This is a genomic window from Marinobacter maritimus, assembly GCF_007671675.1.
Taxonomy (GTDB): domain Bacteria; phylum Pseudomonadota; class Gammaproteobacteria; order Pseudomonadales; family Oleiphilaceae; genus Marinobacter; species Marinobacter maritimus.
The window spans coordinates 1,494,884-1,551,604 of record NZ_VCGW01000001.1 but is presented as its reverse complement, the minus strand read 5'-3'; the positions used below and the strand labels follow the sequence as shown (position 1 = coordinate 1,551,604).

52 protein-coding genes and 1 tRNA gene (1 of these 53 running past the window's edge) are annotated in these 56,721 nt (G+C 54.1%); 40 read left to right on the top strand and 13 right to left on the bottom strand.

Annotation, left to right across the window (positions count from 1 at the left end; all coding sequences use genetic code 11):
* Positions 1–618: 618 nt before the first annotated feature.
* Together FFI90_RS07090 and FFI90_RS07085 are read right to left on the bottom strand one after the other, a co-directional pair.
* Positions 619–1,317 carry a TSCPD domain-containing protein gene (locus FFI90_RS07090; protein WP_144777156.1) on the bottom strand — a complete coding sequence of 233 codons (699 nt, stop codon included), beginning with the start codon at positions 1,315–1,317 and terminating at the stop codon, positions 619–621.
* Between the two features lie 28 nt (positions 1,318–1,345).
* Positions 1,346–3,484 carry an adenosylcobalamin-dependent ribonucleoside-diphosphate reductase gene (locus FFI90_RS07085; RefSeq protein ID WP_144777155.1) on the bottom strand — a complete coding sequence of 713 codons (2,139 nt, stop codon included), beginning with the start codon at positions 3,482–3,484 and terminating at the stop codon, positions 1,346–1,348.
* Positions 3,485–4,101: 617 nt separating this feature from the next.
* Here FFI90_RS07085 and FFI90_RS07080 point away from each other — a divergent pair.
* On the top strand, positions 4,102–4,920 hold the full coding sequence (locus FFI90_RS07080; protein WP_144777154.1) for a DUF6160 family protein: 819 nt from the start codon (positions 4,102–4,104) through the stop codon (positions 4,918–4,920).
* 52 nt (positions 4,921–4,972) lie between these two features.
* On the opposite strand, the gene FFI90_RS07075 is transcribed toward FFI90_RS07080, so the two are convergent.
* The 3 genes from FFI90_RS07075 to FFI90_RS07065 form a co-directional block, all read right to left on the bottom strand.
* Entirely contained in the window at positions 4,973–5,767 is a 795-nt protein-coding gene (locus FFI90_RS07075; protein WP_144777153.1) for an ABC transporter ATP-binding protein, read from the bottom strand.
* A 9-nt stretch (positions 5,768–5,776) separates the two neighbouring features.
* Positions 5,777–6,679 carry an ABC transporter permease gene (locus tag FFI90_RS07070; protein WP_144777152.1) on the bottom strand — a complete coding sequence of 301 codons (903 nt, stop codon included), beginning with the start codon at positions 6,677–6,679 and terminating at the stop codon, positions 5,777–5,779.
* 75 nt (positions 6,680–6,754) lie between these two features.
* Complete coding sequence (locus FFI90_RS07065; RefSeq protein WP_144777151.1) at positions 6,755–7,729, bottom strand: ABC transporter substrate-binding protein; 975 nt, start codon at positions 7,727–7,729, stop codon at positions 6,755–6,757.
* A gap of 238 nt (positions 7,730–7,967) precedes the next feature.
* Here FFI90_RS07065 and FFI90_RS07060 point away from each other — a divergent pair, with 238 nt between their 5' ends.
* Both FFI90_RS07060 and FFI90_RS07055 read left to right on the top strand, forming a co-directional pair.
* The gene (locus tag FFI90_RS07060) at positions 7,968–9,635 is read left to right on the top strand and encodes an AMP-binding protein (protein WP_144777150.1); all 1,668 of its coding nucleotides are present in this window, start codon (positions 7,968–7,970) and stop codon (positions 9,633–9,635) included.
* 129 nt (positions 9,636–9,764) lie between these two features.
* Complete coding sequence (locus FFI90_RS07055; protein ID WP_144777149.1) at positions 9,765–10,256, top strand: thioesterase domain-containing protein; 492 nt, start codon at positions 9,765–9,767, stop codon at positions 10,254–10,256.
* 8 nt (positions 10,257–10,264) lie between these two features.
* On the opposite strand, the gene FFI90_RS07050 is transcribed toward FFI90_RS07055, so the two are convergent.
* Together FFI90_RS07050 and FFI90_RS07045 are read right to left on the bottom strand one after the other, a co-directional pair.
* Entirely contained in the window at positions 10,265–11,953 is a 1,689-nt protein-coding gene (locus FFI90_RS07050; RefSeq protein ID WP_144777148.1) for an ABC transporter permease, read from the bottom strand.
* A 132-nt stretch (positions 11,954–12,085) separates the two neighbouring features.
* The gene (locus FFI90_RS07045) at positions 12,086–13,102 is read right to left on the bottom strand and encodes a Fe(3+) ABC transporter substrate-binding protein (RefSeq protein ID WP_144777147.1); all 1,017 of its coding nucleotides are present in this window, start codon (positions 13,100–13,102) and stop codon (positions 12,086–12,088) included.
* A gap of 218 nt (positions 13,103–13,320) precedes the next feature.
* On the opposite strand from FFI90_RS07045, the gene FFI90_RS07040 reads away from it, so the two are divergent.
* The 3 genes from FFI90_RS07040 (at position 13,321) to FFI90_RS07030 (ending at position 15,708) form a co-directional block, all read left to right on the top strand.
* Positions 13,321–13,593: a PilZ domain-containing protein gene (locus FFI90_RS07040; RefSeq protein WP_144777146.1), complete on the top strand. Its 273-nt coding sequence runs from the start codon at positions 13,321–13,323 to the stop codon at positions 13,591–13,593.
* A 152-nt stretch (positions 13,594–13,745) separates the two neighbouring features.
* On the top strand, positions 13,746–14,201 hold the full coding sequence (locus tag FFI90_RS07035; RefSeq protein WP_246123376.1) for a hypothetical protein: 456 nt from the start codon (positions 13,746–13,748) through the stop codon (positions 14,199–14,201).
* A 196-nt stretch (positions 14,202–14,397) separates the two neighbouring features.
* Positions 14,398–15,708: a cyclic di-GMP phosphodiesterase gene (locus FFI90_RS07030; protein WP_144777144.1), complete on the top strand. Its 1,311-nt coding sequence runs from the start codon at positions 14,398–14,400 to the stop codon at positions 15,706–15,708.
* Here FFI90_RS07030 and FFI90_RS07025 read toward each other — a convergent pair.
* Positions 15,698–16,843, bottom strand: a complete 1,146-nt coding sequence (locus tag FFI90_RS07025) for an organic solvent ABC transporter permease (RefSeq protein WP_144777143.1) — start codon at positions 16,841–16,843, stop codon at positions 15,698–15,700. The genes FFI90_RS07030 and FFI90_RS07025 overlap by 11 nt on opposite strands.
* Positions 16,844–17,074: 231 nt before the next feature.
* On the opposite strand from FFI90_RS07025, the gene FFI90_RS07020 reads away from it, so the two are divergent.
* Genes FFI90_RS07020 through queF form a run of 3 tightly spaced genes read left to right on the top strand, consistent with a single transcriptional unit; the run spans position 17,075 to position 19,628 of the window.
* Complete coding sequence (locus FFI90_RS07020) at positions 17,075–18,025, top strand: ABC transporter ATP-binding protein (RefSeq protein WP_144777142.1); 951 nt, start codon at positions 17,075–17,077, stop codon at positions 18,023–18,025.
* Entirely contained in the window at positions 18,022–18,795 is a 774-nt protein-coding gene (locus FFI90_RS07015) for an ABC transporter permease (RefSeq protein WP_144777141.1), read from the top strand. The genes FFI90_RS07020 and FFI90_RS07015 overlap by 4 nt, the downstream gene beginning before the upstream one ends.
* Before the next feature lie 14 nt (positions 18,796–18,809).
* Positions 18,810–19,628 (top strand): NADPH-dependent 7-cyano-7-deazaguanine reductase QueF, encoded by an 819-nt coding sequence (queF, locus tag FFI90_RS07010; RefSeq protein ID WP_144777140.1) that lies wholly within the window; start codon positions 18,810–18,812, stop codon positions 19,626–19,628.
* Positions 19,629–19,631: 3 nt separating this feature from the next.
* Here queF and FFI90_RS07005 read toward each other — a convergent pair whose 3' ends face one another.
* On the bottom strand, positions 19,632–21,077 hold the full coding sequence (locus FFI90_RS07005) for an adenylate/guanylate cyclase domain-containing protein (protein WP_144777139.1): 1,446 nt from the start codon (positions 21,075–21,077) through the stop codon (positions 19,632–19,634).
* Between the two features lie 164 nt (positions 21,078–21,241).
* Here FFI90_RS07005 and FFI90_RS07000 point away from each other — a divergent pair, with 164 nt between their 5' ends.
* From FFI90_RS07000 to secF, 18 genes are all read left to right on the top strand, one after another.
* Positions 21,242–21,805 (top strand): nitroreductase family protein, encoded by a 564-nt coding sequence (locus FFI90_RS07000; RefSeq protein WP_144777138.1) that lies wholly within the window; start codon positions 21,242–21,244, stop codon positions 21,803–21,805.
* 227 nt (positions 21,806–22,032) lie between these two features.
* Positions 22,033–22,431: a flagellar basal body rod protein FlgB gene (flgB, locus tag FFI90_RS06995; RefSeq protein WP_144777137.1), complete on the top strand. Its 399-nt coding sequence runs from the start codon at positions 22,033–22,035 to the stop codon at positions 22,429–22,431.
* A 34-nt stretch (positions 22,432–22,465) separates the two neighbouring features.
* Complete coding sequence (gene flgC, locus FFI90_RS06990) at positions 22,466–22,915, top strand: flagellar basal body rod protein FlgC (RefSeq protein ID WP_144777136.1); 450 nt, start codon at positions 22,466–22,468, stop codon at positions 22,913–22,915.
* An 18-nt stretch (positions 22,916–22,933) separates the two neighbouring features.
* Complete coding sequence (locus tag FFI90_RS06985) at positions 22,934–23,608, top strand: flagellar hook assembly protein FlgD (protein ID WP_144777135.1); 675 nt, start codon at positions 22,934–22,936, stop codon at positions 23,606–23,608.
* Positions 23,609–23,634: 26 nt separating this feature from the next.
* Complete coding sequence (locus FFI90_RS06980; protein ID WP_144777134.1) at positions 23,635–25,572, top strand: flagellar hook protein FlgE; 1,938 nt, start codon at positions 23,635–23,637, stop codon at positions 25,570–25,572.
* A 75-nt stretch (positions 25,573–25,647) separates the two neighbouring features.
* Positions 25,648–26,400: a flagellar basal body rod protein FlgF gene (locus tag FFI90_RS06975; RefSeq protein ID WP_144777133.1), complete on the top strand. Its 753-nt coding sequence runs from the start codon at positions 25,648–25,650 to the stop codon at positions 26,398–26,400.
* 80 nt (positions 26,401–26,480) lie between these two features.
* Complete coding sequence (flgG, locus tag FFI90_RS06970) at positions 26,481–27,269, top strand: flagellar basal-body rod protein FlgG (RefSeq protein WP_144777132.1); 789 nt, start codon at positions 26,481–26,483, stop codon at positions 27,267–27,269.
* Between the two features lie 112 nt (positions 27,270–27,381).
* Positions 27,382–28,032, top strand: coding sequence for a flagellar basal body L-ring protein FlgH (gene flgH / locus FFI90_RS06965; RefSeq protein WP_425463089.1), 651 nt, complete (start codon positions 27,382–27,384; stop codon positions 28,030–28,032).
* Positions 28,029–29,126, top strand: a complete 1,098-nt coding sequence (locus tag FFI90_RS06960) for a flagellar basal body P-ring protein FlgI (RefSeq protein WP_144777130.1) — start codon at positions 28,029–28,031, stop codon at positions 29,124–29,126. Before flgH ends, FFI90_RS06960 begins: the two co-directional genes overlap by 4 nt.
* Before the next feature lie 8 nt (positions 29,127–29,134).
* Positions 29,135–30,118, top strand: coding sequence for a flagellar assembly peptidoglycan hydrolase FlgJ (gene flgJ / locus FFI90_RS06955; RefSeq protein WP_144777262.1), 984 nt, complete (start codon positions 29,135–29,137; stop codon positions 30,116–30,118).
* 5 nt (positions 30,119–30,123) lie between these two features.
* Positions 30,124–32,163, top strand: coding sequence for a flagellar hook-associated protein FlgK (gene flgK / locus FFI90_RS06950; RefSeq protein WP_144777129.1), 2,040 nt, complete (start codon positions 30,124–30,126; stop codon positions 32,161–32,163).
* 18 nt (positions 32,164–32,181) lie between these two features.
* Entirely contained in the window at positions 32,182–33,402 is a 1,221-nt protein-coding gene (gene flgL, locus FFI90_RS06945) for a flagellar hook-associated protein FlgL (RefSeq protein WP_144777128.1), read from the top strand.
* 81 nt (positions 33,403–33,483) lie between these two features.
* Positions 33,484–33,570: transfer RNA gene (locus tag FFI90_RS06940), tRNA-Leu, on the top strand.
* 41 nt (positions 33,571–33,611) lie between these two features.
* The gene (queA, locus tag FFI90_RS06935; protein WP_144777127.1) at positions 33,612–34,676 is read left to right on the top strand and encodes a tRNA preQ1(34) S-adenosylmethionine ribosyltransferase-isomerase QueA; all 1,065 of its coding nucleotides are present in this window, start codon (positions 33,612–33,614) and stop codon (positions 34,674–34,676) included.
* Positions 34,677–34,690: 14 nt separating this feature from the next.
* Positions 34,691–35,812, top strand: coding sequence for a tRNA guanosine(34) transglycosylase Tgt (tgt, locus tag FFI90_RS06930; protein ID WP_144777261.1), 1,122 nt, complete (start codon positions 34,691–34,693; stop codon positions 35,810–35,812).
* Between the two features lie 30 nt (positions 35,813–35,842).
* Positions 35,843–36,208 (top strand): preprotein translocase subunit YajC, encoded by a 366-nt coding sequence (yajC, locus tag FFI90_RS06925; RefSeq protein ID WP_144777126.1) that lies wholly within the window; start codon positions 35,843–35,845, stop codon positions 36,206–36,208.
* Positions 36,209–36,302: 94 nt separating this feature from the next.
* A complete protein-coding gene (secD, locus tag FFI90_RS06920) occupies positions 36,303–38,177 on the top strand; it encodes a protein translocase subunit SecD (RefSeq protein WP_144777125.1) in 1,875 nt (624 codons plus the stop codon).
* The gene (secF, locus tag FFI90_RS06915) at positions 38,170–39,123 is read left to right on the top strand and encodes a protein translocase subunit SecF (protein WP_144777124.1); all 954 of its coding nucleotides are present in this window, start codon (positions 38,170–38,172) and stop codon (positions 39,121–39,123) included. The genes secD and secF overlap by 8 nt, the downstream gene beginning before the upstream one ends.
* A 106-nt stretch (positions 39,124–39,229) precedes the next feature.
* On the opposite strand, the gene FFI90_RS06910 is transcribed toward secF, so the two are convergent.
* Positions 39,230–40,030, bottom strand: coding sequence for an inositol monophosphatase family protein (locus FFI90_RS06910; protein WP_144777123.1), 801 nt, complete (start codon positions 40,028–40,030; stop codon positions 39,230–39,232).
* 184 nt (positions 40,031–40,214) lie between these two features.
* Between FFI90_RS06910 and trmJ the strand changes: the two genes are divergently transcribed.
* The 13 genes from trmJ to der all read left to right on the top strand — a co-directional run bounded on the left by trmJ (position 40,215) and on the right by der (position 52,977).
* On the top strand, positions 40,215–41,084 hold the full coding sequence (trmJ, locus tag FFI90_RS06905) for a tRNA (cytosine(32)/uridine(32)-2'-O)-methyltransferase TrmJ (RefSeq protein ID WP_144777122.1): 870 nt from the start codon (positions 40,215–40,217) through the stop codon (positions 41,082–41,084).
* Positions 41,077–41,850, top strand: coding sequence for a serine O-acetyltransferase (cysE, locus tag FFI90_RS06900; RefSeq protein ID WP_144777121.1), 774 nt, complete (start codon positions 41,077–41,079; stop codon positions 41,848–41,850). Before trmJ ends, cysE begins: the two co-directional genes overlap by 8 nt.
* A 77-nt stretch (positions 41,851–41,927) precedes the next feature.
* Positions 41,928–42,425, top strand: a complete 498-nt coding sequence (gene iscR, locus FFI90_RS06895) for a Fe-S cluster assembly transcriptional regulator IscR (protein ID WP_144777120.1) — start codon at positions 41,928–41,930, stop codon at positions 42,423–42,425.
* Between the two features lie 18 nt (positions 42,426–42,443).
* Positions 42,444–43,592, top strand: a complete 1,149-nt coding sequence (locus FFI90_RS06890; RefSeq protein ID WP_144777119.1) for an IscS subfamily cysteine desulfurase — start codon at positions 42,444–42,446, stop codon at positions 43,590–43,592.
* 82 nt (positions 43,593–43,674) lie between these two features.
* On the top strand, positions 43,675–44,103 hold the full coding sequence (ndk, locus tag FFI90_RS06885) for a nucleoside-diphosphate kinase (RefSeq protein ID WP_144777118.1): 429 nt from the start codon (positions 43,675–43,677) through the stop codon (positions 44,101–44,103).
* Between the two features lie 62 nt (positions 44,104–44,165).
* Complete coding sequence (gene rlmN, locus FFI90_RS06880; RefSeq protein ID WP_144777117.1) at positions 44,166–45,278, top strand: dual-specificity RNA methyltransferase RlmN; 1,113 nt, start codon at positions 44,166–44,168, stop codon at positions 45,276–45,278.
* Positions 45,279–45,324: 46 nt separating this feature from the next.
* On the top strand, positions 45,325–46,125 hold the full coding sequence (pilW, locus tag FFI90_RS06875) for a type IV pilus biogenesis/stability protein PilW (protein WP_144777260.1): 801 nt from the start codon (positions 45,325–45,327) through the stop codon (positions 46,123–46,125).
* Positions 46,115–47,128, top strand: coding sequence for a RodZ domain-containing protein (locus FFI90_RS06870; RefSeq protein ID WP_144777116.1), 1,014 nt, complete (start codon positions 46,115–46,117; stop codon positions 47,126–47,128). The genes pilW and FFI90_RS06870 overlap by 11 nt, the downstream gene beginning before the upstream one ends.
* A gap of 36 nt (positions 47,129–47,164) precedes the next feature.
* The gene (gene ispG / locus FFI90_RS06865; protein WP_144777115.1) at positions 47,165–48,283 is read left to right on the top strand and encodes a flavodoxin-dependent (E)-4-hydroxy-3-methylbut-2-enyl-diphosphate synthase; all 1,119 of its coding nucleotides are present in this window, start codon (positions 47,165–47,167) and stop codon (positions 48,281–48,283) included.
* Positions 48,284–48,333: 50 nt separating this feature from the next.
* The gene (hisS, locus tag FFI90_RS06860; RefSeq protein WP_144777114.1) at positions 48,334–49,614 is read left to right on the top strand and encodes a histidine--tRNA ligase; all 1,281 of its coding nucleotides are present in this window, start codon (positions 48,334–48,336) and stop codon (positions 49,612–49,614) included.
* Positions 49,615–49,656: 42 nt separating this feature from the next.
* Complete coding sequence (locus FFI90_RS06855) at positions 49,657–50,322, top strand: YfgM family protein (protein WP_144777113.1); 666 nt, start codon at positions 49,657–49,659, stop codon at positions 50,320–50,322.
* Positions 50,323–50,327: 5 nt separating this feature from the next.
* Positions 50,328–51,494 carry an outer membrane protein assembly factor BamB gene (gene bamB, locus FFI90_RS06850; RefSeq protein WP_425463081.1) on the top strand — a complete coding sequence of 389 codons (1,167 nt, stop codon included), beginning with the start codon at positions 50,328–50,330 and terminating at the stop codon, positions 51,492–51,494.
* A 61-nt stretch (positions 51,495–51,555) separates the two neighbouring features.
* Positions 51,556–52,977 carry a ribosome biogenesis GTPase Der gene (gene der / locus FFI90_RS06845; RefSeq protein ID WP_144777111.1) on the top strand — a complete coding sequence of 474 codons (1,422 nt, stop codon included), beginning with the start codon at positions 51,556–51,558 and terminating at the stop codon, positions 52,975–52,977.
* Positions 52,978–53,004: 27 nt separating this feature from the next.
* Here der and pta read toward each other — a convergent pair whose 3' ends face one another.
* The 3 genes in view from pta to FFI90_RS06830 are tightly spaced (at most 33 nt apart) and all read right to left on the bottom strand, a layout consistent with a single transcriptional unit that may run on beyond the window.
* Positions 53,005–55,161, bottom strand: coding sequence for a phosphate acetyltransferase (pta, locus tag FFI90_RS06840; RefSeq protein ID WP_144777110.1), 2,157 nt, complete (start codon positions 55,159–55,161; stop codon positions 53,005–53,007).
* Between the two features lie 33 nt (positions 55,162–55,194).
* Entirely contained in the window at positions 55,195–56,382 is a 1,188-nt protein-coding gene (locus FFI90_RS06835; protein WP_144777109.1) for an acetate kinase, read from the bottom strand.
* A gap of 21 nt (positions 56,383–56,403) precedes the next feature.
* Positions 56,404–56,721, bottom strand: the 3' end of a protein-coding gene (locus FFI90_RS06830) for a bifunctional diguanylate cyclase/phosphodiesterase (protein WP_144777108.1). 2,100 nt of this gene lie beyond the right edge of the window; the window shows 318 of its 2,418 coding nt (coding positions 2,101–2,418); the start codon falls outside the window, past its right edge; the stop codon is at positions 56,404–56,406.

Sequence of the window (56,721 nt, the reverse complement as noted above, 5' to 3'; positions counted from 1 at the left end):
CACTGGATTCCAGACGTAAAATGATACTGTTTACATATACAGTGCTTTGACGATAACCTACGGTGAAACGGCAAGAAAACCTTTGCAATCAACCCACCGCTTTAACAGCTAATTATACGAATGAGTTCATATATCACCCATTCGTAAAACTCCATTCAAACGCGCTCAAAAGAACAAAATTTTCTTAAAAAAAACAGACTCTTGAGCACCAATTACCACGGCTACCGCCGGAGTTATACGCCCTCTTTTGAGCCACTCCCGCTCCCGCCATGGGCGTATAATTCCGCCCTTCCTGATGCAGCTTTCAAACCCTATCAGATAGTTAGCATCATTTCCCATGTCATATTTGGAGTTTTGCGAATGCGTTCGTATAACTCCGCTAATAGGCATTCGATACCGTGGTAGATGCCGCATACGCCAGCCTAACCATACCGAAAATGAAACAAGCATAGCCGGAGCCACTGAAGAAGCCTATACCAGCTCCACCCCGTCGGTTACCGTCATATCACCGCGCAATACGAAGCGGTCGCCCGAATACCTAACACCAGCGAATGCGGTCATAAAAAAAGCCCGAAGCGCAAACTCCGGGCCTTCCTGTTTACCTGTCAATCACTCACTTCAACCGCATTTGCTGTCGCCACAAGACAAGCAAGTCGCACAACCATCCATCACAATCACCGCCTTGGTGCTGCACTTGCCGCACATGGTGGAGTTGGGCGGGAAGTCGCCGGCTTTGTCGTCGTTGGTGGCTTTGGCGTTGTTGGCTTCAAACTCGGCACGCTTTTCGGCGAGGATGCGCTTGGTGGTTTCACTCATTTCCTCGCTTTCCATCAGGCCTACGGCCTTCAGGTGCTTCTCGATAACCGCGCCGATTTCAGCCACCAGAGACGGCATGAACACGCCGCCTTTCTTGAAGTAGCCGCCGTTGGGGTCGTATACGGAGCGCAGTTCTTCCACCAGGAAGGTCAGGTCGCCGCCTTTGCGGAATACCGCAGAGATTACGCGGGTGAGGGCGATTACCCACTGGAAGTGCTCCATGGATTTCGAGTTGATGAACACTTCGTACGGCTGCCGGCTTTCGTGGTCTGTGTCTTCGTTCAGCAGGATGTCATTAATGGTGATGTACATCGCGTGCTCAGCCACGGGCGGCTTGATCTTGTAGGTGGTGCCTACAAGAAAGTCTGGCCGCTCGATGTACTCGTTCATTTTAACGAGCTGGGTTTCCGGTTGTGCCGGTGCCTGCTGTTCACTGGGTGCGCTGGTGTCGGCTTTCTTAACCCGGTAGCCGACGATTTTGTTGCTGATTTTCACTGTCATGTCTTTTGTCCTGTGTCGGTGTTCCGGATCAATACTTTCCGTAGGTGCCTTCTTTAAGCGCGTCAAACAGGTTGGCGGCGGTGTGCATCTCGCCATCGTACTCTACCTGTTCGTTGCCTTTCAGCTCCACTTTGCTGCCGTCGTCGAGGGTGAACTCGTAGAGGGTGTTTTCAAGGTCTGTTTCTTTTACCAGTACGCCCTGGAAGGCTTCCGGGTTAAAGCGGAAGGTGGTGCAGCCTTTCAGGCCCATGTCGTAGGCGTAGAGGTAAATGCTCTTGAAATCCTTGTAGGCGAAGTCGGTTGGTACGTTCGCGGTTTTGGAAATCGAGGAGTCTACCCATTTTTGCGCGGCGGCCTGGATGTCTACGTGCTGCGCCGGGCTTACGTCATCCGATGTGGTGAAGTAGCTGGGCAGTTTTTTGTCTTCTTCGTCTGAGAAGGGCATGGCACCGGGGTTAACCAGGTGACGGTAGGCCAGCAGCTCGAAGGAGAACACGTCGACTTTTTCTTTGGTCTTGCGGCCTTCGCGAATTACGTTACGGGCGTAATGGTGCGAGAAGCTTGGCTCTATGCCGTTACTGGCGTTGTTGGCCAACGACAGGCTGATGGTGCCGGTCGGTGCAATGGAGGTGTGGTGGGTAAAGCGGCCACCTTTCTCTGCCAACTGTTCAACCAGTTTGGGGTCAACCTTGGCAATTTCCTGCATGTAGCGGCTGTACTTGGCGTGCAGTACGCGGCCTGGCAGTTTGTCGCCAAGCTTGTAGCCGTCTTTCGACAGTTGCGGGCATTTGCCCATCATTTTCGGGGTAATTTCAAAGTCTTCGTTCATGATCGGGGCTACGCCTTTCTCTTCTGCGAGAGACAGCGACTGGCGCCAGCCTTCTACGGCCATTTCACGTACAACGTCTTCTGTGAACTGCACAGACTCTGCCGAACCATAAGGCATGCGCAGCATGGCGAGGGTTGAACCCAGGCCCAGAATGCCCATGCCGTGGCGGCGCTTGTTGGTAATTTCGTGCCGCTGCTCGGCCAGGGGCAGGCCGTTGATTTCTACTACGTTGTCCAGCATGCGGGTGAAAATGCCCACAACCTTGCGGTACTTTTCATAGTTGAAGCTGGCTTTATCAGTGAACGGGTAGTCCACAAACTTGGTCAGGTTCACAGAGCCCAGCAGGCAACTGCCGTAAGGGGGCAGGGGCTGCTCGCCACAGGGGTTGGTGGCGCGGATGTCTTCACAGAACCAGTTGTTGTTCATCTGATTGACCTTGTCGATCAGGATGAAGCCAGGCTCTGCGTAGTCGTAGGTGGAAGTCATGATGGTGTCCCAGATGAACTGGGCTTTCAGGGTGCGGTAGATACGGCACGCCACCTTGCCTTCTTCGTTGACTACGTAGCCGTCCAGTATTGGGAAATCGCGATACACGAACTGGCTGGGGTCGTTGAGATCCAGGCCTTCTTCTTCAACTTCCTTCTCGGTAACCGGGAAGGAGAGGTGCCAGTCGCTGTCGTTACGAACGGCTTCAATGAAGTCTTCGGTGATCAGCAGGGAAAGGTTGAACTGGCGCAGGCGGCCGTCTTCACGCTTGGCCTGGATGAAATCGATGACGTCCGGATGGTGAACATCAAACGTGGCCATCTGGGCACCGCGGCGGCCACCGGCAGAAGACACGGTAAAGCACATGCGATCGAAGATATCCATGAACGACAGCGGGCCGGATGTGGTCGCGCCAGCGCCGGCTACGTAAGCACCTTTGGGGCGCAGGGTAGAGAATTCATAACCGATACCACAGCCTGCCTTGAGGGTGAGGCCTGCTTCGTGGTTTTTCTCCAGGATGTCGTTCATGGAATCCTGAACGGAACCGGATACGGTGCAGTTGATGGTAGAGGTTGCAGGCTTGTGCGCTTCGGCCCCGGCGTTGGAGGTAATCCGGCCAGCGGGAATGGCGCCATTCTTGAGCGCCCATGCAAAGTTCTTCATGTGCTCGGCGCGCACATTTTTGTTCTCCACCTGCGACAGAGCAACGGCAACGCGGTGATAAGTGGCGTTGATGTCCTTGTCTACGGCTTCGCCTGTTTTGGTTTTCAGCTGGTACTTGCTGGTCCAGATGTCGAGCGAAGTTTCCTGCATCGGAATCGATGTAACCACTGCCTCTGCCTTAGCGTTCATTGCTACCCTCAATCTTCAAGTATGTCTGTTGTCTGTCGATGGCACTCTTTCGGCGGTGCCATATCCCTGTAAAACGTTGCAAAACCTGCGCTCGCGCTCTTGCATTCAAGGCTGTTGTTCAAACCACTATATATAGTGCACGTGTAAAGCCGGGAAACTGCTGCGTTCCCCGGTGATCGCACTCTAATCAACCCTGATCACACCCTGTTTGAGGGTGCCTGCGCGGCTCTGTCCGCTTGTGCACCTGCCTTGCTGCAGGTGAGCTGTGAAGTCTCTGGCCCTATATGTGGGCTTATTTTCGAAGAGTATAACAGGATATAGTGTTTTGTGAATTTAAGTGGAACTATTGATAAGCTGCTTCTGGCAAAGAAAATCAATGAGGAAATGGCTTGCAAGAATGAAAACAGCCGCAAATCCGGGGCTTGGGCCGGGAAGTTCATAATCACTACATATTGTGATCAAAAATTATACGGAAATACGCGGTTTTGTTGCCAGGGTCACATGATTTGTGACATCTGCACGTACTCGGAATACACGTGTCGCTAAAGTGCTGGTGTGGCGTCGAATACCGAGGTGGCCCACAGGATGTGATAACAACGATAACAAGGAACATAACAATGAAAGGCCTGAAACCTACATTGCTGGCGCTGTGTATTGCTGGGGCTCCACCTGCTGCCATGGCGGAGATACAAAGCCTGGATGATTTCGTGATGGGTAACATCACGGGGCAGGTGGGTGTGAGCATTGAGCTTGAAACAAAGATCGATATTGGTCGCTTCCTCTATATAGATGAAGGCGCCCTGGCCATAGAGAACATCAGTATCGGAGGTGCCGAGAGAACGAACTTCTTCGGGTTTAACGGGATTGGCGGGCCGTCTGCCAATGACCGTTTGGACAACATCCGCATTGATATTGATGTGCTGGCTGATGGCGATGCTGCCATCAATATTGTGCCGACAAACTTCGCTGCGGTGGATTTCCGGATTACCACGGGTGCCTGGTATCTGTCGGCTACTGACGGGAGCAACAATTACACTGATCTGATTGATAACTTCTTTGCAGAAGGCTTGATGGGGCGTGGCTCGATCCATATCGATACCGGATCCGACGTTATGCGCGTCAGAACGGCATTCGCGATTGAAACCATGCAATTTGATGTGCCGTTCCTGGCAATTGGCGTTCGCGGCATGCAGATTACCGGTGCTGATTACGACCGTACTTTCCCGAGCCCGCTGGATTTGTTTGCTGAGGTGGATCTCTATATTTATGAAGGTGCGCGGTTCTCTAACGGCGCTTCGTCTCTGGCGATTGATATGCCATCGTTCCGTGCGGACGTTGGGATAGATGAGCTGATTATTGGGCAGCAGTCAATTGGCAGTATTTTTGTAGACGATCTGGCGATCACGGATACCGCAATGCGTATCTACGGTCACTAGGAAAGATTGGTGCAGTAAGAAAAGCGGGAGCCACCAGGCTCCCGCTTTTTCGTTAACTGAGCAGCAAGCTGTCGTCATCCACGGAAAGCCCGCGCTGCTTTTCAAACAGCTCCAGCAGGTCCTTTACTTCCAGGCCTTCGCGATCCTTGCCTGCAATATCAAACACCACCTGGCCCTGATGCAGCATTACCGTGCGGGAGCCAACTTCCAGTGCCTGTTTCATGCTGTGGGTCACCATCAAAGCGGTCAGTTTCTGCTCTTCAATGATTTTTGTGGTAAGCGCGAGCACGAAGGCGCCGGTTTTCGGGTCCAGTGCTGCAGTGTGCTCATCCAGCAGCAAAATGGCAGATGGGGTAAGGCTTGCCATCAGTAGGCTCACGGCCTGGCGTTGACCGCCGGAGAGCAGGCCCATCTTGTCACCGAGGCGGTTTTCAAGCCCGAGGTTCAGGGAAGAGAGACTTTCCCGGAACTGGTCCATGTACTGCTTTTTTACCGCCGTACTCAAACCACGACGCTGGCCGCGCTTGATAGCAAGCGAAAGGTTCTCTTCAATGCTCAGGCCTTCACAGGTGCCAGCCAGAGGGTCCTGAAACACCCGCGCCACTCGGTCTGCCCGTTTATGGGTAGGCAGCTTGGTCACGTTCAGGTTGTCGACAACAATGGTGCCGCTATCCACGATCACTTCGCCCGCCAGAGCGTTCAGGAAGGTGGACTTGCCGGCGCCGTTACTGCCAATCACGGTAACAAACTCACCCTGATTAACTGTAAGGCTCATGCCCCGGAGAGCGGGGTTTTCCAGCGGCGTGCCTTTACCAAAGGTAAGCCGCAGATCGGTTGCGCTGATCATAGTGCCTCCTCAGGCTTTCTTGCGTGTAAGTTTGCCAACCACGGAACTGCGGATACCGGGCAAGACAATGGCCAGGGTAACCAGAACGGCGGTTATCAGGTTCAGGTCCTGCGCTTGCAGACCAAGAAAATCTGCGTTCAGGGCGAAGGCTATCGCCAGGCGATAGATAATGGCACCAACCACGCAGGCGATCAGGGCACGCACAACCGTTGAGGGTGTGATCACGGCTTCGCCACCAATCAGCGAGGCCAGGCCGATAACGATAACGCCCACACCCATGGTGACATCGGCTGCGCCCTGGCTTTGTGCAAACAGTGCGCCGGCGAGGCCAACCAGGCCATTGGATACTGCGACACCCAGAATGATCATGGCGCCGGTGGCAATGCCTTGGGCACGGGCCATTCGGGGGTTGGCACCGGTGGCGCGCATGGCGAGACCGGTTTCAGATTTCATGAAGCGCCAGAGCAGTATCAGGGACGCGAAGATCACAATCACAAACAGCAGCACCGGCACCTGATGATAGGGCAGGTCCAGCGAATACCAGGGCGTAAGTACCGTGTCTTCGCCAAGCAACGCTATGTTCGGTCGGCCCATAACCCGGAGATTGACTGAGTACAGGGCAATCATCGTGAGGATAGAAGCAAGCAGGTTCAGAATCTTCAGTTTTACGTTAAGGATGGCGGTTACGGCACCGGCGGCCATGCCGGCGAGCACGGCGCAGCCCGTTGCCAGCCAGGGATCCCAACCGTCAATAATGAGAACGGCTGCAACGGCAGCGCCAAGCGGAAAGCTGCCATCAACGGTCAGATCGGGAAAATCGAGTACGCGAAAGGAAAGATAGATAGCGAACGCAACCAGGCCGTAAATAAGGCCGGTCTCGATTGCGCCATAAAGTGCAATATCACTGAGCATGGGTAAGGTTCACCGTGAAATAAAAACGGGCGGGCTCTTTATAGGTATTCAGAGCCCGCCCGTGTAGGTCTGGCGTTACTTGTCGCTTTTTACGACTTCTGCGGCTTCGGCAATCACATCATCCGACAGGGTGATACCCATGCGCTCGCCCGCTTCGGGGTTTACGAACAGGTCGAGCTTTTCCATGGTCTCTACGGCCATATCGCCCGGCTTTTCGCCTTCGAGGATGCGTGCAACCATTACGCCAGCCTGGCGGCCGTGATCGTAGTAGTCAAAACCCATTGCGGCAACGGCACCACGGGCAACCGTAGCCGTGTCGGCTGCAAAAACCGGGATCTTGGCGCGTTCGCCGACGGAAATGACCGCTTCGGCAGCGCTGATAACCGTGTTGTCGGTTGTCAGGTAAATGGCATCTACCTTGCCCACCAGGGAGCGGGCTGCGCCCAGCACTTCGGAGGTTTTTGTGGCAGCACCTTTAACCAGTGTCAGCCCGCGTGCCTGCAGGCGCTCATCAAGCAATTCGACCAGTGACACGGCGTTGGCTTCACCGGGGTTATAAACGGTGCCAACGCGCTTGGCGCCAGGAACCACGCGCAGCAGCATGTCCAGGTGCTTATCGATGGGCAGCATGTCGCTTACGCCGGTAATGTTTGCGCCCGGGGCCTCGGCATTCTTTACCAGTTTTGCACCAACCGGGTCAGTTACGGCAGCAAACACTACGGGTATGTTGCGGGCTGCAGCAGCAACTGTTTGTGCAGAAGGTGTTGCGATAGCCACAATCACGTCGGGGCTGTCGCCGATAAATTTGCGGGCAATCTGGGATGCGATGGCAGAATTCCCCTGAGCGCTCTCATGCATAACCTTCAGGTTGTCACCTTCTGTATAGCCCCGTTCTGCCAGCTCATCTTTTACGCCCTGATAAACAGCATCCAGCGCCGGGTGTTCAACAATCTGCGTAATGGCGACAACACGTGGCTCTGCAGCCTGTGCAAGACTTGCCACTGCCATTAAAGACGCGCCCAAAAGGGTGCGCAGGGTTTGCTTGGCCATATGCCCATCTCCGAGGTTTGTTGCGGTAGTTGCAGTGTAAGGTGCGAGAGTTTATCACAGCCCCGCTGTTCAGGTGGTAGAGCATGTTACCTTGGAGCTGGCCTGATTGGTTATTCCCTTGGGGAGTTTCTGATCGGGTGGCTCGGGTCACGCTTTGATGAACGATAATGTGTTGAAATACCCTACTAAAGTCTAAATAATGCCGTTATAAATCAAATAATGAAAACAAGGAAGGTCCATGGATACAACAAACAAACTTCCCCTGGATATGCTTTATCACTGGGAGAGCGCCAAGGCGAACTCGCTGTATATGACCCAGCCAATCGGTGATGGCAAGGTAGAGGAATACACATGGGGCAGGGCTGTAGGTGAAGCTCGCTGTATAGCCTCGTACCTGAAATCTCTGGACCTTCCTGAAAAAAGCCGCATTGGCCTGATTTCCAAGAACTGTGCACAGTGGATTATGGCGGACTGGGCAATCTGGATGGCCGGGTATGTGTCTGTCCCTTTGTACCCGACGTTGAATGCCGACACCGTCAACTATGTGCTGAACCACGCCGAGTGCGATGTTCTGTTTGTAGGCAAGCTGGATGACTGGGACATGATGAAGTCCGGCGTGCCTGAATCTGTTCGCTGCATTTCCTTCCCGCTGAGCCCGCCCAACGAGTTTGAAACCTGGGACGATATCGTTGCCAGATTTTCGCCGCTTGAAGAAAAGGTTGAGCGCGATGCCGATGAGCTCGCGACGATTGTTTATACCTCGGGCAGTACCGGCAAGCCGAAAGGCGTCATGCTGAGTTTCCGCAACATGGCATTCGCTGCAGCGGGTGGCATGGACGTTCTGCAGGTAGGCCCCAATGAACGCATGCTTTCTTACCTTCCGTTGGCGCACGTATTCGAGCGAACCTTTGTTGAGCTGGCGTCCTTGTACGCAGGCTTTCACCTCTTCTTTGCGGAATCCCTCGACACCTTTGTGGAAGACATGAAGCGCGCACAGCCAACCCTGTTCCTCTCGGTGCCCAGGCTGTGGGTTAAATTCCAACAGGGGGTTCTCCAGAAGCTGCCGCAGAAGAAGCTGAATACGTTGCTGAAGATCCCTGTGGTGAGTGGGCTGATCAAGAAAAAGGTCCTCAAGGGACTCGGGTTGGATAAGGTCAAGCTGGCCGGTAGTGGTTCTGCGCCGCTCGCCAGCGATGTGCTGGATTGGTATCGCAACCTTGGCCTGGAGTTACTTGAAGGCTATGGGATGTCGGAAAATTTTGCTTACTCCCACATCAACAAGCCGGGGCGTTCGCGTACCGGTTATGTGGGTGAGTCCATGCCGGGTGTGGAAACGAAAATCAGCTCTGAGGGTGAGATTCTGGTCAAGAGCCCCGCCACCATGGTGGGTTACTACAAAGACGAAGAGAAAACCCGCGAAACGTTTACCGACGACGGCTTCCTGAAGACCGGCGATAAAGGCGAGATTGATGAGCTGGGCCGCCTGAAGATTACGGGCCGGATGAAGGAGATGTTCAAAACGAGCAAGGGCAAATACATTTCCCCAGCGCCCATTGAGAACCGCCTGATGGCGCATCAGTCAATCGAGATGGTGTGTGTGTCCGGGGCCAATCAGACTCAGCCCTTCGCCATCATCCAGCTGGCTGAGGGAATACGGCCGAAAGCCGGTGATGGAGGCTTCCGAAAGGAACTTGAAACGAGTTTCGCCGAACTGGTAACCAGTGTGAACAAAACGGTAGATCCTCACGAGCAATTGGCCTTTGTTATTATCGTCAGTGATGAATGGACGATCGAGAACAGCTTCCTGACCCCAACGCTTAAGCTCAAGCGAAACGTTGTGGAAGACGCCTACGAAGGTAAGGTTAACGAGTGGTATGCGAAGCGCCAGAAGGTTCTCTGGCAATAACGCAAAAGCTGTTATTCATGCTCAGACCAGGCCCGGCTACGCCGGGCTTGTGTCGTTTCAGAGCAGACGTTAGTCGCATTGGGGAAAGCGGGTAGCGCGCCTAGAATTAGCTTATATCAGGAGGAGTTTATGACTCAGCTTTCCGCATTCCAGAGGCGCATACATGAGGAAATTCCGCTTTCCCGTGCTCTCGGAATTGAACTGCATTCGTGGGACGGCAATGCTTTGCTTGTGAGTGCGCCGCTTGAACCCAATCGCAACCATCAAGGCACCGGCTTTGGTGGCAGTGTGTATTCAGTTGCTGTAACCGCAGCCTGGGGGGTGACGGAATTGGCGCTTGCCGATCTTGGTTTGAAGGGCAGCGTTGTAGTGCAGACAGGCAGCATTGATTATCTTGAGCCGGTTAGTTCAGATTTTTACGCCATCTGCCGGTTGCCGGGGGATGAAATTCCTGAGCGCTTCAGAAAGAGCCTGGCAAGGCATGGTAAAGGGCGGTTGGATCTGACGACTGAGGTGTTCTGCGGCGCGCCTAACAATCTGCCGCAGGGTGATCCGGTTGCAGTTTTTCAGGGTCGGTTTGTGGTTCAGGATGCCCGCTCACGCATCACGCCTCAACTTTAAGGCGGGTATCAGGCCATAGAGCGGGTGCTGGATATTGACCGGCTCATAAGAATAATGGGAACAATACCTGCCAGCACAATGATGAGAGCCGGCAGTGCGCTGTGATACAGGCGCTCATCAGAGGCAAACTGGTACACATAGGTAGCCAGAGTCTCAAAGTTGAAGGGCCGCAGTATCAGTGTGGCCGGCAACTCCTTCATACAGTCCACGAACACCACCAGTGCAGCGGTAATCAATGTTCCGCGAAGCATGGGCAGGTGCACCTTCACCAGCGTTTTACCGGGGCTGTTGCCCAGGGATCGGGACGCCATATCCATGCTTGGCGTGATCTTCTGCAGAGCGCTTTCTACGCTGCCGGCAGACACCGCCAGGAACCTGACCGTGTATGCAAACACGATGGCGAAGGCCGAGCCACTCAGTAGCAGGCCAGTGCTGAAGCCAAAGTAATCCCGCATCAGGCTGTCCAACCAGTTATCAAAACCTGCCAGAGGCACAATAACACCCACTGCGAGCACGGCGCCCGGCATGGCGTAGCCAAGGCTTGAGAGGCGCATGAGCACCTGCATGCCGCGGGTGTTGTGAAGCCTGCGGCTGTAGGCAAGAGTGACACCGATCAATAGTGTGGTCAGAGCGGCTGTTCCTGAAAGAAACAGGCTGTTAAGGGTGTTGCGCACAAAATCCGGGTTCCAGCTTTCATCAAAGTATTCCCAGGCATAGACGCCGAGAGTCACCCCGGGTATTACGAAGCCGAGTATTACCGGCACCGCGCAAACGGCGACGCAGATCAATTGCCGGGGGAACGACATGGTAAAGCGGTGGATCGGATCGCGGTTGTCCCTGGCTGCGAACTGCTGTTGCCGCCGCCGGGAGTAGCGTTCGAGGGTGACAAGAATAACCACGAATACCAGCATGGTTGTCGCTATCTGTGCTGCACCACCCAGGTTTCCGAGGTTCATCCAGGTATCGAACAGGCCGGCGGTGAGTGTCTGCACGGCAAAGAAGTCGACGGTGCCGAAATCGTTCAGCGTCTCCATCAGCACCAGTGAAAGGCCTACGGCAACGGCTGGTCGGGCGATGGGCAAAACCACTTTGAAAAACGTACTCAAGGCCGAATGGCCAAGGCTGCGGCTAACTGCAAACAGGGAAGGCGACTGCTCAAGGAAAGCTGCGCGCGCAAGCAGGTAAACATAAGGGTAGAGCACCAGGCCGAGCATCAGCGTGGCGCCTTCCAGGCTGCGAATCTCGGGGAACCAGTAATCAGCAGCGTTTGCCCAGCCGAACAGGTCTCTCAGGGCACCCTGAACCGGCCCGGCATAATCCAGAAGGCTGGTGTAAACATAGGCAATCACATAAGCCGGCACCGCAAACGGTAGTAGCATTGCCCATTCAAAAAATTTGCGGCCCGGAAACTCACACATGGTGACTGCCCAGGCGGTAGACAGGCCGATAACCAGCGTAATGGCGCCAACACCCGTCATGAGTTTCAGGGTGGTAACCAGGTAACGGGGCAGGGTGGTTTCCAGCAGGTGCGGCCAGATGTTTTCGTCAGGGAAAAAGGCCAGAAAAATAACAGACAGAACGGGCAGAGCAACGATGGCTGTGGTGAGGATGGCGCTGAACAGCCAGCGGCGGGAGGTGCGCTTTGCCAGCAGGGGCTGGGTAAGCCCGGGGTTAACGCTGGTCGCAGCCTCGCTCATAGGGTTCCTGTCATTGGATTAAAAAGGGGGTCGATTGTAGTCAGCTCAAATGGCCGCTGCAATGACTGGAATCATTTGTGGGGTTGATAAAAGGAGAGAGCGAGGGCGGCATCGCCACCCTCGCTGAGGCACTTACTCGCCGTCGTAGTCTACACGGTCAACCAGTTTGACTGCCGCGTTACGGTTTTCCGAGATAACTTGCAGCGAAAGGCTGTCCGGGTGGACCTTGCCCCACTCCGCAACCAGCCCGGTAGGCGTTACGTTCGGGTTTGCAGGGTATTCGGTATTAGCCGTGGCGTAGATACCCTGGGCTTCCGGAGACGACAGGAATTCCATCAGCTTGATGGCGTTATCCTTGTTTGGAGCGCTTTTGGTCAGCGAAATACCGCTGATGTTGATGTGGGTACCCCGGCCATCGGCATTCGGGAACACCAGGCGAACTGCTTCTGCCGCCGGGCGCTGGCTTTCATCCTGCAGCATGTTGCCGTAGTAGTAGCTGTTGCCGATGGATACGTCGCATACGCCTTCTGAAATTGCCTTGATCTGGTCGCGGTCGCCGCCTTGGGGTTTACGGGCCAGATTGTCTTTCACGCCCTGCAGCCAGGTTTCAGTTTCGGCTTCGCCATGGTGCGCGATCATTGAGGAGATCAGTGCAATGTTGTACGGGTGCTTGCCACTGCGGGTACAGATGCGATTATCCCATTTGTCGTCGGCCAGCTGCTCGTACGTGGTGATTTCACCCTCTTCCACACGGTCTTTGGAGGTGTATATAAGGCGGGCGCGGGTTGTAAGGCCAAACCACTTGCCATCCGGATGGCGCAGGTTTTCCGGAACGTTTTCTTCCAGCACATCGTTGTCGACACCCTGAACCAGATCCCGCTCAACCAGTTCGTTGAGCCGTGAGATGTCCACGGTCATTACAACGTCTGCCGGGCTGTTGCGGCCTTCGCGTTCCAGACGCTCAGCCAGACCCTGTTTGGCAAATACTACGTTGCTCTTGATGCCGGTTTCTTTTTCAAACGCATTCAGCAGTGGCTCAAGAAGATACGCCTGGCGGTAGGAGTAGATGTTAACTTCGCCGTCTGCAGAGGCAGCGAGGGGGAGAGCGGTGAGGGCAATTGCCGCTGTTGCGGCGAGTTTCATACGCATGGTGCCATCCTTCGGTGATTGGATCGGGTTTGCGCCTGTATTCGTAGATGATATTCACAGGCGACTCAAAACGCCAACCATTCTCATTTGTGTTTCGCGTGAAGTCAATATTACCTTTGGGATACATGAGGCAAAGTGGTGTTATTCTCTGAAATGCTCTATAAAATAATATCTCCAATAAAAACATGCGCCTTCAGCAAAGCAGTGGAATTTCGCCAATGGCAGTAGATGATCGCAGGGAGCACTTTCGCACAGCGATGAGTGCCAAGGTAAAAGTCACACATGAGCAGCTTGGGGAGTTTGTTTTCTCGACCCGGGATATATCAGACGGTGGTGTTTTCATTGTTGTGGACAATGAGCCGTTCACGCCCGAGCTGGGAGACAAAGTAAAGGTTCAGGTGCAAGGGTTGCCCGTGGAGGCACCGGTGCTGGATATGGTAGTTGTTCGAAATACTATCGATGGTTTTGGTTTCCAGTTTGGCGACTCATGATTGCCTCAAGAATGGTCAGATCCTGCAAAAGCACTTCCTGCCTGTTGGCTTTAGCCGGGCTGCTTATGATTCAGTCTGGCTGTGCTACTTATTATTCTCATTACGCTATGTTCCCTGCCGAAAACTCCCGGGGAGAGCCAAGAACAATCCGTTTGTCCTGGCACAGTGCCGAATACCCCGGCTGGTGGTTTGCGGCTGACCGGGCCACCCCGTTAACCCTTGAAACCCAATGCAGTGAACGAGACTGGCAGCTTTACGACAGCAGCCACGCCGAGGCCGGACAGTGTGGCGAGGGTATCCGTGCCTGTGCAGTGAGCGGACGTGACCGGGTGGTTGCGAGTGATGATGCGGCGCACTCTGATGACCTGTGCATGAGTGTGAATCCTTCCGATCCCGGTGCCCGAATTGCCGATATATCCGGGCAGCTGGAGCTACTGGTGGCCTGCGAACCGGTTTCCGCTATAGAAGGCGAGGGGAAGGGTGAGGTGAATGTGGATTACATCCGCGCATCGGCAGTGCCCTACACGGTATACACTCGCAAGACGCCGCGTGGTGCGCTGGAAGCTCGCCCGCCAAAATTTGATCGCTCTGCGTGTGGCGCTGACTGATTGAGAGTGAACAAGAGTGATGAGGTTCAGTCTTTCAATGTGACACAGGTCACATTGATACAATTTGTTTCGGGCTGAAGGTTATCGTTACGGTTTGTCTTGGTCGCGTTACTCTTGGCTACGAAATTGTAATGGACTATTCCCGTTAATCATTTAAAAATGATAGACATCGAAAATGCGTATTCAGGAGGGAAGCGTGGGCGTCTGTCAAAGGAAAATCGCGGTACATGATCTGGTGGTTGGCATGTTTGTGTCCGATCTTGATCGGCCGTGGCATCAGACACCTTTCCCTATTCAAGGGTTCCACATCCGTTCCCAGGACGATATTCGTGCTTTGTTGGCGCACTGCAAGTGGGTCTTTGTCGATATTGCGGAAACCCGGGATCCTGTTGAGTCTACCAAAATTGTTCGTTCGACCTTCGGCACAAAAAGCCGACGCGGAGGAGAAGGCAGGGAAGAGCTGCACCTTCCTCCGCTCAGTATTCGGGAGCCTGTCACCTATCAGACGGTCACCACGCTGAAACGGGAAATGAAGACGTCGCAACATCTGCTGGAAGATGCAGGTATTGCGCTTGAGGGCCTTTACGAATCCGTTGCCACTCAGGAAATACGGGACCTCCGGCCGGTCGCTGCAGTTATCAATAAAATGGTGCGCAGTGTCATCCGCCAACCGGATGCGTTGCTCTGGTTGAGCCGTATAAAGCAACACGATGATCATGTTTACCGGCATGCACTCAATACGTCTGTTTGGGCGCTCGTTTGCGGGCGCCAACTGGGATTGAATGAAGGCTTGCTGAATCACCTCGGCCTGGGTTGCCTGTTATCCCAGGTTGGCAAAACCAGATTATCGGCTGACCTGCTTAGACGGGAGGGGCAGCTTGGCCCGGAAGAATATGCTCTTTACCGTACCTACGTTGAAAAGGGTATGGCAATGCTCGAAGACAGCGGTCTTTCCCGGGCGGTTCTGAGTGTTGTGCAGGGCCATCGTGAACGACACAACGGCTCGGGTTTTCCAGAAGGTATTCGTGGAGACAGAATACCGCTGCTAGCCAAGATTGCTGGGCTTGCGGAGTTTTTTGAAACACTCATCGAACCCAGAGAACGTCTTGCTGAGCCGATGACACCGGCAAAAGCTGTGACCCTGCTCTACGATATGCGAAACATTGAGTTTCAGGGGGATCTGGTAGAAAGCTTTATCCGCGCGATAGGTATTTACCCAACGGGTAGCCTCGTCGAATTAACAGATGGCCAGCGCGGCATTGTGGTTTCTCATTCCGCTGAACGCCGTTTGTGGCCGCGTGTAATGGTTATGACGGACCGTTCCCACGCTCCGTTGAAGGCCGCCAAGGTTGTTGATCTGGCAAAGTACAACGAAAGCCGCGCAGCGGCAGAAATTCTTGCCATCAAGGAATGCCTTGCCCACGGAACCGCGGGTCTGGACCCTGCTGGTTACGACGTAACCGGTGCCGAGTCGCGCTGGAGCTTTTCCCGTTTGATTAGTCGATAATTACAACCCGAAGGGTTTTCCGCACCCAGCGGTAAGTTTTTTCTGGCGCAAAACTGATTACGATCTCGGACTCACCGCCGGCCAGCCCGGCCACGAAGTATTCCACGTTTGCTGTTTGCCAGTTATAGGAATGCAAAGCCACATCTTGCGGGCGGGTTGTTATCGCCTCCACATCTGATAGCTCAGCACTGCCTCCGATGCGACGTATTTGTACCTGCTTGATGCTGGTGTCGGCATCAGAGTGCCTGGCTATGTAGTTGTCCAGATAGAAGCGGTTTCCAACGATGGTGGTGATGGCGTTCAACTCCCGCGTCAGATACCGCCGGGCATCTTCTGCATCCACTTCTTCCATGGAACGAATCGCCTCAAGAATTCGCTGTCTTTTGGCCTGCAAATCCTGTTTGTAATCAACGTCCGGATCCCAATCTTCATCGTTTTCAGGGCGCTCAGGCGCGTTGTTGATGGCGTCTTCGGTTGGAGGCTCTTCGCATAACTCATCTCCTTCCGGATAAAAGCAAATAGCGGCAAGGAGCTGGTTGGCGGGAGACGGGTTATTGCCGCCTGCGTTAAACTCGGTTTCGCTGACTGTAAAATCGATAGGGTTGGTGAGATTGGGTAATGCTGCGTTCAGCTGTTGAATAACCCGGTTTCGAATCTCGATACCGGTGCCTTCCCGAACGTTTTCAGTCCAGTTCAATGCGATGAGAAAGCGGACGAGATTGGTTACCGGTATGCGTGTAATAAGCTGTTGCTCGGTAATCGTATGGGTGCTGAGGCCTTCATCGTCAACAGAGGGTGTTGCGAGTTGTGCCCGGGTATCCGGTGAGAACTCAAGCGGCGTTACCCATTCCTGTGCAGGAACACCTTCTGCGATGAGCAGGTCACCAACCCGGAGGCTCAGCGTTTCCCCCGGGTAGTACTGAAACTGGCCGTAGGCATTTGTTTTGCCGGACTGGCTCGCTGTCTGGTAGGACAACCCGCTGATACCCAGGGCGTTCACTTTTCCTGTGCTCGTATCATGACCGTTACCGTCGCTGTCGCCGCCGCAACCAGAAAGAAGCGGGCTTATAAAAAGTGCAACCAGAAACGCTTGGGGCAACGTAAGCAGTGGGCGGGTGTGGTGAGCGGCAGCCATGGTTCGTTGTACATTCCCTGGGTTCGGGCCGTGCCAGCAGTGGCAGTGGGCGGCCAATTGTAAGTTGTTGTAACCGCATTATAGGGAGCCGTACCGGGCTATATCGGGATACCTGTCGCAGTTTGCAGATTTGCCGGTACCTGCAAAGCCGAACTCAAGCCTTGAAAAAAACGTAGGAGCCTCAATAAATGTGTGTCTCCTGAACATCGCTTTTTCGAATCGGAACCTGTTATGACCAATGCGCTGGAAATTGAGGGGCTTACTAAAACCTATGGCAGTGGGTTCGAAGCTCTCAAGGGAATCGATCTTCAAGTGGCGCAAGGTGATTTCTTTGCTTTGTTGGGCCCGAATGGCGCCGGCAAATCTACTACGTTGGGCATTGTGTGTTCTCTGGTGACCAAGTCTGCCGGCAAGGTGAGCGTGTTCGGCTACGACATTGATACCCACCTTTCTGATGCCAAACTCCACTTGGGCGTTGTGCCCCAGGAGTTCAACTTCAACCAGTTTGAGAAGGTGTTTGATATTGTCACCATTCAGGCTGGGTATTACGGGATTCCTTTGAAGAAGGCAGCCGTCTCTGCTGAAAAATACCTGAAAAAGCTCGGGCTCTGGGATAAACGCAATACACCGGCTCGGATGCTGTCTGGTGGCATGAAGCGAAGGCTGATGATTGCCCGCGCCCTGGTGCATGAACCTAAGTTGTTGATTCTGGATGAGCCTACGGCCGGCGTGGATATTGAGCTGCGGCGTTCCATGTGGTCGTTTCTGGAGGAAATGAACCGACAGGGCACCACCATTATCCTGACCACGCACTACCTGGAAGAAGCAGAAGCTCTGTGCCGGAATATCGCCATTATTGATCACGGCCGTATTATCCGGAACACCAGTAAACGGGAATTGCTGCAGCAGCTCAGTCTTGAGACGTTTCTCCTGGATTCGGATGCGGCACTGGAGCGAGCACCGGAACTGGACGGTTTCTCATGCCGCCTGGATGATGAAGGTGTGCTTGAAGTGGATGTCCACAAAAGGCAGGTGCTCAACGATGTGTTCATTCAGTTGCAACAGCAAGGGATAAAAGTGGTCAGTATGCGCACCAAAGCAAACCGGCTGGAAGAATTGTTTATCCGTATGGTGGAACAGAATGAACCGGCTGCAGAAGCGGTAACGGAGGGCAGAAAATGAGTGCTCATGCGCTGTTCACCGCTTACATCACGATTGTGTTAAGGGAAATTCGCCGGTTTACCCGCATCTGGCCGCAGACCCTGCTGCCACCGGCTGTCACCATGACGTTGTACTTTATCATTTTCGGAAATCTGATCGGCTCCAGAATTGGTGAGATGGGCGGTTTCGACTATATGTCGTTCATCGTGCCAGGGCTGATCATGATGGCTGTGATTACCAGCTCATACGCCAACGTGGTGTCGTCTTTTTTCTCCATGAAGTTCCAGCGCAGCGTAGAAGAATTGCTGGTATCGCCAGTGCCCAACTGGATTATCCTTGCGGGCTATGTGACCGGGGGTATGGCTCGTGGTTTGGGAATAGGGGTAATTGTCACTCTGTTGTCGCTGGCGTTTACGCGCTTGCAGATTCATAACCTGCCTATGGTTGTGGTTACCGTGTTTCTTACCTCTGCATTGTTTTCGGTAGGCGGTTTTATCAACGCGCTGCTGGCCACCAAGTTTGATGATGTGTCCATTGTGCCGACGTTCGTTCTCACACCGCTTACGTATCTTGGCGGCGTATTTTACAGCATCGATCTGCTGCCTGAATTCTGGCAGGGCGTGTCTATGATCAATCCGATTCTGTATATGGTGAATGGTTTCCGGTTTGGCATACTCGGTGTTTCTGATGTAAATCCGTTTGTGTCCCTTGGTATGATTCTCTCCTTTATAGCTGTGCTTTCCTTTATTGCGCTTAAGTTGTTGGCGCGCGGGAAGGGCATACGCCACTGATGTCAGGAAGTACTATGGCCCTCGATAATGCACCGCTTGGCAAAGCCAGCGATTACCCGGATCGTTATGATCCAGCTCTGCTATTCCCGGTGGCGCGTGAAGAAAACCGCCGCCGCATTGGGCTTGAAGACGGCCGCTGGCCCTGGTTTGGGGGCGATCTCTGGCAAGCCTGGGAAATCTCCTGGCTGCGCCCTGGTGGAATACCGGATCTGGCCTGGGCGGAAATCCGGTTTCCGGCAGCCTCGCCGTCAATTATTGAGTCCAAGTCACTCAAGCTGTACCTGAACTCTCTGAACCAGACGGTGTTCTCGTCTGCGGATCAGGTTGCTGAAACCATCACAGGGGACCTGTCCAGTGCCAGCGGCGCTGCGGTAAACGTTCGCTTCCTGAGTGTTGACGATTCGGATACTGCCATCGGGCGCCCGTCAGGCTATGAGTTGATTGATAACGAGCCGGTTGAAGATGTGGTGTATGACTATGCGCCGGAGTCGCTGAACGCATCCGGCCCTGTGGTAACCGAACAGCTTTGTTCGCACTTGCTGAAAAGTAATTGCCCGGTGACTGGCCAGCCGGACTGGGGCACGGTGCTGATCAGCTATACCGGATCTGCTATCGATCGTGCGGGGCTACTGAGATATATCGTGAGTTTTCGACAGAAGCAGGATTTTCATGAGCACTGCGTAGAAACACTGTTTACGGATCTGTTGAACCGGTGCAAACCGCAAAGCCTGACAGTCTGCGCTCGTTACACGCGCCGTGGCGGTCTGGATATTAACCCGTGGCGCAGTACAGAGCCTGAAGAGCAGGTTGGCCCACGATTGATTCGCCAATAAAGGTCATTCGCGGGCGGAATCTTCTTCACGCCGCAGACGGTCTACGGCGTCTTCCAATGCGCAGAGGATACTGTGGCGCTCGCCCTCGGTGATCTTGTCGGAATCAAGATACATAGCGAAGCCGCTGTGCTCGTGCTCCATAAAGCTCCGGTTCGGGCCCATATCCCTGCGGAAATCCACAACCTCGTAAATGGGCACAGGTTTGCCGAAGCCTTTCACCGTAATTTCGCCTTTGTCACGGCACATGATCCGGTCTTTGATCAATGAGAAAGTCTCGTAGGAAACGAGGATCTCTCCCGGTTTGGCTAGGGATTCCAACCGGCTGGCCAGGTTCACTTCTTTGCCGATAATAGTGTAATCCATGCGGTTTTCAGCGCCAAAGTTACCCACGGTTGTGTAGCCGGTGCTGATGCCCATGCGGATTTCGAGTGGGGTTTTTATGCCCTGGCTGCGCCATTTCTGGCGCATGATTTTCATGTGCTTGCGCATATCGATGGCCATGGATACACAGGCAAACGCATCTTCCCGCTGGCCGCGACTGGTGGGGTCACCAAAGAAAATCATGATGGAATCGCCGACAAATTTGTCGATGGTGCCGCCGTACCTCAGGGCCACTTCGGCCATTTCGTTGAAGTAGTGGTTGAGCAGTTCGGTAAGTGCTTCCGGCTCCATTTCTTCTGAAAGCTCGGTAAAGCCTTTTATGTCGGAGAAGAAAACCGCGAGCTTTTTGCGTTGGGTTTCAAGGCGAACGTCCCTTTCCCCGGTAAAGATGGATTGCCATACCTGAGGTGAAAGGTACTTTGAAAGCTTATGGGAAAGCGCAATGGATTGTTCGCGCTGGTTTTGTATCTGGGTTTTTGCCAGCATGAGCGCGCGGGCCTGCTGATGCGAATAAAACGCCGTAACGCAGATGTAAAGACCCGTAGCTAAAATGGACAACATGCTGGTAAGCAATGGCGACTGGAATGAGTCTGCGGGGCCCAGCACGGCGAAGAACACCAGAATAGTAGATGCCATAAAGGTGGAACTGATCAGCCACTGACGGATGCCGCCAATGATCAGGCCGCTGAAGATCAACATCAATGCTATTGAAATCGACGGAATGGCAACCAGCCCAATGCAGCCTATCAGGCCACCGCCAATAACACAGTCGGCCGTGAGCATTTTCTGGCGAATGCGGGGAGAGTTTCGCAGAAACGTACGTCGGGTAAGCAAGTGTGCAATATGCGGCCAGATCAGTGCGCCGCCAATCAACCAAAGATTCCATTCCTGGAATGCGCCCTGCAAAACGCCCACAGCGATAATGACGGCAGCTGACGTGTAAGCCAGCAGGCGCCCGTTGTAGTCTGGCATTGGGGGGATGACAACCGGACTGTTCAGGGCCTCGGAAGCGAGAGACTTTCCTACGCTGGTGCTGGCATTGCGCAGATCTGCCGGAGCACTCATCATGTACGCTGATCACTCATTGCGCTGGAACCGTATAGTTTTATTTGTGTTATGAAGAGCAGTTTTGATAGTACGACTAAAGGTTAACAGCATTACGTAGAACCCACAATTCACTGGTCTTGTTCGAGTAGTACCCGACCAGAGTTCAGCAGACGGAAGTTATCGATATGAGTTCAGTCACTGACTTTTTGCTCAACAGGGCATCTGAGCCACGGCTGGAAGCCCCGGCTCCCGATGCCTCAACACTTGACCGGGCCTTCGCCTGTGCCGCTCGCGCACCGGACCATGCCTTGTTGCGCCCGTGGCGTTATCTGGTGATCGAAGGTGATGGCCTGAACGCCTTGGGTGAGCTGCTTGCCGCTGGTTACTCTGATATGAGGGGTAAGACCGACGAAAAGAAGCTGGAGGTAATACGCAATAAAGCACAACGTGCTCCAATGATTATTGTTGGCATTGCGGCACCCAAAAAGCATCAAAAGGTACCCGAAGTTGAACAGATACTCTCAGCCGGAGCGGGTATGAGCTTTCTTGCGTTGGCATTACAGGATGCAGGTTTTGGGGTTATGTGGCGCACAGGCGAGCTGGTCTACAATCCGGTGGTTTTGAAAGGGCTTGGCCTCGAAAAGGGGGAGTCTGTCATCGGTTTTCTCTACACCGGCACCGTATCGTGCACCAAACCCGCAGTTCCCAGGCCGGAACTGGCCGAGTTTGTCGCCCGCTGGCCGTTGTAAGGAGCAAGTTGTTTCCCCGTTGTTTCAGCGGGGGAAACAGCTTGCCGCTTTCACCTGGATTTGCCGCTCCTTCCCCTGCATCCTTATCTCGCCCCCACCAGTAACACCTGCCTGGAACGCCCGATTTCAAAGGGCTTTCCAAATCTGGCATTAGCATTGCTTTAGTTCTGCCATAGAACCAATCCGGCAAGGCTTCAAGCCGCCGGTGACAGGATTTCGGAGGTTGTATGGCGATCACTTTTGATAAAGCTCTTGGCATTCACCAGCACGCGCTGGAAGCCAGGGTAAAGCGAGCTGAAGTTCTGGCGAATAATCTGGCCAATGCCGATACACCGGGCTTCAAGGCCAGGGACATGGATTTTCAGGCCATGATGCAGAAAGCCCAGGACAGCATGAGTGGTTTCGGCATGGAGAAAACCCACTCAGGCCACATGGACACCTCCGCAGGTGCCGGCGATTCGGATTTGCTGTATCGGGTGCCGAACCAGCCTTCAGTTGATGGCAACACGGTAGATTCCCAGGCAGAGCAGACCCGGTTCATGCGTAACGCGATGGACTATCAGGCGAGTTTTCAGTTTCTGAACAGCAAATTTACCGGCCTGACCAAAGCCCTGAAAGGCGAGTAATCCTCGGCTCCACGAATAGTGAAGGAGAATCACCATGTCACTGGGCAACATTTTTGATATCGCCGGTTCCGGCATGACCGCGCAGTCGCTGAGGCTAAATACGACAGCTTCAAACATTGCTAACGCAGAGACGGCGAGTTCCAGTACTGACACAACCTATCGTGCCCGGAAGCCGGTTTTTTCAGCGATTCAGCAATCGATGCTGAACCCCGGTCAGCAAGCGTTTGGTGTTCAGGGCTCAGAGGGTGCAGGCGCCGGTGTTCGTGTTGAGGGCATTGTTGAAAGCGAAGCAGAACTGCAAATGCGCTACGAACCCAATCATCCTGCGGCCAATGAAGACGGCTACGTGTTCTACCCTAATGTGAATGTTGTGGAGGAGATGGCAGACATGATGTCTTCCTCAAGAAGCTTTCAGATGAACGTGGACATTATGAACACGGCCAAATCCATGATGCAGCGCATCCTGACTCTTGGTCAGCAGTAACGGGGCGAGGATTGAACCATGACTGTAGTTAACGCAACCGAAGCCACGGATGCACTGAGCGCCTACCGGACCCAGCAGGCCAGTCCCAGCGCTGACAATGAACTCGGCAAGAACGAGTTTATGGAATTGATGCTGGCACAGCTGAAAAACCAGAATCCTTTGGAACCTCAGGACAACGGTGAGTTTATCTCCCAGCTGGCACAGTTCAGCTCGCTTGAGGAAATGCAGAGTCTTTCTGCTTCCGTCGACGATGTGGTCGGGCAGTTCCGTTCTACGCAGGCACTGCAAGCTTCGGCGATGGTCGGCAAGACCGTTCTGGCCCCGTCTGAAGTCGGTATTCTGGGTGCCGAGGGAGAAATATCCGGCAACATTGAGGTTCCGGCATCAACCGGTGGTGTGCGCCTGTCTATCGCGAGTGCGAGCGGTGAGCTTGTTCGACAGATAGACCTTGGTAGCAGTTCTGCGGGAGTCAAGGCGTTCAGCTGGGATGGTAGGGATGGCAACGGCAATAGCTTGCCGCCAGGCCCATACCGGATTGTGGCTGAGGCTTCATATTCCGAGGGTAGCTTGCAACTTCCGACTCTTGTCAGTGCCAACGTAGACAGTGTGTCACTAGGGCAGAACGGGTCGGTTACCTTGAATCTGGCGGGCATGGGTTCCATTGCGCTGTCCGATGTTCAACAAATCAATTAATACCGGTGTCAGACCAGAGGTGAATCATGGCTTTTAATATAGGGCTCAGCGGCCTGCGGGCGGCAGCGGTGGATCTGGACGTAACGGGCAACAATATTGCCAACGCCAGTACAGTCGGATTTAAAGGTAGCCAGGTACAGTTTGGCGACCTTTATGCCAGTGGCTTTTTGAGCGGCGGGTCCAATCCAATTGGCGGTGGTGTCAGCGTTCAGGATGTAAAGCAGACGTTCAGTCAGGGTAACACCAGCTTTACCGACAACGGTCTGGATATGGCGATCAATGGTGATGGTTTCTTTGTTCTGAATAACGGTGGTGAAACCCGTTATTCGCGGGCGGGCCAGTTCACTATTGACGATAACGGTTTTGTTGTGAATAACCAGTCCATGCGAGTCCAGGGCTATACCGCTGATAGTAATGGGAATCTTTCCGGTATTCGCGGGGATCTGGAGATTGCTGTCGATAATCTGGCGCCGCGTCGTACCACTGAACTGAGCTCTGATCTGAATCTGGATTCCCGTGAGACGGTGCTTGAGTCGCGGGTGCGCGATGTGGGGCCTCTCGCGTTCGGAGACATCAGTGGCGAGCAGTTCAGTGTTGCATACGCCGATGGAACGCCCGACTATTCTGTCGATTTGACCGGTTTGACGACGGCACGGGAAATTGCGGGTGCGATCACGAATGCGCGCGGTCTGAGCGCTTCTGCCACGACAACCGCACAAATTGCCGATACCACGAATGTGCCACCGGCTCCCGCTCTGACTGGTTCTTATATTGCAGCCGCACAAACATCGGGTAGCTTTGCGTTTAGTCTCAGTGTTAACGGCGCACCGCTTCAGCTGGATACCAGCAATGTGAACTCACTTGAGGAGCTGCGCGACGCAATTAACAGCTCAAGCGATACGGCAATCTCGGCGTCCATCGTCGATGACGGAACCGGTAACGATGTACTGCGGGTGATTCATAACCAGGGCGAGAACCTCCAGTTCAGCTACGGGAACGGGGATCCGTCGCAATCGATGAGCGCTCCCAGCTCTGTTTCAGGTGATGTGAACGTGACTGGTGACAGGACCATCACGGGCCTTACGGCGACAGGGGGTTCCGGTACCAATTTTGTAGACGAGTATGCTCAGTCGCCTATTCGTATAACCAACGAGTTCAATCCGCTGGATCAGCGCACCTACAACCATGCCACTTCAACCTCAATCTTCGATAGTCTGGGTAACTCTCACGAACTGACTCAGTTCTTTGTGAAAGAACCGTCCCCCGGGAACGGTGTGGGCGTCAGTGAGTGGTCTGTGTATCTGCAGATTGATGGCGAAATGGTTGCGGGTACGGATACCGCGCCCTTTACTGCAAGGTTCGATCAGGATGGCGCGCTGCAGTCTGTAAATGGTGATCCCAACGGTGAAATTCTGGTGACCGACTGGGTTCCGAAGGATAAGGCCGGCTTGCCTAACGGTGCCGACGGCCCGCCGGCCGCCGGAGCAACAGTGGTAACTCCCATTCCGGAACCACCAACGACATCTGCTTTTGTGGTCAGTCTTGGGGATACTACGCAATACGGTGCGGCTTTCGGTGTTGAAGATCAGAGCCAGAATGGCTACACCACAGGCCGGCTTTCCGGGCTTGATGTCTCCAGCGAAGGCGTGCTTTTTGCCCGCTATACCAACGGTCAGTCCAAAGCCCTGGGGCAAGTAGCACTGGCAGCGTTCGGCAATACTAATGGTTTGTCACCGGTAGGGGACACCAGTTGGGTTGAGACCTTTGAATCCGGACAGCCGATTATTGGCAAGCCGGATACTGGAACCCTGGGCAGTATCAAGGCGAGTTCAGTTGAAGAGTCCAACGTGGATCTTTCTGCTGAACTGGTAAACCTGATCATTGCCCAGCGCAATTATCAGGCGAACGCGAAAACAATTGAAACCTCCGATGCGGTCACACAGACCATCATCAATCTCCGCTAAACGTCTTTGATATGAATGTGGCATGACTCCTGCAGGAAGACTGGAAACAGTCAAAATTCCGGCAGGAGTTTTCCCATGGACAAAGCACTTTTTATCGGTATGTCCGGTGCAAAGCAGAATATGCTTTCCCAGCGTGCCCATGCCAACAACCTGGCCAACGTAAACACCACCGGCTTCAAGAAAGACTTTGCCCAGGCTCGCAGCATGCCCGTGTTTGGGGAACATCATCCCACCCGTGCTTACGCTATGGCGGAGCGCCCTGGCACCGATCTTTCAGCCGGTGCCCTCATGCAAACCGGTCGAAAAATGGACGTCGCCATAGAAGGCGAGGGCTGGCTGGCAATTCAAAACAACCTGGGCGAAGAAGTTTTTACGCGCTCCGGCAGCTTGCAGATTGATGTGAACGGTCTGGTGCGCCTTGCCAGTGGCGAAATGGTTCTGGGTAATGGCGGCCCGGTTGCACTTCCTCCCTTTGATAATGTTCAGGTGGGTGCTGATGGCACCGTCTCCATCGTTCCCGTTGGCGGACCTCCGGATCAGCTGGTGGAGGTCGATCGTTTGAAACTGGTTAATCCCCCGCGTGAGGCGCTTGAGAAAGGTCTGGATGGCTTTATTCACCGCAAAGCTGATCAGGCGATTGATGGCGAAGAGCCCGCCGATGCCGCACTGCGTGTGGCCTCGGGTTTCCTTGAAAGCTCTAACGTGAATGCGGTGGAAGAAATGATTTCCAACCTTCAGTTGTCGCGTCAGTACGAAATGCAGGTGAAGGTTATGAGTACCGCAAACGAAAATTCCGAAGCAGCGGCACGTCTGTTGCAGAACCTTTAATAAATGTTGAAAACAAGGCCAGTCTGGCCAGAAGCGGCAAATTTTAGCCGCACGCCAGGCATCGGCAAGGAGTAAAGACCATGCATCCGGCTCTTTGGGTTAGTAAGACGGGGCTCAGCGCCCAGGACACCAACATGTCCACCATTTCCAACAACCTCGCCAACGTGAATACCACGGGTTTCAAGCGGGACCGGGCGGTATTCCAGGACCTGTTGTACCAGATCAACCGGCAGCCTGGCGGTCTGAACACGCAGAACTCTGAGCTACCTTCCGGATTGCAGCTGGGCACGGGTGTGCGAGTCGTCGGGACGGCAAAGCAGTTTACTCAAGGCAACTTGCAGATTACTGAGCAGCCACTCGATCTGGCGATCGATGGCCGCGGCTTTCTGCAGATTGAATTGCCCGATGGCCAGACAGCCTACACTCGGGATGGTCAGTTTCAGTTGAACGCAGACGGTGATGTGGTTACACCCGATGGTTACGCTCTGCAGCCCAATATCAACGTGCCTGAGAACGCCACAACCGTGACTATCGGCAAAGACGGCACGGTGTCCGCAATTACCGACGATCAGGCAGCACCCGTAAACCTGGGCCAGATCACGCTGGTTGACTTCATTAACCCTCAGGGTCTGCAGGCTATTGGCAACAACCTGTTCAAGGAAACCAACTCCAGTGGTGATCCTGCTGAAGGTGAACCGGGGCTGGCGGGGTTGGGATCACTGGAGCAGGGCATGGTGGAATCGTCCAACGTGGAAGTTGTTGAAGAGCTGGTCAACATGATCACAACCCAGCGTGCTTATGAAATGAACTCGAAAGTTGTTTCAACGACAGATGAAATGCTCCAGTTCATTACTAACAACATTGGCTAATGCTCTGAAGTATCGGGACTTTGAGATGACAGGTGCGATACACGAAGAGAGAGGTGCGTTCATGAAACCGACTAGATCAACCTGGTGTGGCAGGCGGAAGGTAACCTTGCTTATGGTCTTGCTTATGGCCTTGCTGCAGGGTTGTACGGCAATGAGCCGGCCACGAGCTGAGCCAAACGATCCCGCATACGCACCTGTACGTGCCCAGGCCATGATGCAGCGTGATGCAGAATCCGGAGCCATCTACCAGAGCTCGCGTAACTATAATTTTTACGGGGATACGGTGGCTCTGAATATTGGTGATGTGCTGACGGTTACGCTTAACGAATCCACCAGAGCAAGCAAGAATGCCGAATCCAGCATCACTAAAGATAACGAAATCACCTTGCCAGAGCCCACTATTCTGGGAAAAAGTAATTTTGGTATTGCCACCTCGTTAACGAATGAGCGGGATTTTAGCGGTAAAGCTGAAGCTGATCAGAGCAACAGTCTCGCCGGCAGCATTACGGTGACGGTTATAGAGGTTTTGCCAAACGGCGTGTTAAGAGTCCGCGGCGAGAAATGGCTTTCGTTGACCAACGGCGATGAATATGTGCGCCTGACAGGTCTTGTTCGTCCGCAAGATATTGATCCGGGAAATATCGTGGATTCGAGCCGTATTGCCGATGCCCGCATCGCCTACGGTGGCACGGGTGATTTCGATCAGGCGAACCAGATGGGCTGGCTTGCCCGGTTCTTCAACAGCGAGTGGTGGCCCCTATGACAATACGCCGGTGCGTAGTTCTCTCGCTGATGTTTGCGGTAATAGCCGCGCCCGTAATGGCAGACCGCCTGAAGGATCTGGCGCGGATCAAAGGCGTGCGTAATAACCAGCTTGTGGGCTACGGCCTGGTAGTGGGTCTGGACGGCACGGGCGACAAAGCCCCCTTCACCAATCAGACGTTTCGCAACATGATGAACCAGTTCGGAATTACGCTGCCGGATGGTGTTAATCCGAACCTCGCGAACGTGGCCGCGGTTACTGTAAGTGCAAACCTGCCCCCGTTTGCGAAAGCAGGTCAGGAAATAGACATTACTGTTTCTTCGATCGGTAATTCAGATAGCCTGCGGGGCGGAACGCTGCTCATGGCTCCTCTCAAGGGTGCCGACGGTAACGTTTATGCTATGGCGCAGGGCAGTCTTGTGGTCGGTGGCTTCGGTGCCGAAGGACTGGACGGTTCACGCATTACGGTGAACGTGCCCAGTGTGGGCCGGATTCCCAATGGCGCCACCATTGAGCGCGAAATTGCCTCCCCTTTTACCCGTGGCGATACGATCACTTTTCATCTGATGCGCCCGGACTTCACAACTGCGCGCCGCGTGGTTGAAGTCGTCAATGAGCACCTGGGACCGGACATGGCTTATGCCCACGATGCCACATCGGTTTCCGTGCGTGCCCCCCGTGATCCCTCGCAGCGGGTCAGCTTTCTTTCCATTCTGGAAAATCTTGAGGTGGATCCGGCGGAGGATGCTGCGAAAGTTGTTATCAACAGCCGCACCGGGACCATCGTAGTGGGGCAGAACGTTAAGGTAAGTCCTGCGGCCGTGACCCACGGAAACCTTACTGTGACTATTCAGGAAAACCCGGAAGTACAGCAGCCCAATCCGTTCGCCAGTGGAGCCACCGTGATTGAGCAGGATACCCAGATTGCCATCACCGAAGATCCTGCTCGCATGTTCAAGTTCGGGCCGGCGGTTACGTTGAATGAAATTGTCCAGGCCGTGAATCAGGTAGGCGCTGCACCCGGCGACGTTATGGCGGTTCTGGAAGCCCTCAAACAGGCTGGCGCTCTGCGCGCCGAGCTAATTGTGATCTAGGTGACATGATGCAGGACTATCAGCTGCAACAGGCCAGGGTTTATACAGATTTCAGCGGGCTGAACGCGCTGAAAAGTGGAGCCCGGGACGACAAGCAGGCTGCGCTTGAAGAAGTTGCGCGCCAGTTTGAAAGTATCTTTCTGTCTGAAATGCTGAAATCCATGCGTAAGGCCGGAGATGTCTTTTCCGAGGGTAACTACCTGAACAGCACCCAGTCGGAATTTTACCGCGACATGTTTGATAGCCAGATGAGTCTAACTATGGCTGGCGGGCATGGGACCGGGTTGGCTGAAGCTCTGGTGCGGCAACTGGGTAAAGATATTCCCGGAACCGATAAACAGGGTGCACCCTTGGCGTCTCATAAAGCCACATTGGCCGATTACGAACGCAGCATACCGCCACTGTCACTCCGCTTGCCCGAGCGTGTTGAGGAAGTTACGGAAGTCGCTGAAACGGAGAGTTCTGCGACAGTGAACAATGATCGCTCATTGCCGGAGCGGTTTGACTCTCCCGAGCACTTCGTGAATACGTTGCTGCCCATTGCTGAAAGTATCTCGGCGGACACCGGTATTGACCCCAGACTGATGGTGGCACAGGCGGCCCTGGAAACAGGCTGGGGCAAACATATGATTCTTGGTGATAGCAACCAACCCAGCTACAACCTGTTTGGTATCAAGGCCGACAGTCGTTGGCAGGGTGAGGCTGTAACCATCACCACTACGGAATTCCGTGAAGGTGTTCCCATGAAAGAGCGCGCAGACTTCCGGGCTTACCCGGATTACGAGTCCAGTTTCAGGGATTATGTGTCGTTTCTGGAGTCGAATCCCCGGTACCGGGATGTACTTGCCAGTGCTGATCAGCCAGAGGTTTTTGCCAGGAAACTGCAGGAAGCCGGTTACGCAACGGATCCCCAGTATGGAAACAAAATCAACCAGATTATGAACCGTGATTCGCTGATGACACTTTCAATGGGTAATGGAGCCGGGGAGTAACCACTATGGCGGGACTGATAGGAATTGGCCTGACCGGTATCCTCGGTCACCAGAGTGCTCTGAATACCACGGGCAACAACATTACCAATGCGAACACGCCTGGTTATAGCCGGCAGGAAGCGGTGTTTGAAACCCAGGCGGGGCAGCGCACGGGCGCCGGAACGATTGGGAACGGCGTTAGCGTTGTGGATATACGCAGGCTGGCGGACGAGTACCTTGCGCAGCAGGTGCGGGAAGACAGCACTCTGACCGGGGAGCAACAAGCTCTGAATTCTGAGCTGAACCGGCTGGATAACTTGCTGGGCGGAGAAACCACCGGGCTGAACAACGCTTTGAATAACTTTTTTGCGAGCCTGCAAAATGCTGCCGAGGACCCGGCCTCCTTGCCGCAACGCCAGCTGGTGCTGAGTGAAGCTGAACAGGTAGTTAATCGTTTTCAGGCTCTGAGCCAGGAGTTTATACAGCAGCGTGAGTCACTCAAAACTCAAATGCAGCAAGGTGTAAAAGACGCCAATACTCTGTTGGAAAGCATTGCTGAACTGAACCTGGCCATTTCTGAATCTCCGGGGTTAGCCCAGGGCCGAATGCCGAATGAGTTACTGGACCAGCGGGATGAAAAGCTGCGACAGCTTTCTGAATTGGTCAGCATTCGAGTGACAGAGTCAGAGGGCAGCCAGGTCAATGTGTCGCTTTCCAATGGGGTGTCACTGGTTATTGGAGATCAGGCATCCAAGTTCGGCACGCAGGAAAGTTCGGAAGACCCCACTCGTTTGGAGTTCACACTTACCAGTGGTGGCCGTACAACCAGAGTTGATGAACAGATTACTGGCGGCGCACTCGGAGGGCTGAAGCGGTTTGACGAGGAGGCTCTGAAACCGGCGTTTGATGAGTTGGGACGGATCGCAATTGCTCTTGCTGACAGCATCAATCATCAACATGAAATCGGGATGGACCTGGAAGGCGATCTTGGCGGGTTGTTCTTTAATGACGTGAATGATCTCGCGCTGCAGAAAAGCCGAGTCGTGGCCAATGCTGATAATCAATTACCGAGGGATGGTCAGCTGGCTGTCGAAATTACGGACAGCAGTGAGTTGCCGGCCGGAAGCTGGACGCTGCAGTTCAGTGGTGACGGACGCAATTTTGAGCTCATCGACAAGGCCTCCGGAAACATTGTTAATCAGGGCCGCCTGCCAGATCCGGTTCAGTCTGAAATTACTATGCCCGGGTTCAATATCCGGGTAGAGGGTGGGACCTTTAACGCCGGTGACAAATACCTGATTCAGCCCAGCCGTAATGCTGCAGAATCGATCAGCTTGCAAGTCAATCGTGAAGAAGATCTGGCATTTGCCAGCCCGATACGGGCCACCACCGGTGATCAGAACGTTGGCACAGGGAAAATTGATCAGGGCACCATGCTGAACGTGCGCAACCCGTTTACCAGTTCTTTGTTGCCGGGTTTTCAAACGGCTGGCGAATTGGCTAACGGGCCTTTGACAATTTCTTTTGCGGCGGGCGGTCCAACGGGCATGACTTTTACTGTAACCGGACCACCGCCGGCGAACACGACCGTGGGCTCTGCGAACCAGCCCTACGAACCCGGAAAGATCAATACGGTGTTCAGTGACGACCCGACGGCCGGCGATGATTATCAGGGCTTCCAGTTCAAGCTCACTGGCACGCCTGCAACCGGTGACACTTTCGAGATTGCCTATAACAGTAACGGAGTATCGGATAACCGGAATGCTGAGCTGCTGGCCGCTCTGGGTACTCTGAATACGATGAATGGCAATAGCCAAAACTTCACTGAAGGGTATGCGGGCCTGGTGGAGGACATAGGTGTAAAAACCCGACAGAGTCAGTTTGATCTGGAGGCGGGTCAAACGTTGTTGGAGCAATCAACTGCTCAGCAGCAGTCGGTTTCCGGGGTAAACCTTGATGAAGAAGCCGGCAGATTGATTCAGTACCAGGCCGCTTACAACGCCTCGGCGCAGGTGATTTCGGTAGCCCAGGATTTGTTTAACACACTGTTGCAGACTTTTCGGTAGCAGATGAGGTGATGTGACATGATCAGAATTTCATCACAGCAAGTATTCCAGAGTGGTATCAATCGTTTGCAGGAGCTGAACAGCAACCTGAACAGCACGCAGCAACAGATATCCACCGGTAAGCGAGTGAACAAGCCTTCCGATGATCCGGTCGCGGCGGCCCGTATTCTTAAGCTGGATCAGGAACTGGCGCGGGTTGAAACCTATGAGCGCAACGTTAATCTTGCTGACAACCGGCTCAAGCAAGAGGAGAGCGCTCTTACAAGCGCGATAGACGTAATTCAGCGAATCCGTGAACTGGCGGTTCAGGCCGGCAATGGGTCGTTGTCGGCGAATGATCGACGTTCGATTTCTTCTGAAATGAAAGAGAGGCTGGGGCAGCTAGCCAATATCGGGAACACCCGCGACGCATCAGGTGAGTATATTTTCAGCGGATTTCAGGGCTCGGTTCAGGCGTTCCAGCAAAATGATGAAGGACAGTACGTTTATCAGGGCGACGAGGGCCAGCGGGTTCTGGAAATTGATGATGGTGTAACTGTGCCGATCAGCGATAACGGCAAAGGGATTTTCGTGAATGTGCCTGCAGCTACTACCGGTGAATACACCAACGACGTTTCAGGTGGTTTTATCTCGGGCGTTTCGGTTGTTAATGAGGCCGACCTCAATGCAGCCTACAGCGGCAGCTTTCCGGATGATATTACGGTCACGGTAGACGGTGCTGGCGACATTCAGGCACAGGACAGCCAGGGCAACGCCCTTACCGTGAGCCCGTCTGTTTATGAAAGCGGCGAACCATTTGTGGTTGCTGGGGTGGAAGCAAGCATCTCGGATATAACACCGGGAGCGGGGGATACTTTCACTCTCAAGATCAACGAAAGACAATCTGTTTTCGGCACCATCGAGAACCTGATAGCGGGCCTCGACTCCATTGAGAAGGGCACCCCGGAAGGTCGTGCTGAATATGATGATTTGATCGCGCTATCTCTGGTGAACCTGGATAGCGCCCAGGAGAGCTTCATTCTTAAACAGACAGAGCTGGGCGGACGTATGAACGCGGTGGAATCCACCAAGAGTTTTCTCGCAGATTCCTCGGTCTATACCAACGAGATTCGCTCTCAGTTACAGGATGTCGACTACGCAGAAGCGATCAGCAATCTCAGCTTTCAGAGCTTTGTGTTGCAGGCTGCGCAGCAATCGTTTGCCCAGGTTTCCCAGTTGTCGCTATTCGACAGATTATAAATTCATAGGCTTGCGTAAAAACTCGCGGGTTCTGTGTATTGCTTTCACGAACAGGCTAAGTATAATCCCACTCTCTTCGTTGGCGGCGTGGTGGAATTGGTAGACACGACGGATTCAAAATCCGTTGCTAGAAATAGTGTGGCGGTTCGAGTCCGCCCGCCGCTACCATATAAAAGTCGCATAGTGCGGCGTCTTGAATAGCCCGGTCCATGAACGTCTCCGATTTTCACTTTGATCTCCCGGACGAACTCATCGCCCGGTACCCTCTCAGGGAGCGCAGCGCTTCCCGTCTGTTATGCCTTGAAGGCACTACCGGCGATACTGCCCATCGTCTTTTTACAGACCTTCCCGATTTGCTACAGCCTGGCGACCTGCTCGTGTTCAATAACACTCGTGTTATTCCCGCGCGCCTGTTCGGAAAAAAGGAAACCGGTGGCCAGGTTGAAGTGCTGGTAGAGCGGGTGACAGGTGAGCATGATCTTGTTGCCCACGTTCGTGCTTCCAAAGCGCTGAAAGAAGGCCAGAAGGTTATTCTTGAAGATGGCACTGCGCTGCGCATGACTGGTAGGAGTGATGCGTTGTTTCATCTGGAGAGCGAAGCTGATGAGCCGGTGCTTGATACGCTTGAACGCATTGGACACATGCCTTTGCCGCCCTATGTTGACCGGCCTGACGAATCAACAGATCGTGAGCGCTACCAGACGGTCTATGCGAAGGAGGCGGGCGCCGTTGCCGCACCAACAGCCGGTCTGCATTTTGATGAAAGTGTATTGGAGGCTCTCAAACAGCGGGGAGTAGAGAGCACGTTCGTTACCCTGCACGTAGGGGCCGGCACGTTTCAGCCGGTGCGCGTAGATCGCATAGATGATCATGTTATGCACAGCGAAATAGCGCATGTGCCTGAGGAAGCAGTAGAGGCTGTTAATCGCGCCCGGGCACGTGGTGGTCGCGTGGTTGCCGTTGGAACTACCTCAGTGCGATCCCTTGAGTCTGCGAGCCGTGGCGGCTGTCTGAAACCTTTTCGGGGCGAAACGGATATCTTTATCTATCCGGGCTACAGATTTCAGACCGTCGATGCGCTGGTCACTAACTTTCATTTGCCGGAATCCACGCTCATCATGTTGGTCAGCGCATTTGCAGGCTATGAGCATGTGAAACACGCCTACCGCGATGGGATTGTCGAAAAGTACCGGTTTTTCAGTTATGGCGATGCCATGTTCATAACCGGACAGAAGCCCAGTCTATTATCCCTCAATATCGGAGACACACCGTGAGCCAGTCCTGTTTCATGTCCTTTGAAAAACTGGGGGAAGATGGCCTTGCCCGACGCGGCAGACTGACCTTTCCGCGGGGTACGGTGGAAACCCCGGCGTTTATGCCAGTTGGCACCTATGGGACGGTAAAGGGGATGTTGCCCCGGGATATCCATGAAATCGGCGCTGAGATCATACTCGGCAATACGTTTCATCTGATGTTGCGCCCCGGAACCGAAGTGGTTAAAGCCCATGGAGACCTCCACGACTTTACCCAGTGGAAGGGACCGATTCTGACGGATTCGGGCGGTTTTCAGGTATTCAGCCTCGGCGAAATGCGCAAGATTACCGAAGAAAAGGTGACGTTTCGTTCCCCGGTCGATGGTTCACCGGTGGAGTTGTCACCGGAAATTGCGATTCGGGTTCAACGCGAACTTGGCTCTGATATCGTTATGATTTTTGATGAGTGCACGCCGTACCCTGCAACTGAGAAACAGGCAAAGGAATCCATGGAGCTCTCCCTGCGCTGGGCAAAGCGCAGCAAGGATGCTCACGAAGGCAATCCGGCAGCGCTGTTTGGCATTGTTCAGGGCGGAATGTACGAGTCCCTGAGAGATCGCTCTCTGGAGGGGCTGACAGATATCGGGTTCGACGGTTACGCCATCGGAGGCCTGTCGGTTGGTGAGCCGAAAGAGGATATGATTCGCATACTCGACCACTTACCGCCGAAAATGCCCGGCGATAAACCGCGCTATCTGATGGGCGTAGGGCGGCCTGAAGACCTTGTTGAAGCCGTGCGTCGGGGCGTCGATATGTTCGACTGCGTCATGCCCACGCGAAACGCCCGCAATGGTTACCTGTTCACATCGACCGGTATCGTGAAGATCCGCAATGCACGGCATCGTCATGACACCTTGCCGCTGGATGACCGTTGCGACTGTTATACTTGCAAGAATTTTTCGAGAAGTTATCTGCATCATCTGGATAAATGTGGAGAAATGCTCGGCTCCCAGCTGAATACAATCCATAACCTGCGCTACTATCAGAACCTTATGGCCGGATTGCGCGGGGCCATTGAAGCAGGTACATTGTCGGACTTTATAAACCACTTCTATGCTCTGCGCGGCGAGACAGTGCCGGCCATGGGTAATGGGTAACCAATTTTATTTAATCAACGGAGAGTTTTGATGAAATCAGCCAAGTTGTTTCTGGTCAGCCTTATGGCAATGATGCCCACACTGGCAATGGCTCAGGCAGCTCCTGCTGGAGGTGGTATGGGTGTTATGGGCCAGGTTATCTTTTTTGCCGGCTTTATTCTGATTTTCTACTTCCTCATCTGGCGTCCGCAATCCAAGCGTGCCAAAGAGCACAAATCACTGATGTCTGGCCTGAATAAAGGTGACGAAGTGGTAACGTCCGGTGGCATCGCCGGAAAAATCACGAAAGTCACTGATGATTTCATCGTTGTTGAAATTGCTGACAACGTTGAAGTGAAGGTACAGAAAGTAGCTGTTGCTGCCGCACTGCCTAAAGGTACGCTCAAAGATATCTGAGCAAGGACTCTCCGGCCGGCTCTGATACCCGCTGGCCCGAACCTTCCTGGCTGAAACACCAAGGCCGGCCTCCGAGCCGGCTACAAGGGATCCCATGCTGAACAAGTACCCGCTTTGGAAAAACCTGGTTATCCTGATCGCGGTCGCGATCGGGTTTATCTACGCTTTACCCAACCTGTTCCCCGATGATTACGCTGTGCAAATCACCGGTGCCCGTAGCAGCACCGAGGTTGATTCTGCCGTGCTTGAGAGAGCCGTCAAAGCGCTGGAATCGGATGGTATTGCGGTTAAAAGCAGTATGCTTGAGGATCGGGATGCCCTTATACGGTTAACCAGTTCCGATGATCAGTTGCGCGCCCGCCCCACCGTTCAGGCTGCTCTTGGTAAAGACTATCTTGTTGCACTCAATATGGCTCCGTCGACGCCGTCCTGGCTGAAGAGTCTGGGCGCCGGGCCGATGAAGCTCGGTCTGGACCTGCGTGGTGGTGTTCACTTTCTGCTGGAAGTGGATATGGATACTGCCGTTGGCCAAAGACTGGAAGCGGTCTCGGGCCAGATCAAGCAGGAACTCCGTGACGAACGTATTCGCTATCGCGGCGGTGATGTAGAGGGAACGCGGGACATTGTCCTGAGTTTCCGCGATGAAGCATCGCGTGCCGAAGCATTTTCTCTGATCAAGCGTCAGTACAACGAGTTTTTGCTGGACGAGAGAACCACTGCAAGTGAGTTTCAGATCGTTCTTACCTTATCTGAAGGTGAGGTAAGTGCCATTCGGAAGTATGCCCTTGAGCAGAACCTTACGACCATCCGTAATCGTGTAAATGAGCTTGGTGTTGCTGAGCCGTTGGTTCAGCAGCAGGGTTCTGATCGGATTATTGTTGAGCTTCCGGGTGTTCAGGATACCGCCCAGGCCAAACGGGTTCTTGGCGCCACGGCGAACCTGGAATTCCGTATGGAAGCGCGTCAGGATGCGGCTGCAAGTGAAACCGAACAGTTCAGCTTCCGCGATGAGCGCCAGCGCACTGCCCGCCTGGAGCGTGAGCTTATTGCCACCGGTAATAATGTTGCCAATGCACAACAGGCGTTTGACGAGAATGGCCAGCCACAGGTCAGCATTACCATGGACTCTGTGGGCGGCGACCTGATGAATCGTGCCACGCGCAACGCCATCGGCCGCCGTATGGCGGTTCTGTTTATCGAATTCCGCACGGAAACCGAGACCAGAATGGTCAACGGCGAGCCGGTGGAAACAGAAAAACGGATTGTTGAGAAGGGTATTATCAGCCTTGCGACGGTTCAGTCGGCGCTGGGAAGCAGCTTCCGTATAACCGGGCTCGACTCCATTCCGGAGGCATCAGAACTTGCGCTGCTTCTGCGGGCCGGTGCGCTGGCGGCGCCCATGTACTTTGTACAGGAACGCACCATCGGGCCGAGCCTGGGACAGAAAAACATCGACGCCGGCATGATGTCAGTGGCGCTCGGTTTTATTCTTGTTCTTTTGTACATGCTGGTTTACTACCGAGGGTTCGGGGTTGTAGCGAATATCGCTCTGACCATCAACCTGATGCTTCTTATAGCCTGTATGTCCATTCTCTCAGCTACGCTGACGTTGCCGGGTATTGCCGGTATCGTGTTAACCGTCGGTATGGCAGTAGATGCCAACGTCTTGATATTTGAACGAATCAAAGAAGAGCTCAAATCGGGCGTGTCACCGCAGCTTGCCATCAATGCCGGTTATTCCCGTGCGTTTGTGTCCATCTTCGATGCCAATATAACCACATTGCTCGTGGCTATTATTCTCTTCGCAATGGGTACCGGCCCTGTAAAAGGTTTTGCTGTGACGCTGTGTATCGGGATTCTGACGTCGATGTTCTCCGGGCTGATGGTTAGCCGGAGCATCGTCAATATGGTTTATGGCGGCCGCAGGGTCGAGAAACTGTCGATCGGAGGAAAGCTCGCCAATGTCTGATGATCAAAAGAAAGCGTTTGATTTTATGGGTTTCCGGAAGATTGCTTCCGCAATCTCTATTTTTCTGGTGGTCGCATCTATCGCGCTCCTGGGAATCCGGGGCCTCAACTTTGGTATGGACTTTACCGGCGGCACGTCCGTTGAGCTGGAATATGCGCAGGCGCCGCAACTGGATCAGGTGCGCTCACTGTTGACGGAGGCGGGGTACGATCAGTTTGTGGTGCAGAACTTTGGCGCCGATACGATCGTTCTGGTGCGTTTGTCGGAAGCGGGCAATGATCAACTGGCCCAGGAGATCACCGGTGTTCTTGAGGCAAGTGGTGACGAGCTGAAGCTGATAAGTTCCGAGTTTGTGGGATCGCAGGTCGGGGACGAGCTTAAAGAGGAAAGTGGTCTTGGGCTGCTACTCGCGCTTGTGGTTGTGCTTATCTATGTAGGTATGCGCTTCCAGTTCAAGTTTGGTATTGCGTCCGTGGTGCCTTTGGCTCACGACGTGATTATCGTTCTCGGGCTTTTTGCCTTGTTCCAGTGGACATTCGATCTGACGGTTCTGGCTGCCTTGTTGGCCGTTATCGGCTACTCGCTGAACGACACCATCGTTGTGGCTGACCGTATCCGTGAGAATTTCCGTAAAATGCGGGTGGGCGAGTCCTGGGATATTATCAATGAGTCTATCCATCAGACCATTGCACGGACCATAAATACCTCGGGTACGACACTGGTGGTTTTGCTGGCTCTGTACTTTTTGGGTGGTGAGGCGATCAATAACTTTGCTCTCGCATTGATTATCGGCGTTGTGGTGGGTACCTACTCGTCCATCTATGTATCCGCCAATCTGTTGATGGTGATGGGTGTTTCCCGTGAGGATCTGATGGTTCCCGCGAAAGAAGGTGCAGCAGACGCCGAAGAGGATGAGCAGCCACCGGAATGGCTTAACCGTATGTGATGCTGCACCGGGGTTTAATCTCCGGGCACAAAAAAAACCGCCACTTTTCAGTTGGCGGTTTTTTTTGTGCCCGGAATCAAACTTCGGCTAGAACCGGGTGCTCCAATTAGCCGGGTAGTCGGCCACGGAAGGGATGCAGTACTTTAAGAACTTCCCGGAACAGCTTCGGGTTGGCAATGACCAGTTGACGGGCTTTGCCTGTCGACGGATTGCCAGAGAAGTCGCCGGTAAGTGCGCCTGACTCCATGGCCAGGGTTACGCCGAGATCCAGATCTGCTGTTTCAGGGCGGAAGATAACTGCGGCATCCAGAAGCCCTGCAGAAACACGGGCAATGTCTAGAACCACGCAGCCGGATGTGCGGAACATCGAGGAGTTCTGCGCCAATACTGCGGCCATCTCGCCCCAGAGCAATGGGTTATCACTCTTGCGGGCCTGGTCCAGAAGATTCGTTGCAAAGGCCGCTTTTTCTGTGTGCTTGACGTCTGATGCGCGCACTCTGCGGCTGTTCAGCGCGGCTCCGCGCCCACGGCTGGCAGAATATTCCTCGCCTGTAACCGGGTTCACCAGAAGCAGGTTTTCGATGCGGTTATTTTTCTTTTGGGCCAGGGCCAGTGCAAATTCCGGGATGCCCCGAAGGAAGTTTTCACGACCCATTACCGGGAAAATATGCCAGCTGCGCTCGCTGGTTCCGGCGTCTGCTTCGTTCAGCGGCGCAATTGTGTGATCTTTGTAGGCTTTTTCAAGCTGCTCGGCAAAATTGTCATAAATAGACTGCTCTACCCGGTCCAACTGGTGGCGACGTTCATTGTCGTCCTTTCCGGTGGGCTCCTGGCGCTCGAAGTGGGCTTTCAGGTAATCCGACCCTTGACGCGCGACGCGCAGGGCCATTTTAATAGCTGGTTGCATCTGAGTGATCGTTATCCGGGTGTGTGAAGGCCGAGTATGATAGCAAAAGATCACCCTCCTTGTATGTTTTTTGACTCAGGAATAGCACGGATAACGTGATATCAGTGGTTTTCCGGGGGCGCGGGATGTGCGTACTTTCTGCTATCATTGCCGCCCTTAAATTTTAACTTTGGGCCTGCAGCCAATGCACAAACCATCTCCGCCACTGGAAGGGCCGGACGCGTTTCAGGATCAGATCCGGATAGTTCTTGTCGAGACCTCTCATTCCGGCAATATTGGTGCGGTTGCCCGGGCCATGAAGAACATGGGACTAGCCAATTTATGGTTGGTCAACCCGAACTCGTTTCCGGACGAAGCCTCGTATGCACGCGCTGCCGGCGCCTCTGACATACTCGATCGGGCGCAGGTAGTCCCTACTCTGGATAAAGCGTTGGAAGACTGTGTAATGGTTATGGGTACCAGCGCCCGGGGACGCAAGGTGCCCTGGCCGGTTGTGCCGCCACCGGAGGCAGCCGCCATTGCGGCTGAACACAGCTATGCCGGGCCGGTAGCGCTGGTTTTCGGTCGGGAGAATCACGGGCTGAGCAATGATGAGCTCCACCGTTGCCACTATCATATTCATATTCCGTCAAACCCGGATTACAGCTCGCTGAATCTGGCCATGGCAGTTCAGATCATGTGCTACGAATTGCGTATGCTTTTTCTTCGCAATCTTGAAGGCGGGGAAGGAAGCCCTTATCTAAGACCGATGCTTGCTCCCGGAGACGCGGGTTGGGATGTGCCGCCGGCCAAGGTTGGGGATGTCGAGGGCTTTTTCGGCCACCTTGAGCAAACGTTGTATGATGTTGATTTTCATCGTCGAGATAATCCACGGCAGTTGATGTCTCGTTTGCGTCGGCTTTTTCAGCGGGCAAAGCTAGATCAGATGGAAATCAATATTCTCCGGGGGGTTCTGAGTGCGGTACAGAAAGCCGCCGGAGCTCAGGCTCAGGGGACCACAAAACAAACTCAGGCCGGCACCGAGCCGACTGGACAGGACGATGGCCATGTTTAGGCATTTGCGTGAAGATATAAAGAGCGTTTTTCACCGGGACCCCGCTGCCAGGAACACCTTCGAGGTACTGACAAATTACCCGGGGCTCCATGCTCTGCTTATTCACCGCTTTTCACATTGGCTTTGGAATGCCGGGCTCAAATGGCTTGCGCGCACTATTTCAACGCTGGCACGGTGGTTTACCGGTATTGAGATACATCCGGGAGCGACGATTGGCCGGCGCTTCTTCATTGACCACGGTATGGGTGTGGTCATTGGTGAAACAACGGTTATTGGTGACGACGTTACGCTGTACCAGGGTGTGACTCTCGGCGGAACAAGCTGGAACAAGGGTAAGCGCCACCCCACGATTGGTGACGGCGTTGTTGTCGGTGCGGGCGCAAAGATACTGGGGCCTTTCGAAGTGGGTGAGGGGGCGAAGATCGGTTCAAATTCCGTGGTAACCAAGACGGTTCCCGCCGGCGCAACAGTAGTTGGCATTCCTGGTCGCATTATCGTGAAGCAGCAATCCGAAGACGATGCTCGTCGCAAGCTAATGGAAGAGCGTATGGGGTTCGATGCTTATGGCGTGACCGAGGAAATGCCAGACCCTGTTGCCCGCTCTGTGCGAGCGTTGCTGGACCACATGCATGCGGTGGATGATCGTATTGAACTCATGTGCAAAGCGCTGCGTAAAGTGAGCAGCGAATATCAGAACGGGGAATTGCCTGTTCTGGACGAAGACGATTTCGATTGCGTGCGTGACGATAACGAGGGTCGGGGCTGAATACTTGACTGGATTACTTGGTCAATTCATACTCGGTCTCCGATATCGAGATTCAATCCCATCACGGGGCTGATGCCATGAAGTTGACTACCAAAGGCCGTTACGCCGTCACCGCAATGCTGGATCTTGCTCTTCACGGGGGCCAGGGGCCGGTAACCCTTGCGGATATTTCAGCCCGTCAGGAAATTTCGCTTTCCTATCTGGAGCAGCTTTTCTCTCGCCTTCGCCGCAAGCAGCTGGTGGCGAGTATCCGTGGCCCTGGAGGCGGATATCGCCTGAGCCGCGGTGCTGCCGATATTTACATCGCAGATGTTGTTGATGCGGTGAGTGAATCCCTCGACACAACAAGGTGCGGTAATAAGGGTGATTGCCAGAACGGTGAAAAATGCCTGACTCACCATCTTTGGTCTGATCTGAGCGATCAGATTCATCAGTTTCTCAGCGGCATAAGCCTTGGTGACCTGATGAAAAGGCATGAAATCCGCCAGGTTGCGGACAGACAGAACCGCCGTCAGGCTGATGGCGACTCTGACACGATTAATACCGAGCGTCTGATCGATCAGGCGCCCGCCTGAATCAAGTCTCTGTATGTTATGAAAAAGCCTGTGTACCTCGATTATGCGGCGACGACACCCGTTGATCCCGCAGTTGCTGAAGAAATGATCAAGTATCTGACTCTTGATGGCCTCTTTGGCAACCCTGCCTCTCGTTCTCATGGCTTTGGCTGGCAAGCGGAAGCGGCTGTGGAGTCGGCTCGTGGCCAGGTCGCGAGCCTGATTCACGCCGATCCCCGCGAAATTATCTGGACATCCGGCGCCACAGAATCCGATAACCTTGCTATTAAAGGTGCGGTTGCGGGTCGGGACAATGCGCATGTCATAACCTCAACCATTGAGCACAAGGCCGTTGTGGATACCGTTAAGTGGCTGGAGGCGCGGGGCACTGAGGTTACCTGGCTGAAACCCGGCAGTGACGGCAGAATACAGCCTGGCCAGGTATTTGCGGCTCTCAAGCCGGAAACACTGTTGGTGAGCCTTATGCTTGTGAACAACGAGCTGGGTTGCGTAACCGATATAGCATCCATCGGCCAAGAGCTGCGCAATCGCGGTGTGATGTTCCATGTAGATGCGGCTCAAGCTGCTGGCAAGTTGCCCATTGATGTTACGGCCATGCCAGTGGACCTCATGTCGCTCTCTGGTCATAAGGTGTACGGGCCCAAAGGCGTGGGCGCTCTGTATGTCAGGCGCTCGCCCGACGTGCGTATAGAAGCGCAGATCCATGGTGGTGGCCATGAGCGCGGTATGCGTTCCGGTACTCTGCCGACGCATCAGATCGCCGGTATGGGTAAGGCATTTTCGATTGCTGAGACCTGTCTGGAGGATGAGATGCCGGTGTTGGAGCGTTTGCGATCATCTTTTCTCGAGGGGCTGCAGGGGTTGTCGGGTGTAACTCTGAATGGCTCGGATACCCACCGCGTGCCGGGTATCATCAATTTGTCGTTTGAAGGTGTCGATGCGGAATCCCTGATGCTGGGGCTACGGGATCTCGCGCTATCCTCTGGTTCCGCGTGTGCCTCCGCCACCGTAGAGCCTTCTTTTGTGCTCCGGGGTATCGGCTTGAGTGATGACCTCGCTAATCGGGCACTCCGGTTTTCGATCGGGCGTTATACAACTGAGGAAGAAATGGCCTTCGCCAGTGCGCAAATTGTTGATGTTGTTACTCGCCTTCGTGCAGTGCGGTAGGCAGTGGGCCTTCGACTGCGTATAATCTCAGGCCTGAAATTTACCCGTATCTTATTAACCTAAACCCTGCAGGAGAAATACCATGGCTAACGAGCGCACGCTTTCCATTATCAAGCCCGATGCCGTTGCAAAAAACGTTATCGGTGAAATTTACAGCCGTTTTGAGAAAGCCGGCCTGAGCATTGTTGCTTCACGCATGATGCACCTGACCCAAGAGCAGGCTGAAGGCTTTTATGCTGAACACAAAGAGCGTCCGTTCTTCAATTATCTGGTCGCATTCATGACGTCCGGCCCTGTTGTTGTTCAGGCTCTGGAAGGCGAGGGCGCCATTCTGAAAAACCGTGATCTGATGGGCGCTACCAACCCGAAAGAAGCTGAAGCCGGCACAATTCGCGCCGATTTTGCTTCATCTATTGATGCGAACGCGGTTCACGGTTCTGATTCTGCAGCTTCTGCAGAGCGTGAAATCGCCTATTTTTTCAATGACAACGAAATCTGCCCGCGCGGCTGATTCTGTTGATCGAGGGCTGCCGTCGGCAGTCCTCGCATTGGTTATCTGATCGAGGTTATAAAATGACAGCGGCCGCTGAAAAAACCAACCTGCTGGGAATGCCGAAGGCAAAGCTAGAGGCTTTCTTTGAGACCCTGGGGGAGAAACGTTTTCGCGCCACTCAGTTGCTGCAATGGATGCACCAGCGCGGCGTGGATGACTTCGATCAAATGACTAATGTGAGCAAATCCCTCAGGGATAAGCTCAAACAGGTGGCTGTGATTCGTGGCCCGGAAGTTGTGTATGACGAAACGTCGAAAGACGGCACCCGTAAGTGGGTTATGCGCATGGACAATGGCAACAGTGTAGAAACTGTGCTGATCCCGGACGGCGAGCGCGGTACCTTGTGTGTATCGTCACAAATCGGCTGCACCCTTGACTGCACATTCTGCTCAACGGGCAAACGCGGCTTCAACCGAAACCTGACAGCTGCTGAAATTATCGGGCAGGTATGGGTTGCAAGAAAGGCATTCATGCCGTTTGAACCGGGCCCCGACAGGCCAATTACCAACGTTGTCATGATGGGGATGGGAGAGCCTCTGATGAACTTTGACAACGTTGTGGATGCGATGAACCTGATGATGGAAGATCTCGCATATGGCATCTCCAAGCGCAGGGTTACGCTGAGTACCTCCGGCGTTGTTCCGGCCATTGATAAGCTTGCCGAAGTTACCGATGTTTCACTGGCCATTTCGCTGCATGCCCCCAATGATGAGTTGAGGAACAAGCTGGTTCCGCTCAATAGGAAGTACCCGATTGCGGAACTTCTGGCGGCAACGAAACGCTATTTCAGTCGTTTGCCCGAAAAGCGCAAGGCAACCATTGAATACACGGTCATTGAAGGCATGAATGACAAGCCAGAGCACGCCAGAGAACTCGCTGAGTTGCTGCGCGATCTCCCATGCAAGATCAACCTTATTCCCTTCAATCCGTTCCCTGAAAGCGACTTCCGCCGGCCCAGTATGAACGCTACCCGGCGTTTTCAGGCTATTTTGAACGAGGCTGGTTATATCGCAACCATCAGGACGACCCGGGGCGATGACATTGACGCCGCCTGCGGCCAATTGGTTGGCCAGGTAGAAGATCGAACCCGAAGAAGCCAAAGATACATCAGTGTTCAGCAGGTGAATTCCTGAACGGACTCTTGCAACGCCCAAACAGCGAGGAATGCGCCCTGTGGCCATGAAATCAGTAGGTATACGTTTTTCCGCTGCAGCAACCTTGCTGGTCGCTCTTTTCGTCACGGGGTGTGTCACCACAACAGACAGCCGTTTCTCACGCGAAGCGGATCGCCAGAAAGCCGTTGAAAACTACGTTGAGCTGGCGACTGCCTATATTGGACAAGGCAACATCGAGCGGGCAAGAGTTCATCTGGATCGGGCGCTGGAACTGGAACCAGAGAATGCTCATGCTCTTGCCACGTTAGGGTTGATCTACAACGCCGACGGCGAGCCGGAGCTCGCAGAAAGGACGTTCAAAAAGGCAATTTCGAATAACCCTGCCTACACCCGCGCCAGGGTGTACTACGGGGCGTTTCTCTATTCCCAAGGGCGAATGGAGCAGTCTCGTGACCAGTTTCGTGCGGCTTCCCGGGACACGGATTACAACGGTCGCGGGTCTGTATTCTATAATCTGGGCATGACTCAGGAACGACTCGGCGAGCTGGACGAAGCTCTTGTTTCGTATCGTCGCGCCTCTGAGCTGACCCGTGGCGACGCTCGTTCGCTGCTCTCACTTGCCCGCGTGATGGTGGAAACCGGTGATGTTGCCGGCGCTGCGCGTTATTACGATCGACTGCTGCTGATGATGCAAAGAAGCGACGGTCTGGTGCATTCCCCTGAGAGCTTGTTAACCGGCATCCGAATTGCGCGGTATCTTGGCGATGGAAATCAGGAGTCCAGTATGGTGTTGCAACTGAGGAACAGATACCCGGAGTCAGTCGAATATCAACAATACAAGGCGCTGATTTCTAATGACAAGTGACGAATCCCAACCGACTGTGTCGACTGAAACCGTCGGCCAGCAGCTGAAAAAAGCCAGAGAAAAGAACGGATTGAGCGTTTCCGAAATTGCGGGCGCGCAGCATTTGCGAAACGGCATAATCCAGGCCATCGAGAACGGTGACTATGGGCAGATCGACAGTGAGCTATTTCTTAAAGGCTACGTTCGAGCTTACGCCAGGCAAGTTGGTCTCAGCGGTGATGCAATTATTGCAGATTTGAATCGCGAGCTTGAGCCCGCACGACAGCAGAAAGCGGCTGAACTGGAGGCTAACCCCTTAATCGATATCGAACGGCGCAGGCGCAGAAAGCGCAGAATGGGCAAACTGCTTCTGCTGGTTGTAGTGGTCGTGCTCATTGGGGCGCTGGTTGTAACCTTCGTTTTGCCGAAGTTCAGCTCCGGAGAAGCCGGTGTTGCACTTACGACAATGTCTGAGCCAGAACACACTGCTTCTGAAGCCGATTCAACAGCGGCTGCGGATGACTTATCTGGCTTGAGCGGCGATCGATCTGAAACTGAAACGGTGGCTGACGGCTCTGCAGGAGATTTTTCCCGCGATAATACCGCCACAGCTGCAGCGGAGCCAGCGGTAGGGGGGCAGTTGTCTGACGAAGAGTTGGCAGCCTCGGACCCGGAGCCTGTTCTGACGGATGACATTGCAGAAGACCGGATACCCGTTGTCACTCAGTCCACCGAGCCCGCGTTGGCCGACCCATCGATTCGCGAAAATGCCTCCGTATCAGGCACGCTGGAAATAGATTTTACCGGCGATTGCTGGGTACAGGTTCGGGACGCGACAGGAAACCAGCTTGCAAGCTCCCTGAAAAGGGCGGGAGAGAGGCTCGAAGTATCCGGAGAGGCACCTTTGAAAGTTGTTATTGGTGCCGTAGATACCGTCGCAACGATTCTCTTTCGGGGTGAACCTGTAGATATCGGTGACTATCCGGTGGTGAACAATCGCTCTGAATTTACCCTGACAATCTGATCATTTTTTGTATTTCTCTATTTCGGTCGCAAGCAAATGAAACACGAATCCCCGATCATCAGACGTAAATCCCGCCAGATTATGGTCGGGAATGTACCCGTTGGCGGTGATGCGCCAATCGCAGTGCAGAGTATGACCAACACCAACACCTGCGATGTTGATGCAACCGTAGGCCAGATTGCCGCGTTGCAGGACGCTGGTGCCGATATCGTCAGAGTCTCTGTACCTTCCATGGAAGCCGCAGACGCCTTTGGGAAGATTCGCGATCGTGTTTCCGTGCCCCTCGTTGCAGACATCCACTTTGACCACAAGATTGCGCTCCGGGTTGCTGAGCTGGGCGTAGACTGCTTGCGTATCAATCCTGGCAACATTGGCCGTGAAGACCGCGTAAGTGCCGTGATCAGCGCGGCGCGTGATCGCAATATACCTATACGTATTGGTGTGAACGCAGGCTCTTTGGAAAAGGAACTCCAGCGCAAGTATGGAGAGCCGACTGCCGATGCGCTGGTTGAGTCCGCTATGCGTCACATCGACATTCTGGACCGTCATGATTTTCAGGATTTCAAAGTCAGCCTGAAAGCTTCAGAAGTTTTTATGACAGTAGCCGCATATCGTAAAATCGCCTCCCAGATTGAGCAGCCGCTCCATCTTGGCATCACAGAAGCCGGTGGGCTCCGCTCAGGCACGGTAAAGTCGTCCATTGGCCTCGGTATGCTGTTGATGGATGGCATCGGCGATACCATCCGGGTTTCTCTGGCCGCGGATCCGGTTCAGGAAATCAAAGTTGGTTTTGATATCCTCAAGAGCCTGCGCTTGCGTAGCCGGGGTATCAACTTTATTGCCTGCCCAAGCTGCTCACGCCAGAACTTTGATGTGATCCAGACCATGAACGATCTGGAAGTGCGGCTGGAAGATGTAAATGAAGCTCTGGATGTTGCCATTATTGGTTGCATTGTGAATGGACCGGGTGAAGCCAAAGTGGCCGATATCGGTCTGACCGGTGGAAGCCCGAAAAACCTGTTTTACAGGGCAGGCAAGCCGAACCAGAAGCTTGATAACGCCAATCTTACCGATGACCTTGAACGGCTGATTCGTGAAGAGATCGCCCGTAAAAAAGAACAGGAAGATTCCATCATTGCGCGTTCAGACAAGTGATCGTTTACCTCGGTCAGGCAAGATTATCCAGAAAGAATTAAGGGTTTACATTGGCTAAGATTCAGGCAATACGCGGGATGAACGATATTCTGCCAGAGCAGACACCGCTGTGGCAGTTTGTTGAATCCACTGCGCGCAAAGTGTTGCGGCAATATGGTTATCAGGAAATCCGTATGCCGGTGGTGGAGCAGACCGATCTGTTCAAGCGTTCCATCGGTGAGGTTACGGACATCGTTGAAAAGGAAATGTACACCTTTGAGGATCGCAATGGTGACAGCCTGACACTTCGACCTGAAGGCACCGCTGGATGTGTGCGTGCCGCAGAAGAGCACGGTTTGCTGTTCAACCAGACTCGCAGATTGTGGTACACCGGGCCGATGTTCCGGCATGAGCGGCCGCAAAAGGGCCGTTACCGCCAGTTTCATCAGATCGGTGTGGAATGTTTTGGCATGCAGGGGCCGGATATTGACGCGGAACTGCTGATTCTTACAGCGAGGCTCTGGCAAGAGCTGGGTCTTGGCACGCATGCACGCCTTGAAATCAATTCCATTGGTTCATCGGCGGCGCGTAAAGAATTCCGTGGTGCTCTGGTGGGTTATCTGGGGCAATACAAAGCCCAGCTTGACGAAGACAGCCAGCGGCGCCTTGAAACCAACCCGCTGCGAATTCTGGACAGTAAAGACCCGGGCACGCGCAAATTGCTTACAGATGCGCCGCGCCTGGAAGACTATCTTGATGCCGATTCCCGGGAGCACTTTGACCGTCTCAAGGAATTGCTGGATGCGGCTGGAATCGCCTATACGATTAACCCGGCCCTTGTTCGCGGCCTCGACTACTACGGCAAAACTGTTTTTGAATGGGTGACCGATAGCCTTGGTGCCCAGGGAACCATCTGTGCAGGTGGACGCTACGATGGCCTGGTAGAGCAACTTGGTGGCAAACCGACGACAGCCGTTGGTTTTGCTATGGGGCTAGAGCGCCTCATTCTGCTCCTTGATACTCTTGGGCTGGCGCCAGAAGAAGCCAACGGCAATGCGGATGTTTACGTAACGGCCATGGGTGACGCTGCGGTCGCACCAGCGTTGGCACTTGCTGAGAATTTACGCAGCGAGTTAAAAGGCTGTGTGATTATCAGCCATTGCGGTGGCGGCAGTTTCAAAAGCCAGATGAAAAAGGCGGATAAAAGTGGCGCTCGCTACGCGGTCATTCTGGGCGAGAACGAGCTGGAGAATGCCACGGTGGGCCTAAAGCCGCTGCGCGCGCAAGAAGATCAGCGCAGTGTGGCGCAGAGTGATCTGGCAACGGTGCTTACCAAAGCCCTGGCGAACTGATTCGAACGAACATAAAAGTAAAAAACCATTACAGGAGTCAACATGGCGGAATTGCGCACCGAAGAAGAACAGGTACAGGCGATCAAAGACTGGTGGAAGCGGAACGGCAGTTCTCTGCTCATTGGTATCGGTGCCGCCTTGGCAATTGTATTTGGCTGGCAGGCCTGGCAAAACCATCAGGATCAGCAGCGAGCCGAAGCAGCCAATCAGTTTGCAACACTGTTGAATGCGTTTGCCGACGAGGCGGATGACACCTCTGGTGAGACAGTGGCCTTTATCGCAAACACTCTGCGCGAGGACTACACAGATAGCGCCTACGCTGTGTACGGCAATCTGATTCTGGCTCGCCAGCAACTGGTTGAGGAAAATGATTCCGAAGCAGCGATTGGCTCGCTCCAGTGGGCGCTCGAAAAGGCGGGTGAGCATGAGGCTCTGGCATTGGTTGTTCGTAATCGTCTGGCCCGTGCCCAGTTCTCTGCCGGGCGGCATGAAGATGCGCTGGCGACGATTGAGGGTGCAGGAAGCCTGGAGAGTGCAGACGCGTTTGCAGCTATTTTCTCTGAGTTACGCGGCGATATTCTGTTGGCCCTAGGTGATGAAAAGGGTGCGCGCGATGCTTACCTGGCGGCCCGCGAACAAAGCCAGCAAGGCCGTAGCGGTATTCTGGAACTCAAACTTTCTGACCTCGGTGTTGGAGAGGAGGCCTGATGCGGTTGTCTGGCAGCAGACTGGTCCGGGCGGGCGTTTTCTCCGTTCTGACGGCGGCACTCGGCGTTTCCGGATGCAGCACCCCGGATACCTTCGAACAACCTGTGCCGGTTCCGGAAGTGGACAGTACGGTTGAATTCGAAAAAGTCTGGAGCCAATCCGTCGGTGACGGGCATGATGGTGACCTTCTGTACCTGTCGCCATTGGATGTCGGTGGCACTGTGTATGCGGTTTCCGCTGACGGTGAATTGTTGGCGGTAGATGCCGAGACCGGAAAGCAGCAATGGGAACGGGAACTGAACGACCGGATCTTCGCAGGCGTTGGCGGCGACCAGGCCCAGCTTTATCTTATTACCCGTGAGGCCGACCTGGTCGCGCTTTCACGTGAAGACGGCGGTGAGCTCTGGCGCAAAGAACTGCCAACGGAAGCCCTCGCAGCTCCCCAGTCAAATGGTGCGTTGGTGGTGGCTCAGACCACTGATGGCCGGGTGCTCGCTTTTGATGCTGCCACCGGCGACAAACTCTGGCAGTACGATGGTGTAGTGCCTGCGCTTTCCCTGCGTACGGCGGCAGCGCCACTGGTAGGTGGTGACGTTGTGCTGGCTTCATTCTCGAATGGCAAGCTTATTGCGTTGTCAGCCGATGTGGGCCAGCCTCTCTGGCAGTATGAAGTAGGGCAGCCTCAGGGGCGGACAGAGCTTGAACGGTTGGTAGATATCTCCGGCCAGCCGTTGGTTCTTGATTCTGCAGTGATGGTTTCAGGTTATCAGGGCAAGCTCGCACTCGTTGATATCCGTACCGGCCAGGAAATCTGGAGCCGTAAAGCATCCAGCCTGCATGCTCCAATGATTGGAGAAGGCAATATTTACCTGTCTTCTGCAAACGGCAATGTGGTCGCGTACCGCGGCTCTGACCGCAGAGAACTATGGGTTCAGGACGCTTTGTCCTGGCGCCAGTTAACTCAGCCCGCCGTCTACGAAAACTATCTGATTATTGGCGATTACGAAGGTTATCTGCATGTGCTTTCCGGTGATGACGGAAGCCTCGTAGGCCAGAAACACTACGACAGTGACGGACTCCGTGTTCCGTTACAACGCTTGGCAAACGGAAACCTGATGGTTTACGGAAACAGCGGTAAACTGTCTGTATTCAAACTGAGGGAGCGGAACTGATCGGTACACCCTCAACGCCCTGCCTGAAGCCGGGCCTAAAACGACTGTATAGCGAACCATTATGACCCCAGTAATTGCCCTTGTCGGTCGGCCAAATGTTGGCAAGTCGACACTATTCAACCAGATGACGCGATCCCGGGATGCGCTGGTGGCGGATTTCCCTGGCCTGACCCGGGATCGTAAATACGGTGAGGGCACCTACGAAGACCAGCGTTTTATTGTCATTGATACCGGGGGACTTACCGGCACAGAAGAAGGGCTGGATGCCGAAATGGCGCGGCAAGCCCTTCAGGCTGTTGAAGAGGCAGACACCGTTCTGTTTTTGGTCGATGGGCGCGCTGGGCTGATGGCGGGGGATAAGGAGATAGCCGACCACCTGCGTCGGTCGGGCAAACAGGCCCATCTGGTTGTTAACAAGACTGATGGCCAGGACCCCGATGTCGCGGCAGCTGATTTCTACAGCCTCGGATTTGAATCGGTCTTTATGGTTGCGGCATCTCACAACCGTGGCATTCGTTCGATGCTGGAAATGTTGTTACCTTCCGAAGAAGACCGCGTTGAAGCCGATCAAGCGGACCGGTATCCGGGCATTCGTATAGGCATTGTGGGTCGCCCCAATGTTGGTAAATCGACACTGGTCAACCGGATGCTGGGCGAAGATCGCGTTATCGTTTACGACATGCCTGGCACCACCCGCGACAGTGTATACATTCCTTATGAACGCCACGAAAAACAATACACTCTGATTGACACAGCCGGTATACGCCGCCGCAAGAACGTCAATGAGGCTGTTGAAAAGTTTTCGATTATCAAAACGCTGAAGGCTATCGATGATGCCCATGTGGTGATTTTGGTACTGGATGCGCGCCAGGGTCTGGTTGATCAGGATCTGCACCTGATCGGTTTTGTTCTGGATGCAGGCCGGTCGCTGGTCATTGCGGTTAATAAATGGGACGGGATGGATCCGGAGGCCCGCGGCAAGGTTAAAGAGCAGGTAAAGCGCCGCCTGGACTTTCTCGATTACGCCGACAAACATTATATATCCGCACTTCACGGGTCTGGTGTGGGCGTTATGTATGAGTCGGTCGAGGCCTGTTACGAATCCGCCATGGCCAAGTGGCCGACCAATCGTCTGACAGCCATACTTGAGGATGCGATTGCGCAGCACCAGCCGCCGCTGGTTCGCGGGCGCAGGATCAAGCTTCGTTACGCCCACCAGGGTGGATCAAATCCGCCGGTTATTGTTGTTCATGGTAACCAGACAGATGCTTTGCCAGGCTCCTACAAACGCTATCTTGAAAACACGTTTCGCAAGGTGCTGAATGTGACTGGCTCGCCTATCCGCTTTGAGTTCCGCTCCGGTGAAAACCCGTTTGCCAGTAACGTTGATCGAAAAACGCCGCGCCAGAAAGTCAAACAGGATAATGATCTGAAAGCAGGGCGCAAAGTGAAAAGGACCCGGCAGAAGAGTCTCAAACGCTAACAGCGCCCGCTTGTTGAGCGGGGCTGCTCAGGCCAGCCCCGCATCCTCTACCTGTTTTGCCTGTACTGCTGTCAATGCAATGGTAAACACAATATCTTCTACCAGGGCGCCCCGGGACAGGTCGTTAACGGGCTTTCTCAGGCCCTGAAGCATAGGTCCGATACTCACCACGTTTGCACTGCGTTGAACTGCCTTATACGTGGTATTGCCGGTGTTGAGATCCGGGAAGATGAATACAGTCGCCTTACCAGCCACCTTGCTATTCGGAGCCTTGCTCCTTGCCACGCTCTCGATGGCGGCAGCGTCGTATTGCAGCGGGCCGTCAATGAGCAGGTCTGGCCTGCGTTCACGGGCAATCCTGGTTGCTTCCCGCACCTTTTCCACATCGTGCCCGCTTCCGGACTCGCCGGTGCTATAGCTGATCATGGCTACAACAGGCTCAATACCAAAGGCTTCCGCTGATTCGGCGCTTTGTATGGCAATATCGGCGAGCTCTTCCGCGTTGGGGTCGGGGTTGATCGCGCAATCACCATAGACCAGAACCTGCTGTGGCAGAAGCATAAAGAAAACCGAGGAGACAACTCGGGCGTGATCGTGGGTCTTGATCAGCTGCAGGGCAGGGCGCACGGTATTGGCGGTGGTGTGGATGGCCCCGGAAACAAGTCCGTCTGCTTCATCCAGAGCAACCATCATGGTACCCATAACCACGTTGTCCTCGAGCATGGCTTCAGCCATATCCGGAGTAAGACCTTTGTGCTTACGTAGCTCTACCATCGGAGCGATATAGTCTTTACGCACACGGGCAGGATCAATGATTTCAATATCATCGGGAAGTTCCAGGCCTTGTGAGGCCGCAACGTTTCGGATTTCGTTTTCGTCGCCAATCAGTGCACAACGTGCAAGCTGGCGCTGGTGGCAGATGATCGCAGCCTGAACGGTTCGTGGTTCGCTGCCCTCTGGGAGCACGATGCGCTTGTCAGCTGCACGTGCGCGTTCAGAGAGTTGGTAGCGGAATGCCGGGGGCGACAAGCGGCTCTGAACCTCAACGCGAAGGTGTTCCTGAAGCCAGCCGGTATCGATTTTTGTTGCTACCGTCTCCATGGCTTTCTCGATTCTGTCCGGGTCATCGGTCGGGATCGCGGTGGAAAGGTTCGCCAGCATACGGGCGGTTTCATAGGTATTAGTGTGCGAACTCAGCACCGGCAAACCGGTATGCAGTGCACGGGAGCACAGGTCAATAACGCGCTGATCAGGCATGAGGCCACCCGTCAGCATGAGACCAGCCAAGGGCACACCGTTCAGGGCTGCAACCGCAGTCGTCACAATGATATCTTCGCGATCCCCGGGGGTCACCATCAGTGTGCCTGGGCTCAGGGTTTCCGTCATATTACGGATTGACCGGGCGCAGACAGAGACCTTCTGAACCCGACGAGTGTACATCTGGCCTTCGTGCAGCACGGGAATATCAAGCTCCCGGGCGATATCGGATACTCTGGGCGCCAGCAAATCGGACTGCCAGGGGATTTCGGCGAGCAGCCGGAAGCGGCCTTCCCGGAAGACTTTACAGGCGCTCCGGTAGTCTATGGTTTCACATTCCGTCTGGCTGATATTGCTGCAGGGCTCCAGCCCCGACCTTTTGGGCTCGCCGACTTTGTTGAGAATAACCGCAATGACATCCTGCGCGGACACATCGGAAAACAGACGTGCGGAGAAATCCAGCTCCTCGTCCAGTTCGGTTGCGCAGATTTTGCCCGGCGTGCTTACCAGTACCACATCGGATCCGAGGTTGCGCGCCACTTCCACGTTCAGCCGGGCTATGTAAGCTTCACTGCGATCGGGAACAAGACCCTCAATGATCACGACATCGACATCTCTGGCGACTTTCTGATACTCACCAACCACCGTTTCCATCAGCAGGTCGGATTTTCCACGGTTCAGCCACTGCTGTGCTTTTTTCAGAGGAATCGGATCGGGTGGCTGCAAATGGCTGCGGGAGCGAACAAAGGTAACGGATGAATCTTTGCCGTTGTTATGCTGCGCTTCCCCCCGGTTAACAGACTGGCAAAAGGGTTTGTAGAATCCGACACTGATGCCCACACGCTCCATGGCGCGTAACAGGCCCAGACAAACAGAGGTAAGCCCGGAATCCATGGATGTCGGGGCAATAAACAGGCTTTTGGCCATAAAGGGTTTCCAGATGGTTTCTTGAGTAGTTCTTTACGAAATGGCAGCCAGACGAGCGGCTTCGCGAGCGATAACAAGCTCTTCGTTGGTCGGGATAATCAGGACCGGGAATCGGGAAGCGGCATCGTCTATTCTGCCGTCACTGTATCTGCCATGATGCGCGTTCATATCGGCATCCATATTAAATCCCAGAAGCGCCAAGTGGCTCAGCGTTTTCTCCCTTACACGGCTGCTGTTCTCTCCAATGCCTCCAGTGAATACCAATGCATCCAGGCAGCTTAGGGAAGCCATCATCGCACCGACGTATTTGGCCAGGCGGAAGCAAAATATCTCGATGGCAAGCGCCGAAGGCTCATGGCCTTGGTCGGCCAGCTCACATAAGGAACGCATGTCGTTGGTTTGCCCTGAAATCCCAAGAAGACCACTCTCGTGATTAAGTGCCCGGTCTACTTCGCTCAGCGACATTCCTCGTGAGCAGAGGTAGCTGAAAATACTCGGGTCGATATCACCACTTCGGGTTCCCATGACCAGCCCTTCAAGAGGTGTTAGCCCCATGCTGGTATCGACGCTCAGACCATCCTTGATCGCCGTTATGCTACAGCCGTTTCCAAGATGGGCGGAGATGATTGATGTGGTTGCCGGCGATTTATCAAGCCGCCTTGCTGCCTCATTCGCCATAAAAAAGTGGCTGATGCCGTGGAATCCATAGCGCCGCACGCTCCAGTCCCGGTAGTAGGATTCTGGCAATGCGTAGAGGTACGCGCGCGGCGCAAGAGTTTGGTGATACGCGGTGTCGAATACGGCAATCTGAGGAATATCGGGAAATTGCTCAAGAGTTGCTTCAATTCCGGCAAGGGCGACCGGATTGTGGAGGGGGGCCAGACTGGCGCAGTCCTCGATAGCCTTTACCACATCGTTATCGATCAGAATCGCTTCGCGGAAGGTTTCTCCGCCATGAACCACGCGGTGACCAATAGACGTGGGAGTGCCAGGCATCAGGTGCCGTTCACGCAGCGTCGAAACCAGTGCCTGCAGAGCTTGTTTGTGGTTGGCGCCATTCGGGAGTACAACAGTGCGATTGTCATCGTCAATTTTGGCAAATGCATCGTTGCGGTTCAGGCGCTCTGCCAGCGCCGATGCGAGCTTGTTCTCATTTTCGTCGAACAGGGCGAGCTTTAACGACGAGCTGCCGCAGTTAACAACAAGAATGATTTGTTTCATGACTCTACCGTTCCCTGAATATCAGATTGGTAACCGATGATGAATTCTTAGCCACTCAGTAAACTCTCCGGCAGGGAGTGGGTGGCTGTAAAAATAGCCTTGGGCGAAATCACAGCCCTCCTGTTTCAGGAAGTGGGTTTGCGCCTCATCCTCAACGCCTTCGGCTATTATCGTCAGCCCCAGGCTGTGAGCCATATTGATAATTGCGCGCACAAGGGCCGCGTCCTCAGGCTCTTTCATAACATCCTGAACGAAGGTTTTATCAATCTTGAGCGTATCGAAGGGGTAGCTCTTGAGGTAGCTCAGTGCTGAGTAGCCGGTGCCAAAGTCATCGACGGA

What these genes read in the sequence shown, in the direction of transcription:
- pta (WP_144777110.1), bottom strand. Translation starts at nt 55,161, where the DNA reads ATGGCCAAAAGCCTGTTTATTGCCCCGACATCCATGGATTCCGGGCTT.
- FFI90_RS06870 (WP_144777116.1), top strand. Translation starts at nt 46,115, where the DNA reads ATGACAAGTGACGAATCCCAACCGACTGTGTCGACTGAAACCGTCGGC.
- ndk (WP_144777118.1), top strand. Translation starts at nt 43,675, where the DNA reads ATGGCTAACGAGCGCACGCTTTCCATTATCAAGCCCGATGCCGTTGCA.
- flgC (WP_144777136.1), top strand. Translation starts at nt 22,466, where the DNA reads ATGTCACTGGGCAACATTTTTGATATCGCCGGTTCCGGCATGACCGCG.
- flgG (WP_144777132.1), top strand. Translation starts at nt 26,481, where the DNA reads ATGCATCCGGCTCTTTGGGTTAGTAAGACGGGGCTCAGCGCCCAGGAC.
- flgB (WP_144777137.1), top strand. Translation starts at nt 22,033, where the DNA reads ATGGCGATCACTTTTGATAAAGCTCTTGGCATTCACCAGCACGCGCTG.
- FFI90_RS07065 (WP_144777151.1), bottom strand. Translation starts at nt 7,729, where the DNA reads ATGGCCAAGCAAACCCTGCGCACCCTTTTGGGCGCGTCTTTAATGGCA.
- trmJ (WP_144777122.1), top strand. Translation starts at nt 40,215, where the DNA reads ATGCACAAACCATCTCCGCCACTGGAAGGGCCGGACGCGTTTCAGGAT.
- FFI90_RS07055 (WP_144777149.1), top strand. Translation starts at nt 9,765, where the DNA reads ATGACTCAGCTTTCCGCATTCCAGAGGCGCATACATGAGGAAATTCCG.
- FFI90_RS07020 (WP_144777142.1), top strand. Translation starts at nt 17,075, where the DNA reads ATGACCAATGCGCTGGAAATTGAGGGGCTTACTAAAACCTATGGCAGT.
- FFI90_RS06960 (WP_144777130.1), top strand. Translation starts at nt 28,029, where the DNA reads ATGACAATACGCCGGTGCGTAGTTCTCTCGCTGATGTTTGCGGTAATA.
- FFI90_RS06975 (WP_144777133.1), top strand. Translation starts at nt 25,648, where the DNA reads ATGGACAAAGCACTTTTTATCGGTATGTCCGGTGCAAAGCAGAATATG.
- FFI90_RS07015 (WP_144777141.1), top strand. Translation starts at nt 18,022, where the DNA reads ATGAGTGCTCATGCGCTGTTCACCGCTTACATCACGATTGTGTTAAGG.
- FFI90_RS06980 (WP_144777134.1), top strand. Translation starts at nt 23,635, where the DNA reads ATGGCTTTTAATATAGGGCTCAGCGGCCTGCGGGCGGCAGCGGTGGAT.
- FFI90_RS07090 (WP_144777156.1), bottom strand. Translation starts at nt 1,317, where the DNA reads ATGACAGTGAAAATCAGCAACAAAATCGTCGGCTACCGGGTTAAGAAA.
- flgK (WP_144777129.1), top strand. Translation starts at nt 30,124, where the DNA reads ATGGCGGGACTGATAGGAATTGGCCTGACCGGTATCCTCGGTCACCAG.
- FFI90_RS07005 (WP_144777139.1), bottom strand. Translation starts at nt 21,077, where the DNA reads ATGATGAGTGCTCCGGCAGATCTGCGCAATGCCAGCACCAGCGTAGGA.
- FFI90_RS06910 (WP_144777123.1), bottom strand. Translation starts at nt 40,030, where the DNA reads ATGCAACCAGCTATTAAAATGGCCCTGCGCGTCGCGCGTCAAGGGTCG.
- FFI90_RS06855 (WP_144777113.1), top strand. Translation starts at nt 49,657, where the DNA reads ATGGCGGAATTGCGCACCGAAGAAGAACAGGTACAGGCGATCAAAGAC.
- iscR (WP_144777120.1), top strand. Translation starts at nt 41,928, where the DNA reads ATGAAGTTGACTACCAAAGGCCGTTACGCCGTCACCGCAATGCTGGAT.
- queA (WP_144777127.1), top strand. Translation starts at nt 33,612, where the DNA reads ATGAACGTCTCCGATTTTCACTTTGATCTCCCGGACGAACTCATCGCC.
- FFI90_RS07025 (WP_144777143.1), bottom strand. Translation starts at nt 16,843, where the DNA reads ATGGCTGCCGCTCACCACACCCGCCCACTGCTTACGTTGCCCCAAGCG.
- rlmN (WP_144777117.1), top strand. Translation starts at nt 44,166, where the DNA reads ATGACAGCGGCCGCTGAAAAAACCAACCTGCTGGGAATGCCGAAGGCA.
- FFI90_RS07045 (WP_144777147.1), bottom strand. Translation starts at nt 13,102, where the DNA reads ATGCGTATGAAACTCGCCGCAACAGCGGCAATTGCCCTCACCGCTCTC.
- FFI90_RS06890 (WP_144777119.1), top strand. Translation starts at nt 42,444, where the DNA reads ATGAAAAAGCCTGTGTACCTCGATTATGCGGCGACGACACCCGTTGAT.
- FFI90_RS07040 (WP_144777146.1), top strand. Translation starts at nt 13,321, where the DNA reads ATGGCAGTAGATGATCGCAGGGAGCACTTTCGCACAGCGATGAGTGCC.
- FFI90_RS06835 (WP_144777109.1), bottom strand. Translation starts at nt 56,382, where the DNA reads ATGAAACAAATCATTCTTGTTGTTAACTGCGGCAGCTCGTCGTTAAAG.
- FFI90_RS07070 (WP_144777152.1), bottom strand. Translation starts at nt 6,679, where the DNA reads ATGCTCAGTGATATTGCACTTTATGGCGCAATCGAGACCGGCCTTATT.
- FFI90_RS07000 (WP_144777138.1), top strand. Translation starts at nt 21,242, where the DNA reads ATGAGTTCAGTCACTGACTTTTTGCTCAACAGGGCATCTGAGCCACGG.
- flgL (WP_144777128.1), top strand. Translation starts at nt 32,182, where the DNA reads ATGATCAGAATTTCATCACAGCAAGTATTCCAGAGTGGTATCAATCGT.
- cysE (WP_144777121.1), top strand. Translation starts at nt 41,077, where the DNA reads ATGTTTAGGCATTTGCGTGAAGATATAAAGAGCGTTTTTCACCGGGAC.
- FFI90_RS07060 (WP_144777150.1), top strand. Translation starts at nt 7,968, where the DNA reads ATGGATACAACAAACAAACTTCCCCTGGATATGCTTTATCACTGGGAG.
- queF (WP_144777140.1), top strand. Translation starts at nt 18,810, where the DNA reads ATGGCCCTCGATAATGCACCGCTTGGCAAAGCCAGCGATTACCCGGAT.
- secD (WP_144777125.1), top strand. Translation starts at nt 36,303, where the DNA reads ATGCTGAACAAGTACCCGCTTTGGAAAAACCTGGTTATCCTGATCGCG.
- flgJ (WP_144777262.1), top strand. Translation starts at nt 29,135, where the DNA reads ATGCAGGACTATCAGCTGCAACAGGCCAGGGTTTATACAGATTTCAGC.
- FFI90_RS07085 (WP_144777155.1), bottom strand. Translation starts at nt 3,484, where the DNA reads ATGAACGCTAAGGCAGAGGCAGTGGTTACATCGATTCCGATGCAGGAA.
- yajC (WP_144777126.1), top strand. Translation starts at nt 35,843, where the DNA reads ATGAAATCAGCCAAGTTGTTTCTGGTCAGCCTTATGGCAATGATGCCC.
- pilW (WP_144777260.1), top strand. Translation starts at nt 45,325, where the DNA reads ATGAAATCAGTAGGTATACGTTTTTCCGCTGCAGCAACCTTGCTGGTC.
- tgt (WP_144777261.1), top strand. Translation starts at nt 34,691, where the DNA reads ATGTCCTTTGAAAAACTGGGGGAAGATGGCCTTGCCCGACGCGGCAGA.
- FFI90_RS06985 (WP_144777135.1), top strand. Translation starts at nt 22,934, where the DNA reads ATGACTGTAGTTAACGCAACCGAAGCCACGGATGCACTGAGCGCCTAC.
- flgH (WP_425463089.1), top strand. Translation starts at nt 27,382, where the DNA reads ATGGTCTTGCTTATGGCCTTGCTGCAGGGTTGTACGGCAATGAGCCGG.
- der (WP_144777111.1), top strand. Translation starts at nt 51,556, where the DNA reads ATGACCCCAGTAATTGCCCTTGTCGGTCGGCCAAATGTTGGCAAGTCG.
- secF (WP_144777124.1), top strand. Translation starts at nt 38,170, where the DNA reads ATGTCTGATGATCAAAAGAAAGCGTTTGATTTTATGGGTTTCCGGAAG.
- FFI90_RS07050 (WP_144777148.1), bottom strand. Translation starts at nt 11,953, where the DNA reads ATGAGCGAGGCTGCGACCAGCGTTAACCCCGGGCTTACCCAGCCCCTG.
- FFI90_RS07075 (WP_144777153.1), bottom strand. Translation starts at nt 5,767, where the DNA reads ATGATCAGCGCAACCGATCTGCGGCTTACCTTTGGTAAAGGCACGCCG.
- ispG (WP_144777115.1), top strand. Translation starts at nt 47,165, where the DNA reads ATGAAACACGAATCCCCGATCATCAGACGTAAATCCCGCCAGATTATG.
- FFI90_RS07080 (WP_144777154.1), top strand. Translation starts at nt 4,102, where the DNA reads ATGAAAGGCCTGAAACCTACATTGCTGGCGCTGTGTATTGCTGGGGCT.